This window comes from Fusobacterium sp. FSA-380-WT-3A (assembly GCF_012843705.1).
Lineage (GTDB): Bacteria > Fusobacteriota > Fusobacteriia > Fusobacteriales > Fusobacteriaceae > Fusobacterium_B.
Window position 1 is genome coordinate 1 of sequence record NZ_JABAFQ010000007.1, and the last position, 57,671, is coordinate 57,671.

Sequence of the window (57,671 nt, forward strand, 5' to 3'; positions counted from 1 at the left end):
TCTACTTATTTTTGTCTATTTTCATATAAAAAATTAAAAAATTTTTATATAAAATCAATTTATAATTTCCTTAGAAATAAAAAAACACTCTTTCAAATTAAAGAGTGTTTTTTTATTTTTATGATTTTGGTTTAAATATAAATTCTTTTACAAAATAAACTTTTAATTTTTTTCCTCCATAAGTTATTGGTTTAAATTTCCATTTTTTTAAAGCTTGCATTACCTCTTTATCAAATCCAAATTTCTCATGAGATTTTAAAATTTCAATTTTCTCAACTCTTCCATCTAATCCAACAAGAAATCTAGCTTCAACAATAACTGTTTTATTATATCTTATAACTTCTGCTTGACGTGGATAATTAGGGTCTATTTGATTTAAAATTTCAAAATTAATTCCTTTAGCTGATAAAGCTGTGTAGCTTCCATCAGAATTAGCTACAAAGTTTCCATTCTTAGTTAAAACTTCTTCTATACTTTCTTTTTTATTTTCTTCTTTAACTAAATTTTTATGTGGTTGTTTTTTATTTTGGTTATTTTGAGATTTTTTTATCTCTTTCTTTTCGGTTGTCTTTTTTTCAACTTTTTTTTCAGTATTTTTTTTCATTTTACTTTTGAATTCTTCTTGAGGCTTTTTAATTTCTTTTTCTTCTATTTTTTTATTGGCTTCTTCTACTACTTTAGGCTGTTTTACCTCGCTTCCTTTTACTTTTTTTATATTATCTATCCGTTCAGGTAAATTTCTAGAATTATATGATATTGGAATAGATATTTTTCTTGAAATATCAGGATTTCCTAAAGTATTTACATGTTTGTAATAGGGAATAATCAATAAAATATGAAAGATTATTGAAAGTAATATGTATTTCATTTTCTACTCCTTAATTATTCATAAAAATTTATTCCTAAATTTTCTATTCCCTGTTTTTTTATTTTTGTAATAGTATCCATAACAATTTGATATTTTAGTTCTTTATCAGCTGTTACAGAAACTGAATCAATCCCAATTAATATATTTCCTAAATTATCAATATCTATGGGAAAAGTTTTTCCATCTTTTATAGCAAAATAATCTCCATTTTTGTCGATAACAATCTCTAAAGGTAGTTTTTTATCTGGACTTTCCACATTTGCTGTTGGAATATCTATATCTATTTGTCCATATTTATCAAAAGTCGTTGTAACCATAAAAAATATTAAAAGTAAAAAAACAACATCTATAAGAGGAGTTAAGTCAACAGCAAGAATATTTTTATTTTTTCTGTATTTTCCCATCTTTCCTCCTAATTTTTTCTTATTATATTTATTATATTTGTCGTTATTTTATCAATATCACTTTCAACCTCTTCTACTCTTTTATTTAAAAGATTATAAATAACAATGGCTGGAATAGCTATTGTAAGTCCAGCAGCTGTAGTAAGCAAAGCCTCTGATATTCCATCAGCTACTACTTTAGGGTCTCCAGCTCCTAATAGAGCAAGATTTGTAAAAGCATGAATCATTCCTGTAACTGTTCCTAAAAGTCCAATCATTGGAGCTGTATGAGCTATTATTCCAAGTAAATATAATCTTTTTTCCAGTGGACTTATTCTTTCTAAAGCTATTTCTTTTACTAATTGGTCAAAATGATGAAAATCTCCATTGGCATTATGACGAACTAAAAATTCTTTTATAGTTGCCCCAACAGTATTTTTTTCATTATCACATAATGAACAAGCTTTTTCTAAATTGTTAGTAGACACAGCTAAAATAATATTTGATTTAAAATTCTTACTTAAACATCTCTCGTGTAAAAAGAAAAATAATACCCTTTCTATAATTATAGCAAGAGAAATAATTGATAAAATTAGAAGAATCCACATTAATGGTCCTCCAACTTTAAGATAATGATACATAACTGAAAACCTCCAATATATAAATTTTAAATTATTTGTTTTTCATTTTTATTAAAGTATTTATAATATCTGCAATAATACTATTTCCCCAGAATATTCCATCTAAAGTATAAGTGAAATATTCTCTTTCTAGTATTATTAAACTTTTATTTTGAAATTCTTGTAATTTTTCAAAAATAATATTAAAATTTTCTTTAGAATATTCTTCTATTTCTTTTAAAGATACTCTAGGATATTGCATAATACCAGCTATTTTCTTTAAAGAATATTTAAATTTATCATCCTTTCCATAAAAAGTAATTAATTTATTTAGATGAAAACACTCTATATTTTCCATTCTTCCACCTGCTCCAACACCAATAGGGATTAAATTATCTAAATTATTAACATTTTTTATATATTTATATTTATCTCTCCCATTGGTAATTTTAGTATGCTCTAAAAGATGATATCCATTCTTTAAAGTTATTTCTAAAAATTTATCATGTAATATCTTATCTTTTTCTAAATTATATATATAAAAATTACTATTATCTTTTCTTAATTTAGAAATTTTAGACCCTTCTTGCACCATTAAAGAATAAAAACTACAACTATCTAAATTCAATTCACACAAAATTTTTGCATCTTCTTCAATCTCTTCTAAAGTTTCATCAGGATAATTATAAATAATATCTATACAAATAAGTCCACTAAAATTTTCTCTTAAAAATTTTAATCTTTTTATAATTTCATCTTTTTCATAAGTTCTATTCAAAATTTTTCTTCCTCTATTAGAGAAAGTTTGAATTCCTATACTCAATCTATTAACACCATAATTTTGTAAAATTTCTATTTTTTTAGGTGTTAGATTGTGAAGGGTAGTCTCGAAAGTAAATTCATAATCTTTAGTTAAAATAAAATTTTCTCTTAAGGATTTAAGAATCTTTTCCAATTCTTTTTCTTTATAAATTGTAGGAGTTCCACCACCAAAAAAAATAGTAGATATATGTTTTTCTTTTGGATAAAGTTTTTTTCCATATTTTTCAAATTCTCTACAAAGATAGTCTGCATAACTATCTAAACTACTATCTACCTGTTTTCTATTCATATTACAAAAAGAACAAATTTTATCACAATAAGGAGTGTGAACATAAATTCCTAATTCTCTAGAATTATTTTTATCATTTAAAAATCTTTCAAAAGAAAAATTTGTAGAAATATTTCTCCCTAAAGAACTATTAATAATATTTAAAACATCATGATGAGATTTATATCTTATATTAAACATAACAACTCCTAACTTTCTTTCTTTTCATTTAAAGTTTTTAAACTTAAAATATGATAAGTAACTCCTAAAAATACTATTATTAAAAATATTCTTAAATGAATTTGAGTAATTTTATATATAGAAAAAGACATACTAACACTAAGTAATAAAAGAGCACTTAATTTATTTTTTAAAGTAATTCCTTTTTTCTCATGATAATCTTTTATATATTTTCCAAAAATTTTATTTTCTAATATAAAATTATGAAATTTTTTAGAAGATTTTCCAAAACAATAAAGACTAAGTAATAAAAAAGGTGTTGTAGGTAATAAAGGTAAAAATATCCCAATGGTTCCTACTATTATAGAAATTAATCCCAAAAATAAAAAAATACTTTTTTTCAATAAAATCACCAACTTTATTTTGAATCTCAAATAATAATAACACTTTTCAAAATTAAAGTCAATCAAAAAAAATAAAATTAAAATATTTTATCAAAAAAATTTTGACATACAAAATTAAATATGATATAAAAAATTATGGAACTTAAATATAATTTAAAATGTGGAAAGGAGATTTATGAAAAAAATATTTTTATTCTATTGTATACTTAATAGTTTAGTCTTAGCACAAGATATTCAACTAGGGCAAAGTATAATAAGCCCAGATTATATTGAAGTAGAAAAATTAAAGCCTACAAAAAATGTAATAGTTATTAATAAACAGGATATCGATGAAAAAGGTTATACTTCTGTTTCTCAAGTCCTAAATGATGTTCCAGGAATAACTGTAGGAACTAGTGCTTGGGGAGAAATTGATATTAGAGGACAAGGAGCAGACCAAGCAGCTAAAAATATTCAAGTAATGGTAGACGGAGCCCCTATAACAACTTTAACAACCCATCCTTATCAAACAAACTATGATGTAATTCCTGTAGAACAAATTGAAAAAATTGAGATTATTCCTGGAGGAGGTTCAGTTCTTTATGGAAATGGAACTTCTGGAGGAGTAATAAATGTAACAACTAATTTAAAAACTATGAATAAGCCTATTAATAAAATAGGATATGAATTCACTAAAGACAAAGAAAAGAAATATTATACAAATTTTGGAACAAAAATAAATGATAATTTATCATTTCAACTAAATTATTCTAAAAGTGATAAAGATTGGTATTTTGTTGATACTTATAGTAACACAGAATATTTTTCCGGAGGATTTAATTATAAAATTTCTAGTAATCAAGCTTTCACTTTCAAATATAGCCACTTTAAAGAGGATGGGCAATTTATAAAAAATATAAGCAAATCTAATTTAGAAGAATTTGGAAAAAATTATAGACCTAAATATTCTAATGTAACAGTTGGAATAGATGAAAATGGTTTGAAAATACAAGAGAAAAAAAGAAGATATCTTTCAAGTGATAGAGAAGATGATAGTTTTAAATTATCTTACGCTTATCAAATAACAGATAATCTCTTATTTACGATAGATGGTTTTTCAAGTGAAGGATATTTTACAAATAATGAAGATGCAGATAATAAAAAAATGGAACAAGAAACATTAGGAACAAAAACAAAATTAAATATAAATTACGGAAATGATAATAGTTTATTAATTGGTACTGATTATTTTAAGCAAACAGCTAATATGAATTACTATGATTATAAGTTCAAAAAAGTTTCAGAAGGAGATATTCCTATAGGGAATCAATATACAGATGGAAATTACATAAAATATAATGGTAAATATACTTATAAAAAAGTTCCATATAATTTTAATTATGAAAGATTTGTAAAAGCTATTTACTTTTTAAATTCAAATAAATTTGGAGATTTTGAATTTACTCAAGGAGCAAGATACGATATTACTGACTGGTCTTTCGATAAAAATGCAAATGATGGAAAAGGTAAAGATAAAAGTCATAGAGTTAATCAAAACTATGAAGTTTCAGCAGCCTATAACTATAGAGATACTGGAAAAGTTTATGCAAGATATGAAAGAGGTTTTACAGGACCAGATGGAATACAAATTTCTGATAAAAAGCTTGATGCAAATGGAAATAGTATTTATGTAAAAACAGAAGCAGAAGATGAAATCTTTCATATGTATGAAATAGGTCTTAGAGATTATATTTTAGGTTCTGCAATAAATCTTACAGGATTTTATACTAAAACAGACAATCAAATGAATAGAGTTTATTTAAATAATAGTCCAAAAGAATCTATAACTGTAAATTACTTGGAAACAGAAAGATATGGAGTAGAATTTACAGCTAACCAAATTTTTGGAAAGTTTTCTTTTGAAGAAGGATATACTTATTTAAAAGGAAAAAGTGATTACAATGATAAAGGAAAAGCTAATATAGGAAAAGTAGATTGGTCTAACAGTGGATTAAAAAAAGTTCCAAAACATATGATTTCTATAAAAGCCGATTATAATCTAACAGATAATCTTTCTACAGGTTTAGTTTGGAAATATACAGGAGGATATAATAATTACTTAAAAGATATAGAGCGTGATGAAGATAGTTTGGTAAAATCTCATACTGTTGTAGATTTTTCAATAAGATACAATAATCCTAATGGTGTTAGTATTTATGGAGGTATAAATAATTTATTTGATAAAACATATTATGGATATGTAGGAGATAATTTTTCTACTGTTATTCCTGAATTTGGTAGAACATATTATCTAGGAGCAAGTTATACTTTTTAATTAATAATTTTTTAATTTTCTAGTATAAATAAAATTTTTAAAATTAAATTTTTCGAAGAGAGATTTTATTTTGGAATATATAATAAAATCTTTCTTTTTTTTATAAAATTTAATAAAAGAAAAACAGTCAATAAAAATTGACTGTTTTAAAAGATTGAAACAAAATAAATTAATGGGCACAAATTTTATATATTTTTTATAAATTATAAATTTAAAAGTTTTTTAAAAGTATTTTTTGCTTCTTCTAAATCTTTTTCATCTGGATGAGTACTTGCATCTTTCCATCTTTTTATTCTTTCAGGATTAGGTCCATGTGGATGGTCTGGTCCAAAAGTTTTTTTCATAAATTCTATTAATTGTGGGTCTATAGCTCCTTGACAATGATAACTTCCTATAATTTCATTTTTATTTTCTTCTAAAACTTTTGATATATTTTTTATGCAATCTTTAGCATGGTCTGAATTTGGATAAGCTCCTAATGTGAAAAAGAATGCTACTTTTTTATTTTTTATACTTTTCATAAAATTTAAAGCTTTTTCATCAGCAGTTCCTTTATCTATCCAAGCTCCAACAATTATTAAATCATAATCTAAATTTTCCACTTGAGAAATATCTTTTAATTCTGAAAATGGAATAACATCAGTTATAGCTTCTGCTACTTTTTTAGTGTTTCCTGTTTTTGTTGAATAAGCAATTAAAGTTTTCATAATTTTCTCCTTTGTCACTGAAATTAATTCTAAAAAATTTTATCACACAAAATTTTGCTTGTCAAATATTTGTTGACAAAAATGAAAAATAAAGTATAATATTTAATTATAACTAACCAAGGAGAAAATATGGAAATTATATTTGAAAAAAGAATGAAATCTCATCATGATGTTGGAGGAATTTTAAATAAGTATCTCGAAAAAAAATAGTTACAGAATCAGATTTAATGGAATTTTTAAATAAAAGTCCAGAAAATATTCCAAGAGCAATATATGTTCATACTCCATATTGTGATAAAATTTGTTCTTTTTGTAATCTTAATAGAAAACAATTACAAGGCAGCTTAGATGAATACTCTAATTTTATTGCTTCTGAATTTAAAAAATATGGAAAAACAAAATATTTTCAAGAAAGAGATTTTGAAGTTATATTTTTTGGTGGTGGAACTCCTACTGTATATAAACCTAATCAATTAGAAACCATACTTAAAAGTATACAAGAAAATGTTTCTTTAGCACCAAAATATGAATTTACTTTTGAAACAACACTTCATAATCTTTCTAAAGAAAAATTAGACATAATGATGAAATATGGAGTTAACAGACTTAGTGTTGGTATCCAATCTTTTTCAGAAGAAGGACGAAAATTTTATAATAGAACTTTCACAAAAGAGGAAACTATTAGTAGATTAAAAAAATTAAAAGAATATTTTAAAGGAGATGTTTGTATAGATATTATTTATAACTATCCTAATCAAAAAGAAGAAGATATAAAAGAAGATGTTAAAATAATCAAAGATTTAGAAATTAGTAGTGCTAGTTTTTACTCTTTGATGATTCATGAAGGTTCTAATCTTTCAAAGGATATAGTAAATGAAAAAGTAAAAATAACAGAAAATTTAGAAAAAGAAAAAAAACTTCATGATATTTTCATAGAAGAACTTTGTGAGGATAAAAAATATTATATACTTGAACTTACAAAAATTGCTAAAAAAAATGGGGATAACTACCAATATATAAAAGTTAGAAATAATGGTGGAGATACATTTCCAATAGGAGTTGGAGCTGGAGGTAATGTCGGAAATATTGGTATTTTTAGAATGAATAAGGATTTATCTTTTTTCTCTAATATATCCAATCTACATAAAAAGTTTAGTTTGCTTTCAGGCCTTTTACAATTCCCAATTATTCATAAAAATGAAATAAAAGAAATATTAGATGAAAAAGAGTATAATTATTTTTTAGATAAAATAAATGAATTTAAAGAAAAGAAATTATTTATTGAAGATGAAAAAGTTTTTATATTTACTAAAGATGGAATTTTTTGGGGAAATAATATTGGGTATGATATTATAAAATATATTATTGAAAAAATTTTTGAAAAATAATTCCTTAAATTTCATAAAATAAAAAAGCTACATTCTTATGTAGCTTTTTTATTTATCCTAGTGCAATATCTAAAATCATCATCAAAACAAATCCAAACATAACACTTAAGGTTCCACTATCTGAATGTTTTGAAAAATTTGCCTCAGGAATAAGTTCTTCTACCACAACATACATCATGGCTCCTGCTGAAAAAGATAAAAGCCATGGCATCAAAGAACCTAAACTAGATGTAATAAAAACTGTCAAAATTCCAAATATAGGTTCTACTATTCCAGATAAACTTCCATAAATAAAAGCTTTAAAAGTTCCAAATCCTTCTCTCCTCAAAGGAAGAGATACAGCTGCTCCTTCTGGAAAATTTTGAATTCCAATTCCTAAAGCTAATCCTATTGCTGAAGCTAAAAAAGAAGGGTCATTAGAATTTTGACTAGCCAAAGCAAAGGAAAGCCCTACAGCTATCCCTTCTGGAATATTATGAATTGTCACAGCTGTTATTAAGAGAGAAGTTCTTTTTAAATTACTGGGAATTCCCTCAGTTTTATTTTCTACAGGATGTAAATGAGGAATTATTTTATCTAAAATCAATATAGTAAATACTCCTCCTAAAAATCCAATAGAAACTGGTATCCAACTTATTATTCCTCTAGCTTCCAAATCTTCAATTGCTGGTACAAGTAATCCAAAAACAGAGGCTGCTATCATAACTCCAGCAGCAAATCCTAAAAAAATTCTTTGTATATCTTCTTTTATCTCTCTTCTAAAAAAGAAAACCATTGCTGAACCTAAAGTTGTCATTAAAAAAATAAATGAAGTTCCTAAAATAGGCCATAGTATATTTAGATTCATAAATCACCTCCAAAAATTATTAATTTATATTATATTTAATTATATCATATTTAATTAAATTTTAAAATATTTTTATTGACAAATTATTTTATAAGTGATATATTTTTATTATAAAATTTTAAGGAGGTAATATTTATGGAAAAAAATTTAAATTTATTTTTAGCTGATTTAGTAGTGGAATATCATAAACTACAAAACTTTCATTGGTATGTAAAAGGAAAAAATTTCTTCCCTCTACATGCTAAGTTAGAAGAGTTATATAATGGAATAAATAAAATGATTGATGAAAATGCAGAAAATATTTTAATAATAGGTGGAAAACCAGTAGGTTCTCTAAAAAGTTTCTTAGCATTATCTGAAATAAAAGAGGAAGAAGAAAAATATCTTTCTGAAGAATATATTTTAAAAGAAATTATAGCTGATTTTGGATATTTATTAGATAAAGTTAAAAAAATTAAAAAAGAAGCTGATGAATTATCTGAATATATAATTTCTGCATCAATGGATGATTATATAAAATATTTCTCTAAAATATTATGGATGTTAAATCAAAGTATGGATGACTAAATCTAAAACTTGAGTGGTTAAATATATGAAAACTAAAATAGAAAAATTAATAAATAATGATACTAAAATTTCTTTTTCAAAAATTTCAAAAGAATTAAATATAAGTTTTTTAGAAGTTTTAAGAAATGTGTCTAATCCACGTGTAAAAACTTATCCTGTTGAAAAAATAGACGAATTATTTGAGATTTTAAATAAGTGGGAAGAAGTGCTTTTACTTGTAGTTACCCCAAATTTTGTCTTAGAAATAAAAGATAAATTCCCACAAGGAAAATATGGGCATGGATTTTTAAATTTTCATGATAAAGAAACTTCTATTGGAGGACACTTATCTGTCAATAATATTAAAGAAATTTTTATAGTGACTGATACTACATTTGGCAAAAAAAGTTGTTCTATAAAATTTTTTGATTCTGATGAAAAGGAAATATTTTCTATATATGTGCCAAGAGATGAAAAAGGACAACTTAGAGAAAAATATTTGGAAATATTTAATTCATTATAAATAACCTTAATTAAAAATTATGAAAGGAAAAAGAAGATGAACAAAAAAATTTTATTATTAGGTTGTTTAATTTCATCCTTAGTATATGGTGGAGAAAAAACAACAGAAATTAAATTAGATGATACAGTTGTAACATCAGTAACAGGATTTGAAACTAGTATTAGAAAAGTTATGGCTAATCCAACTGTTGTAACTTCTAAAGAAATTAAAGAAAAAGGGTATAAAACGGTTTCTGAGATATTAAAAGATATTCCAGCTGTAAATGTTATAGGAAATACTTTTGGTTCTATAGTAGATTTAAGAGGTCAAGGAGGTCTTGATAGTACTTCTTCTGGAGCAAAAGCTAATGTTCAAGTAATGATTGATGGAGTAGCAGTAAATGCTTTAGAAACTTCTATGGTAAGTAGTCCAATAAATACTATAGCAGTTAATAATATTGAAAGAATTGAAATAATTCCTGGAGGGGGTTCAGTTCTTTACGGTTCAGGAACAGCTGGAGGAGTCATTAATATTATTACTAAAAGAGGAGAAGGATTAAGAGGAAATGGTGGATATAACTTTTCTACTTTAGGTTCTCATAAAACTGATGTTTCCTTTGGACAATCTATTGGAAAATTTGACATAGATTTATCATATAACCAAAATGAAGGAAATGGTTATAGAAAAGATTCGAAATTAGATTCAGATTATTTCCAAGGAAAATTAAGATACAATATTAATGATGACCATAATTTAGAATTTAAATATAATAACTATAATGAAAATAAAAATTTATTGGATTCATTAACAAAAGCACAAATAGATGAGGATAGAAAGCAAGGAAATTCTGATAAATATATGGATACAATGGATATTGATAAAGAAGATTTCCAATTAACTTATAATGGAAAACTAAGTGAAAATTTATCAGCCAATGTAATAACTTTTAGAAGTGAAACAGATATGTTAATGAGTATGCCTGGTGAAAGTTCTATGAGACCTGGAAGTCCATTAACTCCTTATAAAATAACTTGGAATTTTAAAGATAAAAAAACAGGAATTAAACCTAAATTAAAATATGCTTATGGAGATGATAGCTCTTTAATTTTTGGATTAGATTATATAAAAAATGATGGTGGAAGATATGGAAAAAATCAAATTCAAGGAATGCCTATGTCTATTTCTATGGGAAATATGGATTTAAATAAAGAAACTTTAGCTGGATTTATTATGAATAATTATAAAATTGGAGATTTTGAATTTAATCAGGGATTTAGATATGAAAATTCAGATTATGAAGTATCAAGATATGGGTCAAAATTTAGTAAAAATACTTCATATACAAAAGATGAAAATAACTATGCTTATGAATTAGGTGGAAGTTATCGTTATTCAGATATTGGTAGAACATATTTAAGATATGAAAGAGGATTTACAACTCCTGCTCCAGCTTTATTAACTAATAAATGGAACAAACAATATAATTTAAATAATTTAGAGTCTGAAACTTATCATAATATTGAATGGGGAATATCAGATTATATTGGAAATACTTCTATTAACTTTGCTCTATTCTATTCATTAATGAATGATGAAATTTATACAAATATGCAAGGAGGAATGGGAGATTTTGATAGCACAATATTAAACTATAATATTGATAAAACTCAAAGAATGGGAGCAGAATTAAAACTTGAACAATACTTTGGAAAATTAACTTTATCTGAATCTTATCAATATATAAATGCAAAAATTAAAGAAGGAAGAGGACAAGCCTTTGATACAAGTGGAAATGTAATAGATACTGGAGATATTTCTGGAAATAAAATAGCAGGAGTACCTGAACATAGACTTACTTTAGGTGCTAGATATGACTTTACTCCAAAATTTAATATTAATGGAGAGGTTGTTTATAATGGAGAATCTTATTTAGATAATAACAATGAAACAGGAAAAAAAGATTCTTACATAGTTACAAATGTTAGATTTAATTATAATGCTGATAATGGATTATCTTTATTTGCTGGAATTAATAATATATTTAATGAAGATTATTATGAATCAATTTCTTATAGTGGTGGAGAATATTTATATGACCCTGCACCAGAAAGAAATTATTACATAGGATTTAGTTATACATTATAATCTAACTTTATAAAAATAAAATTTAATAGGAGCTGGAAACAGCTCCTATTAAATATGTAAGGAAAAAATTTATGAAAATAAAAGAAAATAAATCTTTTAAAAATATACTTCCTTTTATATTAATCATCGGAATAATAGTTGGTGGATTAATTTCAGCAAAAATGGGAGACCAAACAATAACTTTAGAACAAATTTTTAATTTAAAAAATCAAGAGGAATATATAAAAATAATATTACTTGATTTAAGAATTCCTAGAATTTTAATGGGAGTTTTAGTTGGAATGATGTTGGCATCTAGTGGAGTAGTAATTCAAACTGTTTTTCAAAATCCCTTAGCTGACCCCTATATAATTGGAATAGCTGCCAGTGCTACTTTTGGTTCTGTAATAGCTTATATTTTTAATCTTCCAGATTTTATGTATGGAGTTTTAGCTTTTATAATGTCTCTTTTAAGTACTTTCTTAATTTTTAAAATGGCTAAAAAAGGAAATATGATAAATGTTTCAACTTTACTTATAATAGGAATAGCTGTTTCATCTTTTTTAAGTGCTTTTACTTCCTTTGCTATTTATTTAATAGGTGAAGATTCATTTAAAATCACTATGTGGATGATGGGATATTTAGGAAATGCTACTTGGAAAAAAGTTTTCTTTTTAATTCCTCCTCTTATATTTTCTTTATATTATTTTTATATAAATAGAAATAATTTAGATGCTTTATTATCTGGAGACGAAGAAGCTCATTCTTTAGGAGTAGATGTTACAAAATTAAAAACAAGAATTCTTACTGTATCAGCTTTAATTGTGGCTTTTTCAGTAGCTTTTTCTGGAATGATAGGTTTTGTTGGTCTAATAATTCCTCATATTATAAGAATGATAACAGGTCCTTCTAATTCTAAATTAATTCCTAATGCTTCTTTGGCTGGTGGATTTTTTCTCTTAATCTGTGATACTTTTGGAAGAATGTTTTTATCTCCTACTGAAATTCCTATTGGAGTTGTTACTTCATTTTTCGGAGCTCCATTCTTCTTGTATTTAGCCTTAAAAAATAAAAGGGGGATGTAATGGAAGAAGCAATTAAAATAACTAACTTAAGTTTTTCCTATGGTGATAAAAATATTTTAAAAAATATAACCTTAAAAATTGAAAGAAATAAAGTAATAGGAATTCTTGGTCCTAATGGTTGTGGAAAATCTACACTTTTAAAGAATATTTTAGGGTATCTAAATAAAAATAATGAGAATATTGAAATTTTTCAGAAAAAAGAAAAAGAATATACTCAAAAAGAAAAAGCTAAAATAATGGCTTTAGTTCCTCAAAAATCTAGTTTATCAAGTCCTATGTCTGTAATAGATTTTGTGACTATGGGAAGACTTCCACATTTAAAAAATTCTTGGGAAGGATATTCAAAAAAAGATTTTGATATTGCTTTTGAAACTTTAAAAATATTAGGACTTGAAAAATTTTCTAATAGAATCGCTCTAAGTTTATCTGGAGGAGAATTTCAAAGAGTGTTATTAGCTAGAGCTCTAACTCAAGAACCAAAAATTTTACTTTTAGATGAGCCAACATCAGCTTTAGATTTAAATCATGCTGTTGACCTTATGGGAAGAGTAAAAAAACTTGTAAAAAACCATGATATAACAGCAGTAGCTGTATTACATGATTTAAATTTGGCTTCTATGTTTTGTGATAAATTATTTTTAATAAAAGATGGGAAAGTTGCTTATAAAGGTACTCCAAAAGAAGTTTTAACTGAAAAAATATTAGAAGATGTATATCAATTAAAATCAAAAATAATTTATGATGAAAATGATAAACCTTATATAATACCATTAGAAAAATTTTAGGAGGAAGAATGGGAAAAAAATTAGGAGTAGTTTTAGGATTTTTATTAATAAATATATTCAGTTTTTCTCTTGAAATAAAAGAAAATACTGTTTATGGATATCAAAATAATAATATTCTATTAAAAAAATATAATAGAATTGTAGTAACAGACCCAGCTGTTATAGAAACTATGTATATGCTAAATGCTCAAGATAAAATAGTTGGAATAGCTGGAACAAAAAATAGTAAAATTTGGCCTTATGAAGAAACGAAAAAATTATTAACTGTTGGAAATACTGCTAAACCTAGTTTAGAAAAAATAATTGCTTTACAACCTGATTTAGTAATAGTTAATGGAATGTCTATAGGGCTAGCTGATTCTTTAAAATCTAAAAATATCCCTGTTCTTATAAATGATGGAACAAAAGATTTTAAAAATATTTTAGAAAGTATAAAAATTTTCGGAAAACTTTTTGATAGAGAAAAAGAAAGTGAAAATTTATATAAAGAAAGTAAAGAAAAATTAAAAATTTTAGAAGAAAGAAAAAAACTTAAAGAAATAAAAGGAGTAATTCTTTATTCAACAAATCCAATGATGGGATTTTCTAAAGAATCTTTACCAGGACAAGTTTTAGAATTAATAGGAGTTAAAAATATAACAGATGGATTAATTGGAGAAAGACCAATAATTTCTCCTGAATATTTATTATCTGAAAATCCTCAAATAATTATGGGAGCAATGTCCATATCTTCTGTTAAAAGTATAAAAGAAGCCAATCCTTTTATAAAAAATACTATAGCTGGAAAAAATAATAATATTTTTATTGTGGATTCTTCTAAAATACTTAGAGGCTCACCTAGAATATTTAATACTATGGAAGAATTAAAAAAGGAAATAGAAAATGCAAAAATATAAAATACTTTTTAAATATTATCTTCTTGAGAAAAAATTATTAATAATATTTTTATTTTTTGGAGTTTTAGTTACAGTTTTAGATTTAATAACTCCTATTATTGTAAAAGAAATAATAGATGTTATACTCCCTGAAAAAAATCTAAAAAAATTATTTCTTTTTTCTGGACTTGTATTATCATTTTATGTATTAAGAGCTTTTTCTTTTATAATTTCAGCAAGTCGTGGACAACTTATGGGAAATAAATTAAAATTTCATATGAGAAATGATTTAATAAATCATTTTCTTAAACAATCTAATAAATTTTTTAAAGAAAAAAATTCTGGTGAGTTAATTTCAAGAATTACCGGAGATTTAGAAAATCTTTCTATTTTATTATATAAAGGTTTAGAAGATTCTCTTTCAACTTCTTTATCCTTAATTGGTTCTTTTATATTGATGTTTAGTTTTAACCCTATATTAGCTTCATTTGTATTTATTCCTCTACCTCTAGCTATTGTATTTATCTATATATTAAATCAAAAACTAAAAAAAGGGTATTTAGAAATAAGAGAAACAACTGGTAATTTTATAAGCCTAATAAATGACATTTTCAAAGTAATTTTTTTTATAAAAGATAATAATCTTGAAAATATAAATAAAAATAAGTTTATAAAAGCTAATGAAAATGTTTTAGAAATCGAAAGAAAAAATTTTTTAAATTCTTCTTACTTAGTATCTGGAATTGTTTTTTATACACAATTTATTCAACTACTTTTAATTTTTGTTGGAGGAATTTTATATATTAAATCTGATTTGAGTCTTGGAATTATTTTCTCTTTTTTACTTTTAGTTGATAGATTTAAAGTATCTTTAATGAGATTTATAGGTCTTATTGATTTATATCAAAAAGGAATTGTTGGAATATTGAGATTTAATGAAATCATGTCTATAGATACCAGTTTACCTGAAGGTACTATTGATTTAGGAGAAGAATTTAAAAGTTTAGAGTTTAAAAATGTCAGTTTTGGTTATAATAAAGAAAAACTTATAATAAAAAATATAAACTTTAAAATTAATAAAGGGGAAAAAGTAGCTATAGTGGGACAAAGTGGAATGGGAAAAACAACAATTTTTAATCTAATAAAAAGAAATTATTTCCCTACAAGTGGAGATATTTATATTAATAATATAAATATAAAAGATATTCAAACAGAATCCCTATTAAAATTACTCGGAATAATTACTAAAGATAATAGTTTATTTAACACAACCATATTAGAAAATATAAATATTATAACTCCTTTAGAATCTTCTTATGAAAAAATTGTTGAAGCTTCTAAAAAAGCTTGCATTCATGATAAAATTATGAGTTTTCCCGAAAATTATAAAACATTATTAGGAATTAATGGAATAAATATGAGTACAGGTGAAGAACAAAGACTTTCTTTGGCTAGAATATTTTTAAAAAAAGCTAAACTAATTATGCTAGATGAAGCCACTTCTGGCCTAGATAATATAACAGAAAATGAGATTATGAAAAATATCAAAGATATCTTTAAAGATGAAACAGTGATAACTATAACTCATAAATTTTCCCTTTTAAAAGATTATGATAAAATTATTTTAATAGAAAAAGGAAAAATTATAGAAGAGGGCGATTTTTCCTCTCTTATTGAAAATAAAAAGAAATTTTATAAAATAATAAATTCTTAACTTTATAAAAATTTTTATAATATTAAAAAGAGTTATTATATTATTAACAAAAATATAATAACTCTTTTTATTTTTTAATTATAATTTACCTATAAAATCTTTGTTTTCTCTCATCTCTAACTTTTTCTTTAAAACTAATATGAATATATCTTTTTTGTCTATAATAGATTATTTGGTCATAACTATAACCAGACCTTATTATTCTATTAAAAGCTTCCCATAAATTTCCATCTACAGTAAAATCCACAGCTAATCCTTTTGTATGAGCTGATGTTCTACTTCCACCTATTCTTTTATTTATTCTTCCACTTCTATACCAACTATTTATATGTATTGGCTCTCCTACTATTTTTCTTATTTTTTCCATTCTTTTAGCTGTTTTTTTTATCCTTCTAAAATCATCTCTGTGAGGATAATTTTTTATATGTTTTTTAGACCCATATCCACTATGTACAGCTTCATAATAAGTAAAATGTTCAGATATTTTTTCATTTGGTCTTTTCTTTACATTCCAACATCCTGTAAATAAAAATAAAAGCATTAAAATATATACAAATCTTTTCATATTTTTCCTTCCTAATTTAAAATTATATTTGATTATAACATATATTTTTATTTTTTTCAAAAATATATAACGGCATTTTTTTCTAAAATAAGGAAAATTTTTCCGCCATTTTTTTCTTCATCACTCTCATTTATATATAAAAATTTCTTTTTTTATAAAAATTCAGCCTATTTTTAAGTGGCACACTTCTTGCTTATTTTATTTATAATAAAAAATTTTAGGGGGGTATTTGTAATGATACAATTAAAATTGGATATGTTTCAAACATTAGCTTTAACAGTCTTACTTATTTGGTTAGGAAATTATTTAAGAAATAAATTTCCTATTTTGAAAAAATATTGTATTCCATCTGCTGTTGTTGGAGGACTTTTATTTTCTATATTAACTTGTATATTATTTGTTAATAATATAGCTAGTGTATCTTTTGATAGTAAAACAACTAATACTTTATTCTATTGTGTATTCTTTGCTGCTAGTGGAGCTGCTGCTGGATTAGGACTTCTTAAAAAAGGTGGTAAATTAATTCTTGTCTTCTCAATATTAGCTGCTGTTACAGCCTTTTTACAAAATGTATTAGCTGTTGGTCTTGGTAAAGCATTAAGTGTTAAACCTTTAATCGCTTTAATGACTGGTTCAATTCCTATGACAGGAGGACATGGAAATGCTGCCTCTTTTGCCCCAATCGCTGAAGAAATGGGAGCTGTAGGAGCTGTTGAAGTGGCTATTGCTGCTGCTACTTTCGGATTAATTTCTGGATGTATTGTAGGAGGACCTATTGGTAATTTCTTAGTTCAAAGACATGGACTAAAAGGAAGTGCTACAGCTGAAGAAATTGCTGAAATGGAAAAAGCAAGTCAAAAGAATTTTATTGTTAATAAAGATAGATCTTTAAAAGCAGTTTGTCTAATGTTCTTAGCTTGTGGATTTGGTTCTATATTATTTGCACTTCTAAAAAAAGTTTTACCTGGTGTAAGTTTACCAATTCACGTTTTATGTATGTTAGGTGGATTAATTATAAGAAATGTTTATGATATGGTAATTGGTGAAGATGAAGCTCTATACGAATCTATAGATATTGTTGGAGAAATATCTCTTGCTATGTTTGTTACTATGTCTATCATGACAATGAAATTATGGCAATTAGCTGATTTAGCTATCCCAATGATTATACTTCTATTTGCTCAAGTAGTATTAATGGTTATCTTTGCTGTATTCATCACTTATAAATTCTTAGGTAAAGATTATGATGCTGCTGTAATGGCTGTTGGACATACTGGATTTGGATTAGGAGCTGTACCTGTTTCTATGGCAACTATGAAAACTGTTTGTGATAAATATGGATATTCTAAAATAGCATTCTTCGTTGTTCCAGTTATTGGAGGATTAATTAGTAACTTTACAAATGCCGCAATTATAACATATTTCCTAAATTTATGTAATAAATTATAAAATTTAGAAATTAAATATTAATATAAAAAACTGCTAGAAATTTCTAGCAGTTTTTTTATATAATAATTTTTTATTTTTATAAATTCTTTATTAAAATATAATTATTAAATTTTTTAATAAAAAATTTTAAATGAACTTATTTCTATTATTTATTTTTAAAAAATATTTATTCCAAATACTAAAGAAACTTGGTCTAATTTATCATCTTCCATTTTAGTTTGTGAATATAAAAGTTCAGCCTGCATATTTAAAAAATTTAATCCAACTCCAGCTCCATAATATGTAGAAGCATCTTTTCCTTTATAGTTATCATCACTATATAATACTGTTCCTACTTTTCCTACTAAATATGGTTGTAAAAATACTGGAAAGAAATTATATTTTACTATTCCATAAACTGGTACTGTTTCTACTTCAACATCATCTATATTTTTATTATAAGCTATTCCTACTCCTAAATCAGCAATAGCAAAAGATTGTGTTACTTCTAATCCTAAACTAGGAGCATATTTACTAAATTTATTTGTTTCTTTATTATAAGAAGATGAATTTGTTATAGCTCCTACTCTAAAATGTGTATCTAAAGCCAAAATATTTATAGAAAATAATAAAAATATTCCAAAAATTATTTTTTTCATAATCCCTCCTTTTAAAACTTTAATAATTATTTAATTTCTCTCTTGTATTATAATTATACCACATTTTTATTTTTTTCCAAAATTAGAAAAAGAACTAGTAAAACTAGTCCTTTTTCTTCTGTGTTTATCTAATAAATTATTATAGAGGCTATTTTAAATAAACTTTCATCAATAAATCTCCAACTTTTACTTCGCCACTGGCTTTTATTTCTATCTTTTCTACCATATCCATAGAGCTTATTATTATTGGAGTTTTTACTGATTTAGCATTAGTTTTTATAAATTCTAAATTATATTCTACTAATTTTTCACCTTTTTTAACATCACCAGGATTAACTATTCTTTTTAAGCCTTCACCTTTTAATTTAACTGTATCTACTCCAAAATGTATTATCATTTCTAAACCCTCTTTTGTTTCAATACTTACAGCATGATTTGTTTCAAATATATCTATTTCACAATCTAAAGGTGAATAAATAGCTCCTTCTTTTGGGTCAATAGCACATCCATCTCCTATCATCTTTTGTGAAAAAGCTTCATCTGGAACTTCTTCTAATGAAATTACTTTACCATTTAGCGGAGAATAAATCTCTACTATTTTTTCATCTTTCTTTTTACTTTTAAATATATCAAATAATCCCATCGCTATACTCCTATTTATTATTTTCCTGTCATTTTCTTTAAATCATTACAAATAAATTGTGCTTTTGCTCCAAATATAGCTTGAACTCCATTTTTTCCAACTTTTAAAACACCTGAAGCCCCTAATTTTTTTAATTCAGCATCTTTTACTAAAGATGTATCAGCTACTTCTACTCTTAATCTAGTTATACAAGCATCTAATGATTTTAAATTTTCTGTTCCACCTAAAGCATTTAAAACTCCAACAGCTAATTCTTTTTCTCCAATATCTTCTTTTTCAGTTACAGATGTTGTTTCATCTCTTCCTGGAGTCATTAAATTAAATTTTCTTATTGCAAATCTAAATCCAAAATAATAAATAACTGCTAAACATAATCCTACTACTATAACCATATACCAATGATTATTAAATCCATTAGTTCCTGGAAAAACTCCAAAAACAATATAATCAATTAATCCACCAGAAAAAGTCATTCCTATTCTAACATCAAATAAATTCATTAACATAAATGATAATCCAGCAAATAGACAATGAATTCCATATAATACTGGAGCTACAAATAAAAATGAAAACTCTAATGGTTCAGTTATTCCTGTTAAGAAAGATGTTAGTGCTGCTGAAAATAAAATTCCTCCAGCTATTTTTTTATTAGCTGGTTTTGCCTCATGATACATAGCCAAAGCAGCTGCTGGTAATCCAAACATCATAAATGGGAATTTTCCTGTTAAAAATTTTCCAGCTCCTTGATAAGTTACACTTGAAAAATTTGTTACTCCATCTTTAACCATTGCAAACCATATTCTTTGGTCTCCATTAATTACTTCTCCAGCTTTATTTATATATTCTCCAAATTGATACCAGAATGGTGAATAAAATATATGATGTAACCCTAAAGGAATTAAAGCTCTTTCTGTTACTCCAAATAAAAATGTTGAAATATTTGTGTTTGTTTCATTAGCAAAATAACTTAATTTTTCTAACCCTATTTGAAATGGTGTCCAAATAACAGGCATAGCCATTCCAATTAAAAAAGCTAAAATCGCTGTCATTATTGGAACTAATCTTTTTCCAGCAAAAAATCCTAAAAATGGAGGTAGCTCTGTTTTATAAAATTTCTTATAACATATTGCTGCTATAACTCCTGATATTAATCCTCCAAAAACTCCAGTTTGTAATGTTGGAACTCCCATTACCATAGCAAATGCTTTATTTCCTGTAGCTATTCCAGCTTCTGCTCCTGATACTATTCCCATTGTAGTATTCATAATTAAAATAGCTACTACAGCTGATAATCCAGCTACTCCATCTCCACCAACTAATCCTATGGCTGTTCCTACAGCAAATAATAAAGGTAAGTTACTAAAAATTATATTTCCTGCTTGTTCCATCAAAGGAATTCCCAATTTATTTCCAAAGGCCAAAAATAATCCAGCTGCTGGTAATATGGCAATTGGTGTCATTAAAGCTTTTCCTACTTTTTGAATTTCTGCAAATGCTTTCATCAAACCATCTCCTTTTTTATATTTTTACTTGATTTTTTAAATTTTTTGAGTAATTTTTTTTAAATTCAACTCTTTTTCTTATTCTATTCTTTTTTTCTGAACATTTTTATATTATCATATCCTTTCAAAAAAAGTCAATATTTTTTTCAAAAAAAATGAGCCTTTTTATAGATAATTTTTTTAGTGTTGATTTTTTATATATAATATAGTATCATATTATTATATTTATATTTCATTATTTTTATTATTAATATGGAGAATGTTTTATGAATTTTAATGACGAAACTAAATTAAAAAGATTCAAAATAATTGAGCCTTTTTTAAAAAAAGAAAAAAAGCTTAAAGAAATTGAAAGTGAAACAGGAATATCATATGCTACACTTAAAAGATGGATTAAGTCTTACAAAGAAAAAGGCGTTCTTGGATTAGAAAAAAAAGAGAGAGAGGATAAAAATTCTTATAAATCAATAGATGAAACTGGAGTTGACTTAATAAAAAAAATTTATTATAAAGAGGGAGAGTCTAATTTATCTAAACTTTATAATAATTGTCAAAAATATTTAAAAGAAAAAAACTATAATATAAGTTATCCTACTTTTTATAGAATTTTAAATAATATTGATGGTTTTTTCAAAAAAACAACCTCATATCATCTTTCTAAAATAAAAAAATCAAATGAAATTTTTGTTGTTATTGAAACTCCTTTATATATAATGGTCCAAACTCATAAGGTTGTAGTTCCAACTCTTATACTTATGTTCGATGCTTCTACTTTAGATATTATAAACTATTCTTTAAATACTGAACCAACTAATATTTATTCTATTTTAGGTTTTATGAGAGAAAGTATATTAAAAATCTCTTCTCTAACAGAAAAACTTTCTAAACCTAAAGAGATATTACTTGATTCTGATATTAATATTTCTAAAAATATATCTAAGAAAATTTTTGATAAAACTAATATAAAAATTACAAATTATCAAAATACAGATAAAGAAATTGAGAAATTTGTCTCACTTTTGAAAGAAGATTTATATAAAATTTTTACTGATAAAAATAAAATATTTTCTTTTAACTCATTAGAAACTTTCTTAGATTCTTATATATATCTTGATGAAAGTAAATATAATTATATTATTGATTATAAAATTTTAGAGAATAAAGTTTTATTTAGAGAATTAGATATTTTCTTACAATCAACCACTAGAAAAGTTACCAGCTCTAGTATAAGATTTAAAAACAATATTTTTAAATTAAAATTACTTGAAAAATTAGAAGGATTAGACATTGAAATTAAATTTAATCCTATAAATTTAAATATTTTTTATTTATTTTTTAAAAATGAATTTTTAGGAGTTATAACTGCATAAAATTTATCAAAACTAATATAAAACAATAGGACTATTGCACTTTATAACAAGAAAATTTGCAATAGTCCTATTTTTATTTTAAATAAAATATTAATTTTTTTATTAGCTTTTTAAATATTTTTTTAAATATTTACCTGTATAACTTTTTCTTGATTTTGCTACTTCTTCTGGAGTTCCAACTTTTACAATAGTTCCTCCTCCGCTTCCACCTTCTGGTCCAATATCTATTATATAATCTGCTGTCTTTATAACATCTAAATTATGCTCTATTATTACAACAGTATTTCCTTTTTCTACAAGTCTATTTAAAACTTCTAACAATTTTTTTACATCATCAAAATGTAATCCTGTAGTTGGTTCATCTAAAATATATATTGTTTTTCCTGATGAAGTTTTAGATAATTCAGAAGCTAATTTTATTCTTTGAGCTTCTCCACCTGATAAAGTTGTAGCTGGTTGTCCTAATTTTATATAACCTAATCCCACATCAACTAAAACTTTTAATTTTCTTTGTAGAGATGGAATATTTTGAAAAAATTCATAAGCTTCATTGATACTCATATTTAAAACATCTGATATAGTTTTTCCTTTATAATAAACTTCTAAAGTTTCCTTATTATATCTTTTTCCATGACATACATCACATTCTACATATACATCTGGCAAGAAATTCATCTCTATTTTTATAATTCCAGCTCCTTGACAAGCTTCACATCTTCCACCTTTTACGTTAAAAGAAAATCTTCCTTTTTCATACCCTTTCATCTTTGCATCTTTTGTTTGAGCAAATATCTCTCTTATCTCATCAAAAACTTTTGTATAAGTAGCTGGGTTTGAACGAGGAGTTCTTCCAATAGGGCTTTGGTCTATATCAATAACTTTGTCAAGATTTTCTAATCCCTCTATTTTATCATATGACAGAGGATAAAGTTTTCCATTATTCAATTCATTAAAAAGTATTGGAAATAGTGTTTGATTTATAAGAGTTGATTTTCCACTTCCACTTACTCCTGTTACAACAGTCATTACTCCTAATGGAATTTCAACATCTATATTTTTTAAATTATTTCCTCTAGCTCCATATAATTTTATAGTCTTAGAAAACTCTCTTCTTATTTTAGGAACTTCTATCTTTTTTTCACCTCTTAAATATTCACCTGTAAGAGATTTTTTACTTTTCTTTATATCCTTTGGAGTTCCAAAAGCAACTAATTCCCCACCGAACTCTCCAGCCCCTCTACCTAAATCAAGTATCCAATCAGCTTGATTCATTGTGTCTTCGTCATGTTCTACTACAACTAGGGTATTTCCAATATCTCTAAGTCTGTTTAAAGATTCTAAAAGTTTATCATTATCTCTTTGATGTAAACCTATACTTGGTTCATCTAATACATATAAAACTCCTGTTAATCCAGAACCAATTTGTGTAGCAAGTCTTATTCTTTGACTTTCTCCACCAGATAAAGTTTTTGTTCCTCTAAAAAGTGATAAATAGTCTAACCCAACATTTATCATAAATTTTAATCTTTCTCTAATCTCTTTTAAAATCTCTTTGGCAATTTTTTCTTGTTTTTCTGTAAGAGTTAAATCATTAAAAAAGTCCAAAGCTTCTTTTATACTTAATTGACAAATATCTATTATATTTTTATCATTTATAGTTACTGCTAAAACTTCATCTTTTAATCTTTTTCCATGACAATATTTACACTCTTTTTCTATCATAAATTTATTTTCTAACTCTTCTTTTTGAGCTTCAGAAAAACTTTCTTTATATCTTCTTTCTAAAGCTTTTACAATTCCATGAAATTCTCTTAAACCATGAAAAGAAAAATCTCCTCCCTCATAATCAAATCTGTATTTTTTATTTGTTCCATGAAAAATAATATCTACTTTGTCTTTTGGTAAATCTTTAACAGGTATTGTGCAATCTATTTTAAAAGTTTTACACATGGCCAAAAACATCTCCCATGTCCACCCTTTTCTTGTAGAAGCTCCTGGTATATATATTCCTCCATCTAAAATAGATAATTTTTTATCTATAAAAAGTTTATTTTCATCTATTTCTAAATTTTGCCCTATCCCATTACAATGAGGACAAGCTCCATAAGGAGCATTAAAAGAGAATAATCTTGGAGTAAGTTCTGGTATACTTACATCATCATGATAGGGACAAGCATAATTTTCACTATATAGATTATCTACTCCATCTACATTTACAATTATTTTTCCCTCTGATAATTCAACTCCAGCCTCAATAGATTGAGTTAATCTTGTTTCAAATTCTTTGTCATCTTTTTTTAATACAAGTCTATCTATTACAACTTCTATATTATGTCTTTCATTTTTATCAAGATTTATTTCATCTTCTAAATAAAGAATCTCTCCGTTTACTCTAGCTCTTACAAATCCTTTTTTTACTAAATTCAAAAATAAATTTTTATGTGTCCCTTTTTTATCTTTTACAACAGGTGCTAATATTATCATTTTAGATTTTTCTGAAAATTTTTCTAAAATATTTTCTACAATTTCCTCAATACTTTTTCTACTAACTTCTGTTCCACATATTGGACAATGAGCTTTTCCAATATGAGCAAATAGAAGTCTCATATAATCATATATTTCTGTAACTGTTCCAACTGTAGACCTTGGATTTTTATTTGTAGTTTTTTGTTCAATAGAGATTGCTGGTGAAAGTCCTTCAATGGAATCTACCTCTGGTTTTTTCATTTGACCTATAAATTGTCTAGCATAAGCTGAAAGACTTTCTACATATCTTCTTTGCCCCTCTGAATAAATTGTATCAAAGGCAAGAGAAGATTTTCCACTTCCACTTACTCCTGTTACTACTACAAATTTATTCTTAGGAATTTCTACATCTATATTTTTTAAGTTATGTTCTCTAGCACCTTTTATCACTAATTTATCTAACATCTCTCACCTCAATTTTATATTTATATGTATATAAAATTATAAATTTATATATAAATATATTAACTTTTATGTTATAATCTAATCATATTTTATTTTAGGAGTATAATTATGAAAATACTTGGTATAGACCCTGGTACAGCAATAGTAGGGTTTTCAATAATAGAATTAGAAAATTCATCTTTAAAACTTTTAGACTATGGTTGTATCTATACAGATAAAAATCTTTCTATGAATGATAGATTACTAATAATTTTTAATGAACTTGAAAAAATTATTAATAAATATTCTCCAGACCACATGGCTATTGAAGAGTTGTTTTATTTTAAAAATAATAAAACTGTTATTTCTGTAGGAGAAGCCCGTGGGGTTATCTTATTAGCTGGTAAAAAAAATAATCTTTCTATCTATGAATATACACCATTACAAGTAAAAATAGGAATTACTGGTTATGGAAAAGCTGACAAAAAACAAGTTCAGCTTATGGTTAAAACTATTTTAAAATTAAAAGAAATTCCTAAACCTGATGATGCAGCTGATGCTATAGCCATAGCTATAACTCATATTAACTCTTTAAAAACTTTACAATACTCAAATATTTCTTCATCAGTTCTTTCTACAAAAAATCTTTCTAAAACAAAAATGTCAGTTAAAGAGTTTAGAGAATTATTATTAAATTCTAAATAAAAAAGAACAGGAGACCTGTTCTTTTTATTTTTCTTATTTAGCTTCCATATAACGCTTTTCGATTAAATCCCAATTTACTATTGTCATATATTTTTCTATATAAGTTGGTCTTAAATTTTGATAGTCTATATAATAAGCATGTTCCCATACATCTATTGTAAGTAATGGTTTGTAACCATCTTTTAATGGAGTATCTTGGTTTGCAGTTTTTATTATTTGTAATTTTCCATCTTTTAAAACTAACCAAGCCCAACCAGAACCAAATAAAGTTGTTGCTGCTGCTTTAAATTCTCCTACAAATTTTTCAACACTTCCAAAATCCTCTTCTATTTTAGCTTTTAATTCCCCTTTTAACTCTGTAGAGTTTGGTTTTGTTAAAGCTTGGAAATAGAAATTGTGGTTATAAACTCCTCCACCATTATTTGTTACTGCTGTTAATACATCAGCTGGTACTTTATCTAGATTTGATAATATTTCTTCTATTTCAAGATTATGTAAAATTTCAGCCTTTTCTAAAGCTGCATTTAAGTTATTTGTATAAGCATTAAGATGTTTATCTCTGTGGAACTCTAAAGTTCTTTGACTAATAGCTGGTTCTAAATCTGTATAACTATATGGTAATTCTAATAAACTAAATGGATATTTCATTTGTAACCTCCCTAAATTTTTCTTTACATTTTTATAATGATTACAACTTATAATACATTTTACCATATTTTTTTATTTTTTACAAGTTTTTAACCAGATTTCTATTTTATTTTTTCAATTTCTATATAATTTATATTTTTATTAAATTTATTTAAGAATAATTGTTCAAACTCTGTTAAAACATTATCAATAGCTTTTTCACTTTTATGTAAATCATTAGTGTGGTAAACTACTTTATAATTTTCTAACTCTTTTGATAATTCTAATACATCTAAATAATATTGGTCATGGTCTGTTTTAAAGAATAATTTTCCTCCAACTTTTAAAACTTTATCTAAAGTTTCAAACAAAGGTTTTTGAATTATTCTATTTTTTTCATTTCCTTCCCATGGGTCAGGGAAATTTATATACATTCCTTGTATCTCTCCCTCTCCTATAAAATCAAGAATTTGTTCTCCAAATCTTCTTAAGAAAACTACATTTTTTAAATTAAAATTTTTAGATTTTCTAGCTGATGAATGTAATCTTTTAAATCTTAACTCCATAGCCATATGATTTCTCTCAGGATATTTTTGACACATTCCTATGGCAAAATTTCCACTACCTGAACCAATTTCTATATATATTGGGTTATTATTTCCAAAAAATTCATTCCATCTATTTTTATATGAATCCATTAAATCACTATCATACATTATGTATTCTGGAAACTCTTTTAATCTTTCCATATATGGATTATAATGTTTTTTAGGCTTTTCAAAAAAATGTTCCCAATATTCTTTTTCTTTTATTTCTTTCATTCTCCCTCCAAAATCATAAATCATTTACTATTTTCTCTGCCACATTTTTATTAGCATTGAAAAATTCCTCTATCTCTTTCTCTTTTGAATTTTCTTTTTCTATTTTTAAGATTATTTCATATATTTCATCAGAATTTTTTACTTCATAACCTATCTCTCTTCTAAGAATTTCTTTCGCTATATCCTTTACATTTTGTAAATACTCTCCAAAAATTGGCGTTTTTCTGTAAAATAAAGGCTCTAATAAACTATGTCCTCCAATATTTACTAAAGTCCCTCCTACAAAAGATATATCTGCTATAGAGTAAAACTTTCTTAAAACTCCCATTTTATCAACAATTAATATTTTATAATCATGTTCTTCTATATTAGTTTGTTCTTCTAATTCACTAAATTTTTTATAATTAATTCCCATATTTGTTATTGTACTTTCTAATTTAGGAATTCTATCTAAATGTCTAGGAACTAATACTAATAGATAATCTTCTAATTTTTTTAAAGCTTCTATTATTATTTCATCTTCCCCTGTTCTTGTACTTCCAGCTACAAATATTTTTTTATCTTTTGCTAAAATTACTTTTTTTAATTGTTCTTTTTCATCAAAAGAATAATTTTGTAATTCTATATCAAATTTTAAATTTCCTGTAACTATGACTTTTTCAGGAGTTGCCCCTAAACTCTCAAATCTCTCTTTATCTATTTCTGTTTGGACATAATATTTTTCTATTTTATTAGTCAATAAACTTTTTAAAATACCTTTTATCTTTAAGTATTTCTTATAACTTTTATCTGATATTCTTCCATTAACTGAAAATATTTTTCCTTTTTTATAAGCCAAATTTATTAAATTAGGCCAAATTTCAGTTTCAATAAGAATCAATCCCTTAAGGCTAATAGTTTTTAAGATTTTATTTATTATAAAATAATCATCTAATGGAAAATATATTACTTTTACTCTATTATTTACTGAATATTTTTTTATAGCTGTTTCATATCCTGTATCTGTAAAAGTACTTATCAATATCTCTTCATCTTTTTTTTCAAGAATTTTTTTCACTAAAGAATCTGTTAAATTTACCTCTCCTACAGATGAACAGTGAATCCAAAAATATTTATTATCACTTTTTAAAAATTCAAAGTTTTGAGAAAATCTCTTTTTTATAAATTCTCTTTTTTTTCTATCAAATATACATACAAAGAATAATATTATATATATAATCACTCTTAAAAAATTATATATCATATTTCTCTCCATCTCTCTTAGCTTTTTGTTGTCTTGCTACTCCTATAAATACTCCTAATTTAGCTACTGTTTCTTCAATAGTATCTCCATCAGTATTTATCTCAACAGCATCTTCTGCTTTTTTTAATGGTCCTTCTTTACGAGTAGAATCTATAAAATCTCTCTCTAATATTCCAGCTAGAACTTTATTATACTCCTCTTTTATCCCTTTTTCTTCATAATCTTTCATTCTTCTTCTAGCTCTTTCTTCCGGAGAAGCTACTAAAAAAATTTTTAAATCAGCATCTGGAAAAACTACTGTTCCAATATCTCTACCATCCAATATAACATCTTTTCCAGAACTTATCTTTCTTTGTAACTCTACCATTTTTTCTCTCACTTCTTTTATTTTAGCTACATAAGAAACTAAACCTGTAACTTCTGGAGTTCTTATCTCTTTAGATACATCTTTTCCATTTAAATAAAAACTATCTCTATCTATATCAATATTTATTAAAGGTAGATGTTTTTCAATATTTCCTTTTTTATTTAGGCTTATATTATTTTCTAAAAAATATAAGGCACACATTCTATACATAGCTCCTGTATCTAAATAAGTCATTGAATATTTTTTAGCCAAAATTTTAGCTACTGTACTTTTTCCACTTCCTGCTGGTCCATCTATTGCTACTATAAAATTTCTCATAACTTCCCTCCCAATTTATCTATTTTTCATTAAAATAGCTCTCCACTCTTTATCAGCTTTTACTTCTAAAATTTCTAAACCTATTTCATTTATAGCTTTTTTCATCTCATCTAATTTATCCTCTATTATTCCAGAGAATATTATAATTCCATCCTCTTTTACTACTCTTGATATATCTTTAAGAAGTATTAGTAATACATCAGCCAAAATATTAGCCACAACTACATCAAATTTTTTATCTTTTACTACTGATATTAAATCTCCCACATAAGCTTTTGCCTTTTCTTTATCAACTTTATTTAAAGCTAAGTTTTCTCTAGCTACTTCTACAGCCATTGAATCTATATCAGTTCCTACAATCTCTTTTGCTCCTAATTTTTCAGCAGCTATCATCAATATTCCTGAACCTGTTCCAACATCTATTACAGTATCATCAGAAGATATATTTTCTTCCATAAGTTTTATACATAATGAAGTTGTTGGATGAGTTCCTGTTCCAAATGCTCTTCCTGGGTCTAATTCAATCACAAGCTCATTTTCTTGAGGCTCATATTCTCTCCAAGTAGGTTTTACAACAAATCTCTCACTTATTTTTTGAGTATAGAAATATTTTTTCCAACTGTTTTGATAATCTTCTTCATCATATTCAAAAAATTCTATACTATATATAATATCATCTCTATCTTGAAACTTATTATCAAAAGCTTCACTAATAGCCACTTTTCTTCTTTCTGAATAAGGATTTATTGGAAAATAAGCTGATACAGCATTTTCAACCATTAAAAATTGTTTTTCATCTTTATAATAATCTAAAGAATTTTTATGTGTCAATGGCTCTTCTATTTTTAAACCTGTAGCACCAAAGTCGTAAAATACATCTCCTATTTCTTTTTTTGCTTTTTCTAAATCATCACTTTCAAATACAACTTTTATCTCTAATACTTTCATTAAATTTCTCCTACATTATTTCTATTTGACTTAAAGAAAGATTTATTCTGTCTATTCTTGTACATTCTCCAGTTTCTTCATCTATTTCAACATCTATTCCGTTTAATCTCTCTAAACCTTTTGCTATTTCAAATCTTTGTGGTAGACAATTTATAAACTTTGGAATAACACATTCATTATCCATTCCGATTATACCATTGTCAGAACCTGTCATTCCAACATCAGAAATATATCCTGTTCCCTCTAATAATATTTTTTCATCAGCTGTCTGTACATGAGTATGCGTTCCATATAAAAGAGAGATTTTTCCATCAAAATATTTTCCTAAAGCAATTTTTTCAGAAGTCGCTTCAGCATGAAAATCTACTATTATGATTTTACAATTTTTTCTCATTTCTTCTACTACTTTTCCTAAAACTTGGAAAGGACAATCTATTGGTGGCATAAATACTCTCCCTTGAATAGATACAACTCCTACATTTATTCCTTTTCTACTTTTTACAATAGTATAACCTTTTCCTGGAACTCCTTCTGGATAATTTACAGGTCTTAATAATCTATCTGAATTTTCTAAATAAGTATAAATCTCTTTTTTATCCCAAATATGATTTCCACTTGTTATAACATCTACTTTTTTCTCAAAAAATTCATCTGCTATCTTTGCTGTAATTCCAAAACCAGCAGCTGAATTTTCTCCATTTACAACTATAAAATCATATCTTTCTCCAACTTTTTTTAAATATTCCTCCAATGTTTTTCTTCCAGGACTTCCTACAATATCTCCAATTACTAATACTCTCATTTTTCCTACTTTCTTTTTTTATTTTTATTTTATAATTCAATATTTTATTATATCATTTTTTTTACTAAAATTAAATATTTGAAATTTATTTTTATCAATGGACAAATAATATTTTCTATTTTATTTTTATTTTACAAAAGAAAAATAAAATGATATAATTTTATTAAGAAAAATATTTTTTGTTGTCAAAATTTTCCACTGGCGAAAAATATTTTTTCACCAAAAAAATGGAAGTTTTAACTTCCTAAAATAATTATTAACTATACAACTTATTAATCTATAAATAAAAATCACTCTTTTAAATCTAAGGTATAATTATAACCCCTGATTTTAAGAGTGATTTTTTTCATCCTGTAATTTTAATTCTTTATTTTTATTGGTATTAAAAAATAAAATTTCTTATTTTTTACTATAATATGCTTTATATCTTTTTTTATTTTTTAGAATTCATATCTAAATCCTAAATTTCCTTGCCAATTTGTTTGTACTTCTGCACTTCCTGTTCTTTCAAAGTCTACATATAAATTTAGATTTTCTAGTACTCTATAGTTTGCTCCTATTCCATATTCTATCCAGCTATCTCCTAAGTCTTCTGTCATTGTTTTTCCATTTATTGTTGTATCTAATTCTCCAGCAAATTCTTTTACCCCAGCTACTCTTACATATACATTTCCTTTATCAAAATTATATCCTAAAGCTGTTCCTACTCTTCCTTCTGCTGTATAAATTGTATCTTGTTCTACATTTAATCCTGAACTTGTTCTATAATCTTCTGCCCCTACTCTTCCTAAACTCATTTCTACGCTTGGTTTAATGAAGAATCCTTTTGTTAAGTTAAATCTTCTTCCATATTCTGTACTTAAGCTCATTCCAAATGTATTGTAATCTCCTGATGAATTTATTCCACTTAAACTTGTTACATCATATTTATTTTCTAAACGACTTACTTTAAAGATTACATCTACATAATCTCCATTATTTCCTAACCAAGTTCCATAGATTCCACCACCTACTGCTGTATTATCTCCTGTTACATATGAGTTATGAGAATAATCTGTATCTCCTTGAGTATAGCTTACTAAATATCCTACAAATCCTGTACCATTGTCAGTTGAATATTTTTTATCATATCCTACTTGATATGTTTGATATTTATTTTCATATCCTTTGTTGTATTCACTTTCTCCAGCATAAACTCTAGCCCAAACTCCTTCGTTTCCTGTAGAATTTCTTAATTCTCCCATTCTTTTATTTAAAGAATTCATCTCTTGTTTCCAAGCTATATACATATTAGTTGATAGTGCTTGTAAACCATCCATTGTAGTTGTTGTTTTATTTTGTTTTATTGTAGAAGTATTTAACTCTCCATTTTCTCCTAAATTTCCTGTGATAGCTCCTTCTGTTAGTCCTTCTTCTACTCTTACAGTTGTATCAATAGATTTTATTCCTTCTCCTGTAATATTTCCTGATAATTTTCCTAAATTTCCATTTATATCATTTACAATATCATCAGCAGTTATTCCTGTAAAGTTTATATCTAAAGAATCTTCTAATTCATCTTCTCTATTTACAACTCCAATACTTAAACTTCCTGTTTTAAAACTTCCATCTTCTTCTTTAGAAGTTTCCATATTTACAGTTCCTGTTCCTGTATAATTTCCTATTGTAATATTCTTTCCTAATCCATTATTTATAATACCATTATCCATAGTAAGCTTTCCAAAAGAACTATTGTTATTATTATTCCAAGTAGCTCCATCTTTTAGAACTACATTTATTCCTTTTGGAGAAGCTGAAGTTTCAGTATTTGCCAATGTTATTGTACTAGAACTAGTTTCTTCATTTATACTTCCATTTATATATGAATTTTCTCCTGTTAAATTAATGTTAATAGTTGAATCTGTTGATTTTATATCTCCATCAATTTGAACAGTTTTATTTTCTCCTACAACATTAATAGTACTATCGTTTTCAGCATATAATGCATAACTTTTTCCAGTTCCATTTGCTTTTATATAAGTATCTCCTAATATATCTATACTTCCTGCAGAGCCTTTAGAATGAACAGCATATACATCTCCTTGTCCTTGATTTATTTCTATATTAGTGGTAGTGTTTTCTCCTATTTTTATAGTTCCACCCACAGAATCTAATCCGTATGCTTGATTTGATGTATGACCATCTGGTGGAGTATTTATTAAATCTTTAGCAATATCCATTTTTATATTAAAAGTATTAGAATCTACTAAAAATTTATCTCCTATGTCTATAGTTACTGCTTTTGTCCCTGTAGAGTAACTTGTTCCATCGTTATCTACTCCAGCCCCTTTTAATATTATACTAAAATCTTTTACATTTGCTGTTATTTCTGTTTCTGAATTATTAGCAAAAGCACCTGATTGAATTCCTACAACATTTGTTGCACCTGTTTTATCTCCAGGTAAAATTTCTCCATAAATAGTTACATTTCCTTTATTATTAAAAGAAATTTTTCCACCATCATTATCTACTCCTGTTACTCCAAATTCACTAGTTGAAGTAATATTTATATCTCCACTGTTATTAAATAATATTTCAGATTTTTTTTTGGCTGTTAAAGTTTGTGTTGTATAATCTTTTGTATATGATGATATATTTACATTTCCACCATCAAAAATAGCTTTTCCACCATTACTTCCATTTACAAGTAGACCAAATCCCCATTTTGAACTAGAACCTTTACTTTCAACATTTATATTAGTTTCTTTTAAAGAAAATTTAGCCTCTGAACCAAATACTTGAATTCCAACAACTGATTCTGTAGATTCTCCTTTTATATCTATATTTAAATAATCTCCACCAAAATTACCTATACTACCATCATTTAATGCTATTCCTTTCGCATAGGAACTTCCATTAACCCTTTTTGCATTAGTTACTGTTAAATTTTCTGTATTTAATACTGAAGAACTTCCTTCTTCAGAAGATTTTTCCATATAAATTATTCCATCTACTATTGTATTTTTTATAGTTAATTCAACATCTTTTATTACCCCATAGTCAGCATTTGTAGCATAAATATCTCCATTTACTGTTGCATTATTTATATTTCCAATTCCTTCTGTTACGGTTTTCTCTATATCTCCAACATAAATATTTCCATATTCTCCTCCACTTATTTCTAAATTTCCATTTCCATAAGTTGGAGCTATTACTTCAGCAAACCCTACAGTTCCTGTTATCATAAAAGCAACCATCATTCCTAAAGTTACTTTTACTTTTCTTTTTAACCATCTTTTTAAAGTATTTTCAGTGTAATTATTCATATTATTTTCCCCCTTTAAAATTTTTTATTATATTTTTATTTTAAATATACATCAAAAAAAAAAAAATCAATACCTTTTTCATTAATTTAATATTATCTTTATTTTAATACAGAACTTTTAAAACTATAATACTACATTTTATAAAACTAAAAATTGAGATTTTACTATAATTTTCTTTTATAAAAAACAAAAAACCACTGCTTTTATACAGTGGTCTTTCTTATTTTTTTACTAAATAGAATTTATCTCTTTTACAACTTTTTCAATAGCTTCTAAAGCATCTTCAGGAAGTCTATCTCTTCCACCTTTAAATGTTTCTCTAGATTTTACAAATTCTAATCTATCATTCATTCTAGCTTTTAAAGCTTTTAGATAATCTTCATCTTCTAAGTTAGGTACAAATCCTTCCCATTCAAATATTTCTATATCAGAGAATGGTCCCCAAGGTTTAAATACAGCTTCTTTATCAACTATTTTTTCTAAGATTCCAAGAGTATCTTGAGCTTTAACTTTTTTACCCATAAATTCTCCTGTATTTAAAATATAGCAATCTACATTTTTATCTCCAACTAATTTTTTAAATTTATTATAGTCATCTGATAATGGATGAGTTCTAAATGGGTTTGCATAAGGTTCAACTACTAAAGCATTAGGGTCTACACCTTTAGCCAATCTTTCAGCATTACTTCTTTTTGTAGCAAGAGTTGCTCCCATTACAGAAGCTAAAGAAGCTCCTTTTAATTTTACAACAGGAGGCAATGTAGGGTCTTTCATTAACCAGAATATAGCATTTACTGGCTCATCTATTTTATCCACACGATTTGGTGACCATAATTTAGATTTTATAGCTCTTCCATTTCCATTTCTTATATCTTCTGTTACTATAACTACTTTTCCATCTTCATCTAAAGTTGCAGAACAGTTTTGAACTGTTAGTAAATATTTATTAGCTGGACTTCCAGCTGGATAGTCATTTGTTTTATCAAAATATGTTGGCTCTAAAGCTATTGATGAGCAAGTTTCAGTATTAATAATAAAAGCATCATCATGTAATATTGTCACATCATATTTTCCATCATGTTTAGCATGAGTTAAAGTTGATTTTCCTGTTCCTGATAATCCAAAGAATGAAGCTACATATGAGTCTCCATTTTTTAGTTTATATCTTTTTTGTCCACCATGACAAGATACATAACCTTGACGATTAGCTATAGCCCAAGCTAAAGTTAAAGTACCTTTTTTAAATTCTCCAAAATATTTCATTCCAAGTATAGCAGCACAGTTATTTTCTGGGTCAAAATATGTTAAATATTCTGGGTCAGCAGCTTCTACATATCTAGTTCCTTTCCAGAATGGGTCTGAAAAAATATATATATCAGATTCTTTAGGAAGAACTCTAGAATTTTTATACATTTTTAGATATTCAGTTGATAAGTATTGGAAGTTTAACATCCATGAATACATTATGTTTTCTTCACCTTCAGGTATTAATAAATGGGCTTTTACCATAAATTCTGGATTTAATCCAATGTATGCTTCAGCATGATAAAGTTTTTTAAATCTTGTATAATAAACAGCGTTCATTAAAGTTTTATCTAATCTTTCTTTATCTATATCTGGGTCTCCTATAATTCTTCTAGCTGCAGCAAAACGTCCTGTAATAGGTCCATCATTAAATAATAAAACTTTAGTATCAGGTTCTAGTCCAAATTCTTCTCCTTTGTAAACAGGTAAATCTGTTACTATTGTTCCAGGAGATGCTTTTGCTAATTTATAAGCTTCTTTTACTGTTGTAACTTTTGTTACATTATTTCCATAAAAGGCAGCTTCTATTATAGAACGTGTTCTAGAAAATCCTGGTTTATTTGCTCCTATCTCTTCTGTTTTATAATATGTTTTTGTAGCCATAGTGTAACCTCCTCATATTCTTCTGCAATTTTAGATTATTTTTTAATCTATTTTTGTGTAAAAAATAATATTTTTTCTAAATTTATTATACTCACTTTTATTATTTTAGTCTATTTTTATTTTATTTTTTTATTTTTTTATATATATTTTTTCAAAAATAATTAAAATCCTCTATTTTCTTTACATTTTCATTATTTTTAGTCCACTCTACATTATAGCTTATAAAATAGAGTTTGGCAATAGTTATTTTATTAATTGATATTATTTCTTTTTTAGTTTATAATATCAATTAAGAATTTTTTATTTAAGGTAGGTTTAAAATGAGAGAAATTTCTTTTGAAGATGTTTTAAAATTAAAAAATTATATTTTAATAGATGTTAGAAGCCCAAAAGAATATAAAGAGGAACTTATTCCAGGAGCTATTAACATTCCATCTCTTTTAGATGATGAAAGAGCTGAAGTAGGTACTGCTTATGTTAGAGTTTCAAAGGAAAAAGCAAAAGAAATTGGAATTGAAAAAATTTCTAAAAGATTACCTATAATTTTTAAAGAAATTAATGAACTTTCTAAAAAATATGATAAACTTATTTTCTATTGTGCTAGAGGAGGAATGAGAAGTACAACTTTAGAGGTTCTTTTCAATAGTCTTGGTTATAAAACTCTTAAGTTAGAAGGTGGATACAAAGCTTATCGTCAATATGTTTTAAATAATATTGCTGCTAGAAATGAAAATATAAAATATATTGTTCTTCATGGAAGAACTGGAGAGGGAAAAACTAAGATTTTAGAAAAATTAGAGGAAAGAGGATATTCAGTTTTAAATTTAGAAAAGTTGGCTGACCATAAAGGTTCTTTCTTTGGGGGACTTTGTGAGGAAAAAAAACAAAGTCAAAAAAGATTTGATGGAGAAATTTTTAATTATCTAGTTAATAATAAAAAAGGTTATTTTTTAGTTGAAAGTGAAAGTAAAAGAATAGGTGACCTTTATGTTCCAGAGCCTATATATAACTGTATATTAACAGGTACTCATATTTTTATAAGTACATCTATGGAAAATAGAGTAAAAGTAATTTTAGAAGATTACTCAAAAGCCTCTATTCCTGAGTTAGAAGAATGTTTATTAAAAGTAGCTAGATATATAAGTAAAGAAAAATATAATAGATACCACTCTTTATTAATGGAAAATAAATTAGCTGAACTTAGCGAAATTCTTATGAAAGAATATTATGACCCTCTTTATGATAAAGGAATAGATAAACATACTTATGAATTAGAAATAAATTATTCTAACATTGACGAGGCAATTGATAAAGTAATTGAATTTTTAAAAGAAAAAGGATATGAAAATGAATAATAAAATAAAAATCCACCTCTTTCGAAGTGGATTTTTATTTATTTCTTTTTGGGGAGAGAAATTTATATAACAATATTATATCGTTATGCCATTTAGACATTTTTTTTGCAAAAAAGTTTATTTTTATAAAAATAAATTTTTCACTATAATATCTTTTAATAGGTCTGTATCTATTTTTAAATTTAAATCTCTTTTAAGATTTTCTATTTTTTCTATATCTAAATATTTTTCATCTATAAAATTGTCAATTTTTATTTTTTTTATATCTTCATCTGTAAACTCATTTATAGTTTTTAAAAATTCTTCTCCATAATTTTTAAACTTCTGATTTCCTACCCCTTTTATTTTTAACATCTCCCATCTATTTCTAGGTTTCTTTTCAGACATTTCTAATAAAGAAGTATCAGAAAATATTATATATGGAGCAACTCCCTCTTTTTCACTTATTTTTTTTCTTAAGAAATTTAATTTTTTAAATAAAGTATCTTCATAATAATCAAATGATATTACTTCATTTACTTTTCTTTTTATTGTTTTTAAATTTTTCAATATATCAAAAGAATTTTTGTTTAATTGAACGATTGGAAAACTTCCAGCAGTAAGTTCTATATAATTTTCAGCTATTAAAAAATTTACAAATTCTTCAAGCCACTCTTGATTTTTTTCTTTCATCAATCCAAAGGTTGTTATCTCATTTAATTTTTTTCTCTCTATTTTAGTATCAGCTTTTCCTAATAAAATATTAATCAAAGTAGAAGTCCCTATTTTTTCTTTAGCTCTACCTATACAAGATATTACTTTTTTTGCCTCGATTGTTAAATCCTCTACATCTTTTATGTTTCTACAGTTTCCACAATTTCCACAATAATTTTTTATTCTTTTATCTCCAAAATATTTTAATATAAACTCCCTATAACAACTATTTAGATTGGCATATCTTACCATCTCATCAAGTTTCCTTCTCTTGATTTTTCTTTGTTCATCACTTGTTTCCTCATTAGCTTCTATAAAAAATTCCTGTGTAGTTATATCTTCCTCATTAAAAATTAAAATAGCTTCACTTGGAAGTCCGTCTCTTCCAGCTCTTCCAGCTTCTTGGTAATAACTTTCCAAATCTCTAGGAATATTTTTATGAATAACATATCTTATATTAGATTTATCTATCCCCATACCAAAAGCATTAGTAGCTACCATTATCTCTATATCATCTTTTAAAAAAGCCTCTTGCATTTCACTTCTCTCTTCTTTAGAAAGACCAGCATGATATTTTCCTACATTATATCCTTTTACTTCTTTTAAATATTGATATAATCCTTCTACTTCTTTTCTTGTATTAGCATAAATTATTCCTGACATATTTTTATGATTTCTAATATATTTACTTATATAAGCATCAGATATAACAGATTTTTCAACTTTAAAAAATATATTTTCTCTATCAAAACCACTTATATACTTAAAAGGATTTTTCATCTCTAAAAATTTTTCAATATCCTCTACAACCCTTGGAGTTGCTGTAGCTGTCAAAGCTAATATTGGAAGTTTTTTATTCATAGCTTTTATAAATTTGGGAATTTCCAAATAACTTTTTCTAAAATCATGTCCCCACTGTGAAATACAATGAGCCTCATCTACAGCTATAAAAGAGATATTTATTTCTCTTATCAATTTTATAAATTTTTCATTAGTTATTCTTTCAGGAGCTAAATATAAAAGTTTTACATTATTGTATCTCAATTCATTGATAGCTTTTATAAACTCCTCCTTTGTTAAAGTAGAATTTATATATATAGCTTTTATCCCTAAAACTTTTAAAGCATCTACTTGGTCTTTCATCAATGAAATTAAAGGAGAAATTACAATTCCTACCCCATCAAAAATCAAAGAGGGAATTTGATAACAAATAGATTTCCCTCCACCTGTTGCCATTATTCCTATTGTATCTCTTCTATTTAAAATACTGTTTACTATATAATCTTGTCCTTTTCTAAAAGAATCATATCCATATATTTTTTTCAATAAAACTATTGCTTCTTTTTTCATTACATAAAATCCTTCTAATTTTTATTAATAAAAGTTATAGCTGATTTTTCTCTATTTTTACACATTTTTCTAAATATTTTTGCTGTTATTTTTACATCATCTAAACTAGAGTGAAAACTATATTGATTTACATCTATCTCATAAAATTCTGCTGTTTCTGATAATCTTGGATTTTTAAATCCATAATTACATGGTATTTTTATTATATATTTATTTGAAAACATAGTATCAAATGTATATTTAATTTCCATATAATCATTTATATATTTTAAATCAAAATTAATATTATGCCCTATAAAATGATTCACTCCTTCACAAAAGCTTTTAAAACTTTCTATATCCTCATAGAAAAATTTAGGATAAGAGCATCCTTCTCTTCTTTTTTCTATTTCATTTCTAGTTAATCCATTTACACTTATGGCCTCTTTATTCTCTTCTTCTCCATCTTTTATAAAATAATATCTGTCATATTCCTCATAATCTTTTAAAAATTTTTCATTTTCAATATCATAAAAAACTTTTATAGCTGATATTGATAAAACAGAATCATTTTTGGTTAAACCATTTGTCTCTGTATCAAAAATTATCAATGGAACTATCTTATTTTTCATTTTTCTCCTTATCTTTTTATAAAATTACTTATATTTATTATATAATAAATATTAGAATATATCAAACTAAAAAGATTATTTTTTTGTTCGTTTTTCGTAAAACTATTTTTTTGTATAAATTTTAATATTCAAAATACATATTTTTTTCCTTAAAGATTCAAGGTTTCACAATATTTTGATAAACAAACTTTTTTTGTTTCATATTAAAACATTTTATAAAAAATTTCTTGACAAATTTTAAAAGTTAATGTATACTAAACATGTCACTAGAAATTATAAAAAAATTTTTTAAAAGAAAATAGGAGGATTGAAAATGCACGTAATAGATCAAGAAACTTGTGTTGGATGTGGAGCTTGTGAAGGAACTTGCCCAGTTGGAGCAATATCAGCTAACGACAACGGAAAATTCACTATAGGAGATACTTGTATTGATTGTGGAGCTTGTGCTGGTGGATGTCCAGTTAGCGCTATATCTGCAGGAGAGTAATCAAATATCACTAAAGGTTCAGTAGTTTACTGAGCCTTTTTTATTTTATAAATTATTATACTTAAATAAAATTTATTAATAAAAATTCTAAATAATTTTATTTTCTAAAAATATTTTTAAGACTTAAAAATAAAGTTATTGAAAAATAATAATTTTATTTTTATTTTATTATTTTCTATATAACAAAAACTGATTAGAAAAATTTTTTCTAATCAGTTTTTCTTTTTTTATTTTTTTTAAATATTTTAGAATAATCCAGAGATTTTTCCAAACTCATCAATATCAATAGTTTCAGCTGCTGGTACTTTTGGTAATCCAGGCATATCTATAATATCTCCAGCCATTGCTATTATAAATCCAGCTCCTGCTGCTATTTTAACCTCATTTATTTCTACTGTAAATCCTGTTGGTCTTCCTAATAAATTAGCTTTATCTGATAAAGATTTTTGAGTTTTTGACATACAAATAGGTAATTCATTATATCCATTTTCTCCTATAAGAGCCAACATCTTTTTAGCTTTTGCTGAGAAAGTAACTCCACTTCCACCATATATTTCTTTAACAATAGTCTCTATTTTTTCTTTTGGAGATTTTGAAAGTTCATAAAGTGGTTTATATTCCTCTTTATTTTTCTCAATTTCCTCTATAACTAATTTAGCTAATTCTTCTCCTCCAGCTCCACCATTAGCCCATACATCACAAAGAGCCACTGGAACATTTTGTACTTTACATCTTTCTCTTATTAAATCAAACTCAGCTTCTGTATCTGTTAAAAATCTATTCATAGCTACTACTACTGGAAGATTATATTTTTTCATATTTTCTATATGCTTATCTAAATTTTCAAGTCCTTTTGATAAAGCCTCCAAGTTTTCAACATTTAACTCTTTTGCTCCACCATGATGTTTTAAAGCCCTTACTGTAGCTACTATTACTACACAATTAGGAGATAATTTTCCTTGTCTACATTTTATATCTAAAAATTTTTCAGCTCCTAAATCAGCAGCAAACCCAGCCTCTGTTATTGTATAATCACTTAATTTTAAAGCTAATTTTGTGGCAATTAATGAGTTACATCCATGAGCTATATTAGCAAAAGGTCCTCCATGAATTAATACAGGAGTATTTTCTAATGTTTGAACTAAATTTGGTTTTATAGCATCTTTTAATAAAGCAGTTACAGCTCCTGTTATATTTAAATCTTTAATAGTAAGGGGTTTTCCTGATAAATCATAACCAAATATTATTCTAGAAATTTTTTCTTTTAAATCTTTTAAAGAGTTTGCCAAACAAAGTGAAGCCATTATTTCTGAAGCAACTGTTATTTGGAAAGAATTTTCTCTAGGAATTCCAGAAGCAGAACCTCCCAATCCTATCACAGTATTTCTTAAAGCTCTATCATTCATATCAACAACTCTTTTCCAAGTTATTTTTGTTATATCTATATTTAATTTATTCCCAAATTTTATGTGATTATCTATTACAGCTGCTATTAAATTATGAGCCACTCCTATAGCATGTAAATCTCCTGTGAAATGAAGATTTATATCTTCCATAGGAACAACTTGTGAATATCCTCCACCTGTAGCTCCTCCTTTTATTCCAAATACAGGTCCTAAAGATGGTTCTCTAAGAGCTGCCATAGAATTATATCCCATTCTATTTAAAGCCTGAGTAAGCCCTACTGTTACAGTTGATTTTCCTTCCCCAGCTGGAGTTGGAGTAATAGCTGTTACTAAAACTAATTTTCCATTCTCTTTTTTTTCTAATTTATTTAACAAATTAAAATCTATTTTTGCTTTATACTTTCCATATAATTCATAATCATCTTCAGTAAGTCCTAATTTTTCAGCTATTTTACTAATTGGTAAAAGGTTTGCTTCTTGAGCTATTTGGATATCTGTTTTCATAATCACTTCCTCCTAAAATTTATTAATTTAAATAAAAAAATCCGACAGACTAGGCTTTTTTTGCCCAGACGGTCGGCTTAATTACAGTTATACTCCCTGTGGTCAGTTCCACTTCCGTCAGTTGTATAACTTGTTTTAATGTTATCATATTTTTTTTATTTTGTCCATTTATTTTTTACTTATTTTTATTTTCAATAGCTACATTTTTTACAAGTTTATATAGAGCAATTAAAGCTACTAAGTTTGGTAAAGCCATTAATCCATTAAATAAATCTGATAAATTCCAAACTAAATCTACTTTAGCCATTGACCCTAATATTATAAATAATAATACTATTATTTTATATGGATTCATACCTTTTTCTCCAAAAAGATATTTTATATTTGCCACTCCAAAATAATACCATCCTATTATAGTTGATAAAGCAAAGAAAAATAGACAAACAGCTATAAATACTCCTCCCCAACTTCCTAATACTTTATTAAAAGCTGCTTGTGTTAATGTTATTCCAGTAAGTCCACTTCCTACTCCACCTGTCATTATAATTACAAAAGCTGTACAGTTTAATACAACAAATGTGTCTATAAATACTGTTATTATAGCTACAGCTCCTTGATGACTAGGGTCATCTACTTTAGCTACAGCATGAGCATGAGGTGTTGAACCCATTCCAGCTTCATTTGAAAATAATCCTCTAGCTACCCCATATCTTACAGCCTCTTTTACTGTTATTCCAGCAGCTCCTCCTAAAACTGATGAAGGATTAAAAGCCCCCATTATTATCATTTTAAAAGCAGGAATGATTTCTGAAAAATTAAAAATCATTATTAAAATTGATGCTCCCACATAGAGTCCAGCCATTAAAGGAACTATTTTTTCTATGAAAGAAGCTATTCTTTGTGTTCCTCCCCAAAAAATAAATCCTGAAACTACTGCTACAAATAATCCTATATACATAGGATTTACTTTAAATACATTACTAAAAGCTGAAGCTATAGAATTGGCTTGTACAGCGTTTCCCATAAATGATAAAGCTAATACACATGATAAAGCAAAAAATATAGCCAATCCTTTACTAAATTTATTATTTCCTAATCCCTCACTTATATAATAAGCTGGTCCCCCTATAATCTCTCCTTCAACTCTTTTCTTATATAATTGTCCTAATACAGCCTCAGCATATACAGTGGCCATTCCAAAAAATGCACTGACCCACATCCAAAATATAGCCCCTGGTCCTCCTGAAGCTATTGCTGTAGCTGCTCCAGCAAGATTTCCTGTTCCTACTTGAGCTGCTATTGCTGTGGCCAAAGATTGGAATGAACTCATTCCATCAGCTCCTGCACTTTCTCCATTTAAATTAGCTCCTCTTACAGCTCTCTTATAACCTTCTCCAAATTTTCTAACCTGTATAAATTTTAACACTACTGTGAAAAATACCCCTGTTCCAATAAGTAATAAAATTAAAATCTTATTCCAGACAAATCCACTAACATTTTGTACCAATAAATTTAAATTTTCCATTCTCTCCTCCAAAATTAAAAAAAATTTACTAAATGATACCACATATATTTATTTTTTGGAATACTTTTTTTAATTTTTTTTATTTTTTTTATTTTAATTTTTATATATGTTTTATTTTAGTCAATATTTTTCTTTATAAAAACACAAATTAAAATAATACTTTTTTTGAAATACTTTTTTTAATTTTTTTATACTATATTGTATTTTATGTGGTATACTATAATGTACACATATTTTCAAGGAGGGAAAAAATGTCTTTTACAATAGTTACTAACAATAAAAAAGTTTTTAATGTTTATAGAGAAACTGATGAAGTAGTATTATTAGAAAATGAAAGTATAGAAAGAGTTTTATTAGAAGCATATAAATGCATATTAAAGGGACATAAACTTCTTAGTGACCCTATTATATCTAATATTGAAAATTCAAATAATCCTTTTAAATCTATTATTGTTTCAAAAAATTTTACTACAGAAAATCTTATATCACTTAATTTAATCAAAGGTGCTCTTAATATATCCAAAAAATTACCAAATACTTCCATAGAAGAATTATCTCCTGAAACTATAGAAGAATATAAATTTATAGATTTAAGTTTGCTTATAAATGGTATTAAAGAATTAAAAAATTTAAATTTATAAATGGAGGTAAACTATGGTTAATATAAATTTTAAAGAGATTTTAGAAAAAGTTTCTTTTGATTTTATTCCTGTTATAGATACAAAAACTCAAGAAATTTATGGTTACAAAATTATTAAAGATTTTTCAAATACTGGTTTTAAAGATAGTGAAGATGTATATGAATTAGCTTCTAAAAATGGACTTTTTGAATTTTTTATTTTTAAATTACAAGAAAAATCTTATAAAATAGCTTTTGAAAAAAATTATAATGAAAAAAAATTATTTTATACTTTACATGTTAATTATATAGATGACCCAGATTTTTTCTTTGAAAGTGTAAAAAATTTAATTTCTAATTTTAATATTAAATTAGAAAATTTAGTTTTTGAAATTAAGGGGATTGAAGGATGGGATTCCATAAGTGATTTTCTTAATTATTTTGATGAGGATATTCCTTTAATTTTTAAAGAAGATAAACACAATCCATTAAATTTTAATATTATTGAAAACTTAGACCCTGAATTTATAGAGATTTCTTCTTTTGATACCTTAAAAAAAATAAAACATAATACAAATATTAAAAGTAAAATTATTTTTAAAACTTCAATTACAGAAGATTTAAATAATTCTAACCTATTCTCTAAGGGGATTGATTTTATCTATATTCATAAAAAAGAAAGCTGACTAGAATTTCTAATCAGCTTTTTCTTTTTATTTACCTACAACTCCTAATACTGTTGCTACTATATGTTTAAAATTAGGTTTTTTTATCTCCTCCTCATTAAGATGTTTTATAGTAAATCCTGTATATCCATAAATACATGAAATAATTGGACTAATAATATTCATAAAACAATATGGTACATATACCCAAGGAGCTATTCCTAAAGTTGCTATCATATAAGCTCCACAACTATTCCATGGAATAAGAGGAGAAGTCATTGTTCCTGAATCTTCTAAAGCTCTTGATAATGTTACTGGATGTAAATTCTTTTCTCTATATACATCTTTAAATATTCTTCCTGTAATAACAATTGATAAATATTGTTCTGCTGCCAAAATATTAACAGCTAAAGCTGTTAATAGAGTAGATAGTATTAAACTTCCTGTTGAATTTGCTATACTTAAAATTTTCATAGCTAAAACATTTAACATTCCTGTTTTTTCCATTACTCCCCCTAAGAAAAGAGCACAGATTATTAAAGCTACTGTCCACATCATACTATCCATTCCACCACGAGTTAATAAAGCATCTACCATTTCATTTCCTGAATTAGATATATATCCAACTTGTAAACTTGTTACAAAATCTTTTAATGGAACTTTTTGAAAAATAACAGCTGCTACTCCTCCTATTATACTCCCAAACAAAAGTCCTGGAATAGCTGGAACTTTTTTTACAACCAATCCTATTGTTATCAACGGAACAACAAATAAAATAGGGCTTATATAAAATTGTTCATCTAAAGTCATTAAAATTGAATTTAATATTGAAGCATCTACTTCTATTTGAGAATATTTCATTCCTATTATAGAAAATAAAATTATTGTTATTATAAAAGCTGGAATTGTTGTATATAACATAGCTTTTATGTGGTCAAATAAATCTGAACCTGCCATTGCTGGAGCCAAGTTTGTAGTATCTGATAGAGGAGAAAGTTTATCTCCCATATATGCTCCTGAGATTATTGCTCCAGCTGTTACAGGAGCTGGTATTCCTAATCCTGCTCCAACTCCCATTAGAGCTATTCCTATTGTAGCTGCAGTACTCCAAGAACTCCCTGTAGCTATTGCTACAATCAAAGAAAGTAAAAGTGTTGCTGGTAAAAATATACTTGGAGACATTATTTTTAATCCATAAAATATCATTGTAGGAACAACACCAGAAATAATCCAACTTCCTACTACCATTCCTATTATTAATAATATTAATGCTGCTTCCATTGAAGACTTTATTGTTTCCAATATTCCTTCTAGTATACTTTCCCACCTATAATTTAAAAAGAACATAGCTATACAAGCAGCTAACATCCCAGAAATTATAATTGGAATATGAGGAGCAGCATTAGTGTACCTTATTGTATATCCTAAAGATATTATTAAAAATACCAATGGTATTAGAGCATGAATAAATTTTGTTTCTTTGACTACTTTTGATGTTGTTTCTTTTTTCATTTTTCCTCCTTATTTAGAATTTTAATTTTCATTAAAATTTCAAATATCACCTCGTTTTATAATTTTAAATAAATAAAAAATGCCACTAGATTAGGACTAATGGCATTATAATACACAATTATATTGGGCACACCATTTCTCCCTCTGTCTATTGATGACGAGGTTAGCTACGGCACAAACCGAATAAATGGGTCCCTCGCTTTTTTCTTAATTATAATTTGAAACTAACAATTATAAATAAAACTAAGCGATCTTTATTTTGCTATTTTTATCTTAATTTGTATTATACACTAAAAAAAATATATGTCAATACTTTTTTTCCAGTATTTTTTCTATCATTTATTTTACTGTATTTATTATCGAAGCATATAGATATTTTAAATCTATTTTTGATTTTTTAGTTTTTTCTTTATCTAAATATTTTATAGAAAATCCTGTAAATCCATAAATAGCTGAAATTATAGGACTAATAATATTCATAAAACAATATGGTACATATACCCAAGGAGCTATTCCTAAAGTTGCTATCATATAAGCTCCACAGGTATTCCAAGGAATAAGAGGAGATGTCATTGTTCCACAATCTTCTAAAGCTCTTGATAACATCACAGGTTCTAATCCTTTCTCTCTATAAACATCTTTAAATATTCTTCCTGTAATAACAATTGATAAATATTGTTCTGCTGCCAATACATTTACTGCAAAAGCTGTTAATAAAGTAGAAAAAATTAGACTTCCAGTTGACTTAGCTATACTTAAAATTTTTCTAGCCACAGCATTTAACATTCCTGTTTTTTCCATTATTCCACCTAAAAATAAAGCACAAATTATTAAAGCTACTGTTCCAAACATGCTATTCATTCCACCACGAGTAAGAAGCCCATCTACAATTTGATTTCCTGTATTTGAAACAAATCCACTTTGTAAAACTTCTATAAAATCACTTACAGAAGTATTTTGAAAAATAATAGCTGCAATTCCTCCTATTATAGTACCAAATAAAAGTGATGGTATCGCTGGTGCTTTCTTGACAACTAAACCTATTGTTATTATAGGAACAATAAATAATAATGGAGTTATATTAAAATTTTTAATTAATGTATTAAAAATAGAATTTAATGCTGAACTATCAACTTGTGTTTTGGAATATTTTAATCCTATCATTGTAAACATTATCATACTTATTACAAAAGATGGAATTGTTGTATATAACATAGCTTTTATATGGTCAAATAATTTTGAACCTGCCATTGCTGGAGCTAAGTTTGTAGTATCTGATAGAGGAGAAATTTTATCTCCCATATATGCTCCTGAAATTATTGCTCCTACTGTTATTGGAGCTGATATTCCAAGTCCTGCTCCTATTCCCATCAATGCTATACCTATAGTGGCTGCTGCACTCCAAGAATTTCCTGTAGCCACTGCTGCTACAAAAGAAAGTAAAACAGTTGTTGGTAAAAATATACTTGGATTCATTATTTTTAGTCCATAAAAAATCATTGTAGGGACAACACCAGAAATAATCCAACTTCCTACTACCATTCCTATTATTAATAATATTATTGCTGCTTCCATTGAAGACTTTATTGTTTCTAATATTCCTTCAAGTATTATCTCCCATTTATAATTCAATTCAATCATAGCTACACAAGAAGCTACCATTCCAGAAATAATAATTGGAATATGTGGTGAGGCTTTTGTATATTTCAAAGTATAAGCTAATGATATTATTAAAAATAATAACGGAATCACTGCATGAATAAATTTAGTTTCTTTGATTATTTTTGATGTTGTTTCTTCCATTTTTCTTTTTCCCCCTAAATTTTAATTTTTTTTATTAAAATATAAATATCACCTCATTAATTTATAAACAAAATAAAAAATGCCATTAGAAGACTAATGGCATTATACACTAAATAAGTAGACACATTAGGGCTCCCTGTCTATAATGAGACGAGGTTAGCTACGGCACAAACCGAATAAATGGGTCCCTCGCTTTTTTCTTAATTATAATTTGAAACTAACAATTATAAATAAAACTAAGCGATTTATATTTTATTATATCTTTGCTTCAATGAGTATTATATACTAAAAAATATATATGTCAATACTTTTTTTTATTTTTTATACTAATGTCCCTAATTTTTTCCCACCTAAAAGATGAAAATGTATGTGGAATACTTCTTGTCCACCAAATTCATTACAATTAGTAATTACTCTATATCCCTCTTCAGCTATTCCTAAATCTTTCGCTATTTTCCCTATAGTTAAATACATTTCTCCTATTAATTCTCTATCTTCTTTAGTAATATCATTTATTGTTGGTATTTCTTTTTTAGGAACAACTAATATATGAATAGGAGCTTGTGGATTTATATCTTTAAAAGCTATAACTTTTTCATTTTCATAAACTATATTTGCTGGTATTTCTCTATTAATTATTTTAGTAAAAATTGTAGCCATAATTTCCTCCTAAATTATTAATCTTCTAACATTTCAACTCTTGCTGTATGTCTTCCTCCAGCAAAATCTGTAGTTAAAAATGTATCTACCATTTCAAGAGCTAATACATCTCCAACCATTCTTGCCCCAAAAGCTAAAATATTAGCATTATTATGCTCTCTTGTAAGTCTAGCCATTGTTGTATTCATACAAAGAGCAGCTCTTACTCCTTTTACTTTATTAGCAGCTATTGAAATTCCAATTCCTGTACCACAAATTACAATTCCATAATTAGCTTCTTTTTTTACAACAGCTTCTCCTACAGCTTTTCCATATATAGGATAATTCACTGATTCTGTAGAATGACATCCTAAATCTAAAACCTCATATCCTTTTTCTAATAAATGTTTTTTTACAGTTTCTTTTAATTCATACCCACCATGGTCACAACCTAAGGCTATTTTCATTTTTTCTCTCCTTTTTTCTAATTAAAATCCTTCAAATAAAGGTTCTCCAAATTCTAATTCTTTTTCTGTTGCTTCTCTTACTCCTATCAACTCTAATTCAAATCTTACGTTTCTTCCAGCAAATGGATGATTTCCATCAGCAGTTACTACATCATCTTCTATTTTTGTGATAACAAAAGATTGTTCTGACCCATCTTCTAAATCAGCTATAAAATCAAGACCTATATAGATATCTTCAAATTCTACAAAGTCCTTTCTATCCATTTCCACTACTAACTCTTCATCATGTTCTCCATATCCTTCTTCAATAGTTAAAGTAATTATATCTTTATATCCTGCTTTTTTCCCAGTTAATACTTCTTCTATTTTAGGAACAAAAGCCCCCATTCCTTGAATATAGAAGAAAGGTCCAACCTCTTTAGTATCTTCTAATAATTCGTCTGTATCATTATCATAAACTTTAAACTCTACAGTTACTACTTTTCCTTCAGAAACACTATTTGTATTTCCCTTAGCTCTTTCTTGAGCTAATTTTTCTCTAAGTTCTTGTATTTTTTTCTCATCTGTATGTCCACAACAACATCCATCTTCATGATGATGGTCATGTTCACAACAACAATCTTTTTCTAAATCTTTAGCCATTTTTACACCTCTTTTTATTTTATTTATATGTTATAGTATACCATACTTTTTTTAATTTTCTCATTATTTTTTAAAATTTATATCCCATATTATATTTTACTATCTGACTATTTTCTTTAGAAGTTAATATTTCCAAAAGATAAAAAGCTACTTCTAAAGCTGATTTTGGATTGGCTGAAGTAATAATATTTTCATCTCTTATTATCTCCTTTTCTATTCCTTTAGCTCCAAAATTTTTTAATTGATTAAAATATCTTTTATTATCTAAAAAATATGTAGTAGCTTTTTTATTTCTTAATATTCCAGCTTCTCCTAATATTATAGCTCCTGTACATATTCCAATTATTATTTTATTTTTTCTATAAAATTCTCTAATCAAATTTTGAATCTTTTCTTTTTTTCCATCTATAAAAAAGCCAGCCATTCCAAAACCTCCTGGAATAACTAAAACGTCATATTCTTCTATATTTATTTCTTCAATTTCAAAATTTATTTCTGTTTCTATTAATAAATTCCATGTGCTTTTTATTTTTCCACAAGACAAAGTTTCAACTTTAATTTTTTCTTTTTTATCTCCTACTACTGAATTCCATCCAAATACATCTATAAAAGGAGCTACTTCCAATATCTCAACTCCATTTGATAAAAAAATTAAAACTTTTTTCAAGATTATACTCCTTTGAAACAAATTTTAAAAAAAATAAAAAAAAGATTGACTAAATTTTAAAAAAAACATAAAATATCGTAATGTAATGAAATTATAACATAAAAATAAAAAAATTAAAATATGGAGGTAAGAAAGAAAAGAATGGCTAAATTAGACCAAAATTTGACACCATTATTTACTGTACTGAAAGATGTATATGCTAAGAGAAATATCACACCTTTCCATGTACCTGGACACAAACAAGGTAAAGGAATGGATGAAGAATTTTTAAATTTTATTGGAGAAAATCCTTTAAAAATTGATGTAACTATTTTTAAAATGGTTGATGGATTACATCACCCTAAAAGTTGTATTAAAGAAGCCCAAGAATTAGCTGCTGATGCCTATGGAGTTAAGAAGAGTTTCTTTGCTGTAAATGGAACATCTGGTGCTATTCAGGCCATGATTCTTTCAGTTGTAAAAGCTGGAGAAAAAATATTAATTCCTAGAAATGTTCATAAATCAGTTTCTGCTGGAATTATTTTGGCTGGAGCAATACCTGTATATATGAATCCTGTTATAGATAATGATTTAGGTATAGCTCATGGTGTTAGACCTAGTACTGTTGAAAAAATGTTAGAATTACATCCTGATGCAAAAGCTGTACTTATTATCAATCCTACTTACTATGGAGTAGCTACTGATATTCAAAAAATAGCTGCTATTGTACATAGACATGATATTCCTCTAATAGTTGATGAAGCTCATGGTCCTCATCTTCATTTCCATGAAGATTTACCAATGTCTGCTGTTGATGCTGGAGCTGATATTTGTTGTCAAAGTACTCATAAAATTCTTGGAGCTATGACTCAAATGTCATTACTACATGTTAACTCTGACAGAGTTGACCCTACAAGAGTTCAACAAATTTTAAGTTTACTTCATACAACATCCCCTTCTTATCCATTAATGGCTTCTCTAGACTGTGCTAGAAGACAAATAGCTATTCATGGAAGAGAACTTTTATCTAGAACTATTGAACTAGCTAACTATGCTAGAGCTGAAATAAATAAAATTCCTGGAATGTATTCTTTTGGAGAAGAAATAGTTGGAAAAGAGGGTATATTTGCTTTTGACCCTACTAAATTAACTGTATCTGCAAAAGCTTTAGGAATAACTGGATTTGATTTAGAAGCTATATTAACAGATGAATATAATATTCAAGTTGAACTTTCTGATTTCTATAATGTTTTAGGACTTATTACAATAGGAGATACAAAAGAAAGTATTGATACTTTAGTAAAAGCTTTACAAGATATTAGTGATAGATATTTCAATACAAAAGAAATAAAAAAAATAAGAAACTCAAGAATACCTGCTATTCCTGAACAAGAACTTATTCCAAGGGAGGCTTTTTATAGTGAAACTTCAAAAGTTCCATTCTCTGAAAGTTTAGGAAAGATTTGTGCTGAGATGATAATGGCGTATCCTCCTGGTATCCCTATTATTATTCCTGGAGAAAGAATTAGTAAAGAAGTTATCAATTATATAGAAGAACTTCGTGAGCAGAAAACACATTTACAAGGTATGGAAGACCCTAATCTTGAATATATAAATATCATTGAAGATGAAGATGCTATGTATTTATATACAGAGAAAATGAAAAATAGAATATTTGGAGTTCCTTTAAATTTAGGAGCTGACAGATCTGGTATTGAATTTGGTATTGATGTTCTTGTAGAAAACTTCTCTGATACATTTGATGAAATTGAAATGGTTGATATTGAAAAACAAAGAGAAGATTTCAATGTTCCTATGATGAAATATAAAAATACTATTTTAAATACCTGTGAAAAAATAGCAAAACTTGTAGATGAATCTATAGAAGATGGATATAGACCAATAACAATTGGAGGAGACCATTCAATCGCTTTAGGAACTATATCTGGAGTTGCTAAATCTAATCCTAATCTTGGAGTTGTTTGGATAGATGCCCATGCTGATATGAATACAGAAGAAACTACTATCAGTGGAAATATTCATGGAATGCCTTTAGCTTTCTTACAAGGTGAAGGAGATACTGATATGGTTAATTGCTACTTTGAAGGAGCTAAAATAAAACCTGAAAATGTTATTATTTTAGGTGCTAGAGATATTGATGTTAGAGAATATGATGTTATTGAAAAACTTGGAGTAAAAGTTATTCCTTATGATGATGTTATGCGTAAAGGAATAGACGCTGTACTTGATGAAATTGGAGATTATTTAAAAGTTTCTGATATTCATATAAGTTTTGATGTAGATTCTTTAAATCCTAAATTTGCTCCTGGAGTAAGTACTCCTGTAAAAAATGGGTTTGATGAAGATGATATTTTCAAAACATTTAAATATTTATTTAAAAATTATTTCATAACTTCTGTTGACATTGTTGAATACAATCCAGTTTATGATAAGAGTTTAAAAACTGCAGCTATTGTAAGAGATATCACAGAATATATGATTAATCCTATCTATTAAATAAACAAGGGTTATTGTAAAATTTACAATAACCCTTATTTTTATTTTCTTAAAAAGAATTTTTCTTTTAAAATTTTTATATCCCTATATCTTCTATGTAAATGAGCTCCTAAATAAGCTGTTATTGGAATTGAAATAAGTATTCCAATACTTCCTGTAAAAGATTTTAAAATTTCTACTGCTATAAATTCATAATTTAATAATCTAGTAAGTGGTAAATTTTCAAGATTTTTGTATATAATAATCATATCAAACAATGAACTACCTATATATGCTAATATTAGAGTGTTTATCATTGTTCCTACCATATCTTTTCCTATATTAATTCCAGATTTAAATAACTCTTTAGAACCTAAATTTATACTATTTTCTCTCAACTCTGTTATAGCTGATGAAATAGACATAGAAACATCCATGATAGCTCCCATACTTCCCAATATGATTCCTGAAGATATTAATTCTTTAACTTTAATATTTTTTAAAATATCTACATACATTATTGCATCTAATGTGGGATATCCACTAAAACTCATTTTATTAACAAAAATATAAGATAAAATTCCTGAAAAAATTGTTCCACCTATACTTCCTATTATTGCAACAACCCCTTTATGAGTAAATCCAGCAACTAAAAATATTGTTATACAAGAAGATAAAAGTGCAATAATAACTGAAATAATTATTGGTGATTCTCCTCTAACTATTAAAGGAATGAAATAATAAAATATCATATAAACTGTAGCTCCTAAAGCTATTAGAGATTTCAATCCTTTTTTACGAGCTAGTAATAATGCCAATCCACAAAATATTCCTATCATCCAAAAATAGCTAAATCTTTTATCTATATCTGAAATATATAAAATTCCTTCATCACTATTTTTATAAACTACAACCCAATCTCCTTTTGAAAGATTTAAATTATAAGCTTCTACAACATAAATAGGAGATTCTATTATATATTCTTTATCTTTTATTTTCACTTTAAATAATTCTACATCTTTTATTTCCTCTCCATCTACTTCTATATTAGTATTTAAAGAATTTTCTAACTTACTTCCTATTCTTTCTATAATTTTTCCTCTAGAATATTCGTCTTTTCCAAAAGAAATTAAGGAGAAAATAAAAAACAACATTAAAAATATTTTTTTCATAAATATACCTCTTTTAAAAATAAGTGACTGGATAACCAGTCACCCCTTTTATAAATTATTTTTTTCTTGAATCCAAGAAGATTTATTTCCCATTGTATAATTTCTTATAAACTCTTCTTTAAATTCTAAATATCTATCCTCCAATATTGCTTGTCTTGCTTTTTTCATAAGATTTACTAAAAAATATAAATTATGATATGTAGTTAATCTTTGACCTAAAATTTCTCCAGCTTTTAAAAGATGTCTTATATATCCTCTTTTATAATTTCTACAAACATAACAATCACAATCTTCATCTAAAGGTCTATCATCTTCAGCATAAATTGAATTTTTCACAACAAGTCTACCATATTTTGTAAATACAGTTCCATGTCTTGCTATTCTAGTAGGATGAACACAGTCCATCATATCTATTCCATGTTCAACAGCTTCTAACATATCAAGAGGCTCTCCTACTCCCATTAAATATCTAGGCTTTCCATCTGGTAAAATTGGAGTTATATTTCTTAAAATTCTATACATATCCTCTTTAGATTCTCCAACTGCTAATCCACCTAAAGCATACCCTGATATAAATTCATCTAATTCTTTTAATTCTCTCAAACTTTTTTCTCTTAAATCTTCATAAATTCCACCTTGAACAATAGCAAATAATCCCTGTTCATCAGTTCTTTTGTGAGCTTCAACACATCTTTTTGCCCATCTAGTAGTACGTTCTATTGATGGTATTAAATATTCCCTTGAAGAAGCTCCTGGAGGGCATTCATCAAATAGCATAACTATATCTGAACCTAAATTATTTTGTATCTCTATGGATTTTTCAGGAGATAAAAATCTTTTTGAGCCATCTATATGAGAAGAAAATCCAACTCCCTCTTCTGTTATTTTTCTCAAATGTCCCAAACTAAATACTTGAAATCCTCCACTATCTGTCAATATTGGTCTATCCCAATTACTAAACTCATGAAGTCCTCCAAATTTTTTTATTAATTCATCAGAAGGTCTTAAATGAAGATGATAAGTATTTCCTAAAATTATTTGAGTTCCCAACTCTAATAATTCCTCTTTTGTCATTCCTTTAACACTTCCTTGAGTTCCAACTGGCATAAAAACAGGAGTTTCTATTTTTCCATGAGAAGTAGTTATTACTCCTGCTCTTGCATTTCCATTCTTTTTTATCAATTCATAAGTTACTGGTAATTTTTTCATTTTTCCTTCCAATCTTTATCTTTCAACTTCTATTACATATTTAATCTTCTTAATATTTTCAATAAGCATACTGTAATCTTTTTTATTAGAAATTTCTACAGCAACTTTTATTTTTAAATATTTTTTTCCGTTTTTAGAAATATTCATAGAATTTATATCTGTTAAAACTATTTTATGATTTGCTATTAAATTTATAACTTCCATTACAAGACTCTTATTGTCTTCAGCTATTATTGAAAATTTAAATTGATATTTATTCATTTTCTTATCAATAACATCTGCATCCCATCTAACATTTATCTGTCTTTCTGGTTCAAGTTCTATCATATTTTGAAAATTTTTACAATCTTTCCTATGAATAGCTATTCCTGTAAGTTTAGTTATATATCCACCTATTTCATCTCCTGGTAAAGGAGTACAACATTTAGCAAATCTAATAAGAGTATTTTCTATCCCTTCTATTATAATTCCATAATCATTTTTCTTTCTAGAATTTTTAATTTGAGTAGGAACTACATTTTTTGTTAATACTTCTTTTTCTTTTATATTTTCTATATAATCTTTTAATTTATCAACAAAAATTTCTGCCTTACTTCTTTTTTCTCCCATAATAAAATAGAAATCATCCAATGTTGCTATATTATGTTTTTCCATATGTTTTTTAGTTACAGGAGATTCTTCTATCTCTTTTAAGGTCATAGGAACAGGTAATTTTGCCCCTTCTTTTTCTAATATATCCTTACCTAATTTTATATTTTCTTCCCATTTTTTATCTTTTAACCACTTTCTAATCTTACTTTTAGCCCCTTGAGTAACAACTATATCAAGCCAATCATTTCCAGGACCTTTAGCATTTTTAGATGTGATTATTTCTACTCTATCACCACTTTTTAATTTATAATCAAGTGGTACTATATCTCCATTTACTTTAGCACCTATACATTTACATCCAACTTCAGAGTGAATTGCAAAAGCAAAATCTATTGGAGTAGACCCTGTTTTTAATTCTAAAATATCTCCTCTTGGCGAAAATGTAAATATTGTTTCTTCTATAATATCTCCTGTTATAGAAGTAACAAAGTCTTCAGCACTATCAGCCTCTTTATTTAATTCTATTATATCTCTAAGCCATGAATAAACCTTATCTTTTTTTCCAACTTTTACTTTTTCCTTATAACTCCAGTGTGCTGCAACTCCCTCTTCTGCTATCCTATCCATCTCTTCTGTTCTTATTTGTATCTCAACAAATTTTCCTTCTGGTCCAACTATTGTTGTATGAATAGATTGATAGTTATTAGATTTTGGAACTGCTATATA

The 57,671-nt window shown here is 26.2% G+C and carries 50 protein-coding genes and 1 riboswitch (1 of these 51 running past the window's edge); of the genes, 17 read left to right on the forward strand and 33 right to left on the reverse strand.

Features of this window, described 5'->3' with window-relative positions; genetic code table 11:
- Positions 1 to 118: 118 nt before the first annotated feature.
- Genes HF862_RS05620 through HF862_RS05640 form a run of 5 tightly spaced genes read right to left on the reverse strand, consistent with a single transcriptional unit; the run spans position 119 to position 3,554 of the window.
- On the reverse strand, positions 119 to 868 hold the full coding sequence (locus tag HF862_RS05620) for an energy transducer TonB (protein ID WP_170186942.1): 750 nt from the start codon (positions 866 to 868) through the stop codon (positions 119 to 121).
- A gap of 14 nt (positions 869 to 882) precedes the next feature.
- A complete protein-coding gene (locus tag HF862_RS05625; RefSeq protein ID WP_170186943.1) occupies positions 883 to 1,272 on the reverse strand; it encodes a biopolymer transporter ExbD in 390 nt (129 codons plus the stop codon).
- Between the two features lie 8 nt (positions 1,273 to 1,280).
- Complete coding sequence (locus HF862_RS05630; RefSeq protein WP_170186944.1) at positions 1,281 to 1,892, reverse strand: MotA/TolQ/ExbB proton channel family protein; 612 nt, start codon at positions 1,890 to 1,892, stop codon at positions 1,281 to 1,283.
- A gap of 31 nt (positions 1,893 to 1,923) precedes the next feature.
- Positions 1,924 to 3,162 carry a coproporphyrinogen-III oxidase family protein gene (locus HF862_RS05635; RefSeq protein WP_170186945.1) on the reverse strand — a complete coding sequence of 413 codons (1,239 nt, stop codon included), beginning with the start codon at positions 3,160 to 3,162 and terminating at the stop codon, positions 1,924 to 1,926.
- Positions 3,163 to 3,170: 8 nt separating this feature from the next.
- The gene (locus HF862_RS05640) at positions 3,171 to 3,554 is read right to left on the reverse strand and encodes a YbaN family protein (RefSeq protein ID WP_304205592.1); all 384 of its coding nucleotides are present in this window, start codon (positions 3,552 to 3,554) and stop codon (positions 3,171 to 3,173) included.
- Positions 3,555 to 3,720: 166 nt separating this feature from the next.
- On the opposite strand from HF862_RS05640, the gene HF862_RS05645 reads away from it, so the two are divergent.
- Positions 3,721 to 5,859, forward strand: coding sequence for a TonB-dependent receptor (locus HF862_RS05645; protein WP_170186947.1), 2,139 nt, complete (start codon positions 3,721 to 3,723; stop codon positions 5,857 to 5,859).
- 203 nt (positions 5,860 to 6,062) lie between these two features.
- Here the strand turns inward: HF862_RS05645 and HF862_RS05650 are convergent, their stop codons facing one another.
- A complete protein-coding gene (locus HF862_RS05650; protein WP_170186948.1) occupies positions 6,063 to 6,566 on the reverse strand; it encodes a flavodoxin family protein in 504 nt (167 codons plus the stop codon).
- A gap of 227 nt (positions 6,567 to 6,793) precedes the next feature.
- Between HF862_RS05650 and HF862_RS05655 the strand changes: the two genes are divergently transcribed.
- Entirely contained in the window at positions 6,794 to 7,954 is a 1,161-nt protein-coding gene (locus HF862_RS05655; protein ID WP_240934793.1) for a radical SAM protein, read from the forward strand.
- 52 nt (positions 7,955 to 8,006) lie between these two features.
- Here HF862_RS05655 and HF862_RS05660 read toward each other — a convergent pair whose 3' ends face one another.
- A complete protein-coding gene (locus HF862_RS05660) occupies positions 8,007 to 8,801 on the reverse strand; it encodes a ZIP family metal transporter (protein ID WP_170186949.1) in 795 nt (264 codons plus the stop codon).
- A 135-nt stretch (positions 8,802 to 8,936) separates the two neighbouring features.
- Here HF862_RS05660 and HF862_RS05665 point away from each other — a divergent pair, with 135 nt between their 5' ends.
- The 7 genes from HF862_RS05665 to HF862_RS05695 all read left to right on the forward strand — a co-directional run bounded on the left by HF862_RS05665 (position 8,937) and on the right by HF862_RS05695 (position 16,432).
- Positions 8,937 to 9,368, forward strand: coding sequence for a DNA starvation/stationary phase protection protein (locus HF862_RS05665; protein WP_170186950.1), 432 nt, complete (start codon positions 8,937 to 8,939; stop codon positions 9,366 to 9,368).
- Positions 9,369 to 9,393: 25 nt separating this feature from the next.
- Entirely contained in the window at positions 9,394 to 9,870 is a 477-nt protein-coding gene (gene hutX / locus HF862_RS05670) for a heme utilization cystosolic carrier protein HutX (RefSeq protein WP_170186951.1), read from the forward strand.
- A gap of 36 nt (positions 9,871 to 9,906) precedes the next feature.
- A complete protein-coding gene (locus tag HF862_RS05675; protein WP_170186952.1) occupies positions 9,907 to 11,994 on the forward strand; it encodes a TonB-dependent receptor in 2,088 nt (695 codons plus the stop codon).
- A 71-nt stretch (positions 11,995 to 12,065) separates the two neighbouring features.
- Positions 12,066 to 13,058 (forward strand): iron ABC transporter permease, encoded by a 993-nt coding sequence (locus HF862_RS05680; RefSeq protein WP_170186953.1) that lies wholly within the window; start codon positions 12,066 to 12,068, stop codon positions 13,056 to 13,058.
- The gene (locus HF862_RS05685) at positions 13,058 to 13,843 is read left to right on the forward strand and encodes an ABC transporter ATP-binding protein (protein ID WP_170186954.1); all 786 of its coding nucleotides are present in this window, start codon (positions 13,058 to 13,060) and stop codon (positions 13,841 to 13,843) included. The genes HF862_RS05680 and HF862_RS05685 overlap by 1 nt, the downstream gene beginning before the upstream one ends.
- A gap of 8 nt (positions 13,844 to 13,851) precedes the next feature.
- Positions 13,852 to 14,739 (forward strand): ABC transporter substrate-binding protein, encoded by an 888-nt coding sequence (locus HF862_RS05690; RefSeq protein ID WP_170186955.1) that lies wholly within the window; start codon positions 13,852 to 13,854, stop codon positions 14,737 to 14,739.
- Complete coding sequence (locus HF862_RS05695) at positions 14,726 to 16,432, forward strand: ABC transporter ATP-binding protein (protein ID WP_170186956.1); 1,707 nt, start codon at positions 14,726 to 14,728, stop codon at positions 16,430 to 16,432. The genes HF862_RS05690 and HF862_RS05695 overlap by 14 nt, the downstream gene beginning before the upstream one ends.
- 85 nt (positions 16,433 to 16,517) lie before the next feature.
- Here the strand turns inward: HF862_RS05695 and HF862_RS05700 are convergent, their stop codons facing one another.
- Entirely contained in the window at positions 16,518 to 16,997 is a 480-nt protein-coding gene (locus HF862_RS05700; protein WP_170186957.1) for a D-Ala-D-Ala carboxypeptidase family metallohydrolase, read from the reverse strand.
- A gap of 234 nt (positions 16,998 to 17,231) precedes the next feature.
- Here HF862_RS05700 and gltS point away from each other — a divergent pair, with 234 nt between their 5' ends.
- Positions 17,232 to 18,446: a sodium/glutamate symporter gene (gltS, locus tag HF862_RS05705; protein WP_170186958.1), complete on the forward strand. Its 1,215-nt coding sequence runs from the start codon at positions 17,232 to 17,234 to the stop codon at positions 18,444 to 18,446.
- A gap of 155 nt (positions 18,447 to 18,601) precedes the next feature.
- Here gltS and HF862_RS05710 read toward each other — a convergent pair whose 3' ends face one another.
- From HF862_RS05710 to ptsG, 3 genes are all read right to left on the reverse strand, one after another.
- Entirely contained in the window at positions 18,602 to 19,084 is a 483-nt protein-coding gene (locus tag HF862_RS05710) for a hypothetical protein (protein ID WP_170186959.1), read from the reverse strand.
- 148 nt (positions 19,085 to 19,232) lie between these two features.
- The gene (locus HF862_RS05715) at positions 19,233 to 19,727 is read right to left on the reverse strand and encodes a PTS glucose transporter subunit IIA (protein WP_170186960.1); all 495 of its coding nucleotides are present in this window, start codon (positions 19,725 to 19,727) and stop codon (positions 19,233 to 19,235) included.
- Positions 19,728 to 19,744: 17 nt separating this feature from the next.
- Positions 19,745 to 21,229 carry a glucose-specific PTS transporter subunit IIBC gene (gene ptsG / locus HF862_RS05720; protein WP_170186961.1) on the reverse strand — a complete coding sequence of 495 codons (1,485 nt, stop codon included), beginning with the start codon at positions 21,227 to 21,229 and terminating at the stop codon, positions 19,745 to 19,747.
- Between the two features lie 266 nt (positions 21,230 to 21,495).
- Between ptsG and HF862_RS05725 the strand changes: the two genes are divergently transcribed.
- A complete protein-coding gene (locus tag HF862_RS05725; RefSeq protein WP_170186962.1) occupies positions 21,496 to 22,599 on the forward strand; it encodes a helix-turn-helix domain-containing protein in 1,104 nt (367 codons plus the stop codon).
- A gap of 102 nt (positions 22,600 to 22,701) precedes the next feature.
- On the opposite strand, the gene uvrA is transcribed toward HF862_RS05725, so the two are convergent.
- On the reverse strand, positions 22,702 to 25,530 hold the full coding sequence (gene uvrA / locus HF862_RS05730; RefSeq protein ID WP_170186963.1) for an excinuclease ABC subunit UvrA: 2,829 nt from the start codon (positions 25,528 to 25,530) through the stop codon (positions 22,702 to 22,704).
- Between the two features lie 108 nt (positions 25,531 to 25,638).
- Here uvrA and ruvC point away from each other — a divergent pair, with 108 nt between their 5' ends.
- Positions 25,639 to 26,214: a crossover junction endodeoxyribonuclease RuvC gene (gene ruvC, locus HF862_RS05735; protein ID WP_170186964.1), complete on the forward strand. Its 576-nt coding sequence runs from the start codon at positions 25,639 to 25,641 to the stop codon at positions 26,212 to 26,214.
- 33 nt (positions 26,215 to 26,247) lie between these two features.
- On the opposite strand, the gene HF862_RS05740 is transcribed toward ruvC, so the two are convergent.
- The 8 genes from HF862_RS05740 to HF862_RS05775 form a co-directional block, all read right to left on the reverse strand.
- Positions 26,248 to 26,862 carry a superoxide dismutase gene (locus HF862_RS05740; RefSeq protein ID WP_170186965.1) on the reverse strand — a complete coding sequence of 205 codons (615 nt, stop codon included), beginning with the start codon at positions 26,860 to 26,862 and terminating at the stop codon, positions 26,248 to 26,250.
- Between the two features lie 101 nt (positions 26,863 to 26,963).
- Positions 26,964 to 27,662 carry a tRNA (guanosine(46)-N7)-methyltransferase TrmB gene (gene trmB, locus HF862_RS05745; protein ID WP_170186966.1) on the reverse strand — a complete coding sequence of 233 codons (699 nt, stop codon included), beginning with the start codon at positions 27,660 to 27,662 and terminating at the stop codon, positions 26,964 to 26,966.
- A gap of 13 nt (positions 27,663 to 27,675) precedes the next feature.
- Positions 27,676 to 28,905 carry a 3-deoxy-D-manno-octulosonic acid transferase gene (locus tag HF862_RS05750; RefSeq protein WP_170186967.1) on the reverse strand — a complete coding sequence of 410 codons (1,230 nt, stop codon included), beginning with the start codon at positions 28,903 to 28,905 and terminating at the stop codon, positions 27,676 to 27,678.
- A complete protein-coding gene (cmk, locus tag HF862_RS05755) occupies positions 28,895 to 29,590 on the reverse strand; it encodes a (d)CMP kinase (RefSeq protein WP_170186968.1) in 696 nt (231 codons plus the stop codon). The genes HF862_RS05750 and cmk overlap by 11 nt, the downstream gene beginning before the upstream one ends.
- A 15-nt stretch (positions 29,591 to 29,605) precedes the next feature.
- Positions 29,606 to 30,538, reverse strand: coding sequence for a 50S ribosomal protein L11 methyltransferase (gene prmA, locus HF862_RS05760; RefSeq protein WP_170186969.1), 933 nt, complete (start codon positions 30,536 to 30,538; stop codon positions 29,606 to 29,608).
- A gap of 10 nt (positions 30,539 to 30,548) precedes the next feature.
- Positions 30,549 to 31,340, reverse strand: a complete 792-nt coding sequence (locus HF862_RS05765) for a TIGR00282 family metallophosphoesterase (protein WP_170186970.1) — start codon at positions 31,338 to 31,340, stop codon at positions 30,549 to 30,551.
- Positions 31,341 to 31,780: 440 nt separating this feature from the next.
- Positions 31,781 to 34,645, reverse strand: a complete 2,865-nt coding sequence (locus HF862_RS05770; protein ID WP_170186971.1) for an autotransporter outer membrane beta-barrel domain-containing protein — start codon at positions 34,643 to 34,645, stop codon at positions 31,781 to 31,783.
- Between the two features lie 231 nt (positions 34,646 to 34,876).
- On the reverse strand, positions 34,877 to 36,553 hold the full coding sequence (locus HF862_RS05775) for a phosphoenolpyruvate carboxykinase (ATP) (protein ID WP_170186972.1): 1,677 nt from the start codon (positions 36,551 to 36,553) through the stop codon (positions 34,877 to 34,879).
- Positions 36,554 to 36,873: 320 nt separating this feature from the next.
- Between HF862_RS05775 and mnmH the strand changes: the two genes are divergently transcribed.
- Entirely contained in the window at positions 36,874 to 37,908 is a 1,035-nt protein-coding gene (gene mnmH / locus HF862_RS05780) for a tRNA 2-selenouridine(34) synthase MnmH (protein ID WP_170186973.1), read from the forward strand.
- A 123-nt stretch (positions 37,909 to 38,031) separates the two neighbouring features.
- Here mnmH and recQ read toward each other — a convergent pair whose 3' ends face one another.
- Positions 38,032 to 39,951, reverse strand: coding sequence for a DNA helicase RecQ (gene recQ / locus HF862_RS05785; protein ID WP_170186974.1), 1,920 nt, complete (start codon positions 39,949 to 39,951; stop codon positions 38,032 to 38,034).
- A 14-nt stretch (positions 39,952 to 39,965) separates the two neighbouring features.
- The gene (locus HF862_RS05790) at positions 39,966 to 40,562 is read right to left on the reverse strand and encodes a 3'-5' exonuclease (RefSeq protein ID WP_170186975.1); all 597 of its coding nucleotides are present in this window, start codon (positions 40,560 to 40,562) and stop codon (positions 39,966 to 39,968) included.
- A 313-nt stretch (positions 40,563 to 40,875) separates the two neighbouring features.
- On the opposite strand from HF862_RS05790, the gene HF862_RS05795 reads away from it, so the two are divergent.
- A complete protein-coding gene (locus HF862_RS05795; protein WP_027128849.1) occupies positions 40,876 to 41,049 on the forward strand; it encodes a 4Fe-4S binding protein in 174 nt (57 codons plus the stop codon).
- 245 nt (positions 41,050 to 41,294) lie between these two features.
- Here HF862_RS05795 and HF862_RS05800 read toward each other — a convergent pair whose 3' ends face one another.
- Complete coding sequence (locus HF862_RS05800) at positions 41,295 to 42,959, reverse strand: formate--tetrahydrofolate ligase (protein WP_170186976.1); 1,665 nt, start codon at positions 42,957 to 42,959, stop codon at positions 41,295 to 41,297.
- Positions 42,960 to 43,014: 55 nt separating this feature from the next.
- Positions 43,015 to 43,094: riboswitch (ZMP/ZTP riboswitch) on the reverse strand.
- A gap of 40 nt (positions 43,095 to 43,134) precedes the next feature.
- Positions 43,135 to 44,484: a sodium:alanine symporter family protein gene (locus tag HF862_RS05805; RefSeq protein WP_170186977.1), complete on the reverse strand. Its 1,350-nt coding sequence runs from the start codon at positions 44,482 to 44,484 to the stop codon at positions 43,135 to 43,137.
- 251 nt (positions 44,485 to 44,735) lie between these two features.
- Here HF862_RS05805 and HF862_RS05810 point away from each other — a divergent pair, with 251 nt between their 5' ends.
- Positions 44,736 to 45,125 (forward strand): GrdX family protein, encoded by a 390-nt coding sequence (locus tag HF862_RS05810; RefSeq protein WP_170186978.1) that lies wholly within the window; start codon positions 44,736 to 44,738, stop codon positions 45,123 to 45,125.
- A 13-nt stretch (positions 45,126 to 45,138) separates the two neighbouring features.
- On the forward strand, positions 45,139 to 45,789 hold the full coding sequence (locus HF862_RS05815) for a hypothetical protein (protein ID WP_170186979.1): 651 nt from the start codon (positions 45,139 to 45,141) through the stop codon (positions 45,787 to 45,789).
- Between the two features lie 27 nt (positions 45,790 to 45,816).
- On the opposite strand, the gene nhaC (HF862_RS05820) is transcribed toward HF862_RS05815, so the two are convergent.
- The 6 genes from nhaC (HF862_RS05820) to HF862_RS05845 form a co-directional block, all read right to left on the reverse strand.
- A complete protein-coding gene (gene nhaC / locus HF862_RS05820) occupies positions 45,817 to 47,280 on the reverse strand; it encodes a Na+/H+ antiporter NhaC (RefSeq protein ID WP_170186980.1) in 1,464 nt (487 codons plus the stop codon).
- A 339-nt stretch (positions 47,281 to 47,619) separates the two neighbouring features.
- Positions 47,620 to 49,083: a Na+/H+ antiporter NhaC gene (nhaC, locus tag HF862_RS05825; protein WP_170186981.1), complete on the reverse strand. Its 1,464-nt coding sequence runs from the start codon at positions 49,081 to 49,083 to the stop codon at positions 47,620 to 47,622.
- 321 nt (positions 49,084 to 49,404) lie between these two features.
- Positions 49,405 to 49,743, reverse strand: coding sequence for a histidine triad nucleotide-binding protein (locus tag HF862_RS05830; RefSeq protein ID WP_170186982.1), 339 nt, complete (start codon positions 49,741 to 49,743; stop codon positions 49,405 to 49,407).
- A gap of 17 nt (positions 49,744 to 49,760) precedes the next feature.
- Positions 49,761 to 50,189 carry a ribose 5-phosphate isomerase B gene (gene rpiB / locus HF862_RS05835; protein ID WP_170186983.1) on the reverse strand — a complete coding sequence of 143 codons (429 nt, stop codon included), beginning with the start codon at positions 50,187 to 50,189 and terminating at the stop codon, positions 49,761 to 49,763.
- A 21-nt stretch (positions 50,190 to 50,210) separates the two neighbouring features.
- Positions 50,211 to 50,741, reverse strand: a complete 531-nt coding sequence (locus tag HF862_RS05840; RefSeq protein ID WP_304206081.1) for a peptidylprolyl isomerase — start codon at positions 50,739 to 50,741, stop codon at positions 50,211 to 50,213.
- Between the two features lie 160 nt (positions 50,742 to 50,901).
- Positions 50,902 to 51,498 carry a DJ-1/PfpI family protein gene (locus HF862_RS05845; protein ID WP_170186985.1) on the reverse strand — a complete coding sequence of 199 codons (597 nt, stop codon included), beginning with the start codon at positions 51,496 to 51,498 and terminating at the stop codon, positions 50,902 to 50,904.
- 141 nt (positions 51,499 to 51,639) lie between these two features.
- Between HF862_RS05845 and HF862_RS05850 the strand changes: the two genes are divergently transcribed.
- Complete coding sequence (locus HF862_RS05850) at positions 51,640 to 53,994, forward strand: aminotransferase class I/II-fold pyridoxal phosphate-dependent enzyme (RefSeq protein ID WP_170186986.1); 2,355 nt, start codon at positions 51,640 to 51,642, stop codon at positions 53,992 to 53,994.
- Between the two features lie 41 nt (positions 53,995 to 54,035).
- On the opposite strand, the gene HF862_RS05855 is transcribed toward HF862_RS05850, so the two are convergent.
- The 3 genes in view from HF862_RS05855 to HF862_RS05865 are tightly spaced (at most 48 nt apart) and all read right to left on the reverse strand, a layout consistent with a single transcriptional unit that may run on beyond the window.
- Complete coding sequence (locus HF862_RS05855) at positions 54,036 to 55,145, reverse strand: YibE/F family protein (RefSeq protein ID WP_170186987.1); 1,110 nt, start codon at positions 55,143 to 55,145, stop codon at positions 54,036 to 54,038.
- Positions 55,146 to 55,193: 48 nt separating this feature from the next.
- A complete protein-coding gene (gene tgt, locus HF862_RS05860) occupies positions 55,194 to 56,354 on the reverse strand; it encodes a tRNA guanosine(34) transglycosylase Tgt (protein ID WP_170186988.1) in 1,161 nt (386 codons plus the stop codon).
- A gap of 15 nt (positions 56,355 to 56,369) precedes the next feature.
- Positions 56,370 to 57,671: the 3' portion of a bifunctional (p)ppGpp synthetase/guanosine-3',5'-bis(diphosphate) 3'-pyrophosphohydrolase gene (locus HF862_RS05865; RefSeq protein ID WP_170186989.1), read on the reverse strand. The gene runs 873 nt beyond the window's last position; only the last 1,302 of its 2,175 coding nucleotides appear in the window; the start codon falls outside the window, past its right edge; its stop codon occupies positions 56,370 to 56,372.

Excerpts from the sequence above, each read along its gene's own strand:
- rpiB (WP_170186983.1), bottom strand. The coding sequence starts at position 50,189 with ATGAAAATAGCCTTAGGTTGTGACCATGGTGGGTATGAATTAAAAGAA.
- ptsG (WP_170186961.1), bottom strand. The coding sequence starts at position 21,229 with ATGAAAGCATTTGCAGAAATTCAAAAAGTAGGAAAAGCTTTAATGACA.
- nhaC (WP_170186980.1), bottom strand. The coding sequence starts at position 47,280 with ATGAAAAAAGAAACAACATCAAAAGTAGTCAAAGAAACAAAATTTATT.
- HF862_RS05715 (WP_170186960.1), bottom strand. The coding sequence starts at position 19,727 with ATGGGATTATTTGATATATTTAAAAGTAAAAAGAAAGATGAAAAAATA.
- nhaC (WP_170186981.1), bottom strand. The coding sequence starts at position 49,083 with ATGGAAGAAACAACATCAAAAATAATCAAAGAAACTAAATTTATTCAT.
- HF862_RS05675 (WP_170186952.1), top strand. The coding sequence starts at position 9,907 with ATGAACAAAAAAATTTTATTATTAGGTTGTTTAATTTCATCCTTAGTA.
- cmk (WP_170186968.1), bottom strand. The coding sequence starts at position 29,590 with ATGAGAAATTTTATAGTAGCAATAGATGGACCAGCAGGAAGTGGAAAA.
- HF862_RS05655 (WP_240934793.1), top strand. The coding sequence starts at position 6,794 with ATGGAATTTTTAAATAAAAGTCCAGAAAATATTCCAAGAGCAATATAT.
- HF862_RS05770 (WP_170186971.1), bottom strand. The coding sequence starts at position 34,645 with ATGAATAATTACACTGAAAATACTTTAAAAAGATGGTTAAAAAGAAAA.
- HF862_RS05855 (WP_170186987.1), bottom strand. The coding sequence starts at position 55,145 with ATGAAAAAAATATTTTTAATGTTGTTTTTTATTTTCTCCTTAATTTCT.
- HF862_RS05775 (WP_170186972.1), bottom strand. The coding sequence starts at position 36,553 with ATGGCTACAAAAACATATTATAAAACAGAAGAGATAGGAGCAAATAAA.
- HF862_RS05650 (WP_170186948.1), bottom strand. The coding sequence starts at position 6,566 with ATGAAAACTTTAATTGCTTATTCAACAAAAACAGGAAACACTAAAAAA.
- HF862_RS05685 (WP_170186954.1), top strand. The coding sequence starts at position 13,058 with ATGGAAGAAGCAATTAAAATAACTAACTTAAGTTTTTCCTATGGTGAT.
- HF862_RS05695 (WP_170186956.1), top strand. The coding sequence starts at position 14,726 with ATGCAAAAATATAAAATACTTTTTAAATATTATCTTCTTGAGAAAAAA.
- HF862_RS05830 (WP_170186982.1), bottom strand. The coding sequence starts at position 49,743 with ATGGCTACAATTTTTACTAAAATAATTAATAGAGAAATACCAGCAAAT.
- HF862_RS05790 (WP_170186975.1), bottom strand. The coding sequence starts at position 40,562 with ATGAAAAATAAGATAGTTCCATTGATAATTTTTGATACAGAGACAAAT.
- HF862_RS05630 (WP_170186944.1), bottom strand. The coding sequence starts at position 1,892 with ATGTATCATTATCTTAAAGTTGGAGGACCATTAATGTGGATTCTTCTA.
- HF862_RS05850 (WP_170186986.1), top strand. The coding sequence starts at position 51,640 with ATGGCTAAATTAGACCAAAATTTGACACCATTATTTACTGTACTGAAA.
- HF862_RS05765 (WP_170186970.1), bottom strand. The coding sequence starts at position 31,340 with ATGAGAGTATTAGTAATTGGAGATATTGTAGGAAGTCCTGGAAGAAAA.
- HF862_RS05750 (WP_170186967.1), bottom strand. The coding sequence starts at position 28,905 with ATGATATATAATTTTTTAAGAGTGATTATATATATAATATTATTCTTT.
- mnmH (WP_170186973.1), top strand. The coding sequence starts at position 36,874 with ATGAGAGAAATTTCTTTTGAAGATGTTTTAAAATTAAAAAATTATATT.
- HF862_RS05800 (WP_170186976.1), bottom strand. The coding sequence starts at position 42,959 with ATGAAAACAGATATCCAAATAGCTCAAGAAGCAAACCTTTTACCAATT.
- trmB (WP_170186966.1), bottom strand. The coding sequence starts at position 27,662 with ATGAAAGAAATAAAAGAAAAAGAATATTGGGAACATTTTTTTGAAAAG.
- HF862_RS05665 (WP_170186950.1), top strand. The coding sequence starts at position 8,937 with ATGGAAAAAAATTTAAATTTATTTTTAGCTGATTTAGTAGTGGAATAT.
- HF862_RS05645 (WP_170186947.1), top strand. The coding sequence starts at position 3,721 with ATGAAAAAAATATTTTTATTCTATTGTATACTTAATAGTTTAGTCTTA.
- HF862_RS05690 (WP_170186955.1), top strand. The coding sequence starts at position 13,852 with ATGGGAAAAAAATTAGGAGTAGTTTTAGGATTTTTATTAATAAATATA.
- HF862_RS05810 (WP_170186978.1), top strand. The coding sequence starts at position 44,736 with ATGTCTTTTACAATAGTTACTAACAATAAAAAAGTTTTTAATGTTTAT.
- HF862_RS05805 (WP_170186977.1), bottom strand. The coding sequence starts at position 44,484 with ATGGAAAATTTAAATTTATTGGTACAAAATGTTAGTGGATTTGTCTGG.
- HF862_RS05710 (WP_170186959.1), bottom strand. The coding sequence starts at position 19,084 with ATGAAAAAAATAATTTTTGGAATATTTTTATTATTTTCTATAAATATT.
- tgt (WP_170186988.1), bottom strand. The coding sequence starts at position 56,354 with ATGAAAAAATTACCAGTAACTTATGAATTGATAAAAAAGAATGGAAAT.
- HF862_RS05660 (WP_170186949.1), bottom strand. The coding sequence starts at position 8,801 with ATGAATCTAAATATACTATGGCCTATTTTAGGAACTTCATTTATTTTT.
- ruvC (WP_170186964.1), top strand. The coding sequence starts at position 25,639 with ATGAAAATACTTGGTATAGACCCTGGTACAGCAATAGTAGGGTTTTCA.
- prmA (WP_170186969.1), bottom strand. The coding sequence starts at position 30,538 with ATGAAAGTATTAGAGATAAAAGTTGTATTTGAAAGTGATGATTTAGAA.
- HF862_RS05740 (WP_170186965.1), bottom strand. The coding sequence starts at position 26,862 with ATGAAATATCCATTTAGTTTATTAGAATTACCATATAGTTATACAGAT.
- HF862_RS05635 (WP_170186945.1), bottom strand. The coding sequence starts at position 3,162 with ATGTTTAATATAAGATATAAATCTCATCATGATGTTTTAAATATTATT.
- HF862_RS05815 (WP_170186979.1), top strand. The coding sequence starts at position 45,139 with ATGGTTAATATAAATTTTAAAGAGATTTTAGAAAAAGTTTCTTTTGAT.
- recQ (WP_170186974.1), bottom strand. The coding sequence starts at position 39,951 with ATGAAAAAAGAAGCAATAGTTTTATTGAAAAAAATATATGGATATGAT.
- HF862_RS05620 (WP_170186942.1), bottom strand. The coding sequence starts at position 868 with ATGAAATACATATTACTTTCAATAATCTTTCATATTTTATTGATTATT.
- uvrA (WP_170186963.1), bottom strand. The coding sequence starts at position 25,530 with ATGTTAGATAAATTAGTGATAAAAGGTGCTAGAGAACATAACTTAAAA.
- hutX (WP_170186951.1), top strand. The coding sequence starts at position 9,394 with ATGAAAACTAAAATAGAAAAATTAATAAATAATGATACTAAAATTTCT.
- HF862_RS05625 (WP_170186943.1), bottom strand. The coding sequence starts at position 1,272 with ATGGGAAAATACAGAAAAAATAAAAATATTCTTGCTGTTGACTTAACT.
- HF862_RS05725 (WP_170186962.1), top strand. The coding sequence starts at position 21,496 with ATGAATTTTAATGACGAAACTAAATTAAAAAGATTCAAAATAATTGAG.
- HF862_RS05700 (WP_170186957.1), bottom strand. The coding sequence starts at position 16,997 with ATGAAAAGATTTGTATATATTTTAATGCTTTTATTTTTATTTACAGGA.
- gltS (WP_170186958.1), top strand. The coding sequence starts at position 17,232 with ATGATACAATTAAAATTGGATATGTTTCAAACATTAGCTTTAACAGTC.
- HF862_RS05795 (WP_027128849.1), top strand. The coding sequence starts at position 40,876 with ATGCACGTAATAGATCAAGAAACTTGTGTTGGATGTGGAGCTTGTGAA.
- HF862_RS05680 (WP_170186953.1), top strand. The coding sequence starts at position 12,066 with ATGAAAATAAAAGAAAATAAATCTTTTAAAAATATACTTCCTTTTATA.